The following is a 53,787-nucleotide window of genomic DNA, read 5'->3' as shown; positions in this document are numbered from 1 at the left end:
TGTAGTTGATACCTTTGGCTGAGACCATTTGCTGTCCCAGGTTATAGCTGAGCGGGTAACGGCCATTGTGGATGACATTGCCGCGGGTATCGTACTGATAACCATAAGCGTAGGCACCGCTCAATTTACTCAACTGATTCAGGTTGTTATAGCTATAGCCTATGTTGACGTTATTCAGTGTGCGGCTGAGGATATTCCCCTTACCGTCGTAGGTATAACGACCTGTACCCCAGCGGCCATCGGCACTGAGCAAGCGGTCAACACCGTCGTAAACCAGATTGTCAATATCATTGTTTCTGTCCACCCAATCGATGAGGCGAACCAGGTTGTCGTTGCCATCGTAGCTGGGGTCGAGTTTGTTCTTTATCACGCCGCTCTTGCTGTCGGTGAGCAAATCGATTCGGCCACTGGTATCCATCTCGACATTGCGAACAATGCCATTCCCGAATGTAAATTGTTTCACCTGGCCGTTGGGATGATAACTCACGCCTGTGACATAACTGCCGGCCTTGGTCGCTTGCCCCAAGGCATTGGGAGCAAAATCAACCAATGCACCTGATGGGTACTTCAATGAACTGACGGCTCCCAGATTGTTGTATTCCCAATCCAGTACGAAAGACTTGCCGTCCAGACTCAGGGTTTCTTTATCGATTGCATTTTGGCTGTTGTATAAGTAGCTCCAGCTGATATTACCGGCAGTCAAGGCTCTCAGATTGCCGTTGGCGTCGTAGTTGTAAGTTCTATCCGGTGTAGTATCCGGGAAATTTTCGGTTCGCAATTGCCCCAAATTATCGTAGCCCAGCAACGTTTTGTGGCTGGCCGGGACTGACGCGGCATCACAACTGGTACTGCTGCCATTGGTGCCCAGGGCCCGCCATATCTGTTGACGCTGGGCATTGTAACCATAAGCCGTAATACCGGTTTCGGGGCGAACAGACTTACACAACTGTTGATAGTTGTCGTATAGCCGTTTTTCGGTGATATTGCCCTGACGAATTGAGGTAACTTGTGCAAATTCGTTGTAATCCAGGCTGACATCATCAGTGTTTGGAGCTTCAATCAACAGTGGTTTGTCATAGGTCGGTTGACCATAGGCCAGATAGGTTGTAGTGGTGGTATTTCCTTCACTGTCCGTAACGGCTACTTTGTTTCCGGCCAAATAGTCGCGGCTACTGCTGCTGTTATCACTGGTACGCGTTTGAGTGACTATTCGCCCCAAGGCATCATATTCTGTTGCCATTCCCACCCGGCTGGCGGCATTGCTGCTTGGGAAGCTTGCCAAGGTTTGACGGTTTTCATGGTCGTACTCAAAGGCCTGATAACGCGTTGTTGCCCCATTGGCGATATCCCGCTCCCGGGTAAATACCGGGCGCAACAGTGCATCATGGTAAACCCGTTTTTCGTAATTCCCTTGGCTGATACTTTGACGCAAACTGCCCGCTACTATCCCACTGCCGGAAATACCGTCATTGGCCGTTGTGACCGTTGCATAACTGATAACTTTGTCTGCCCACTTGGGATCGGCATAGTCGATTTTGGTTAGCCAACCAATAGGGTTGTAACTGTAGGAGACCTTATTGCCATTAAAGTCGGTCACGCTCTTGGTGGTGCCATCCGCATTGACTTCCAGCAGGGCCACCATGGTGTTGGCGGTACTGCCGTTGACCGTCGTGCAACCATTGGTGGTGGCGCAGGGAAGCGTTATCTTGCGCGCCTTACCGCGGTAATAGTTTTCAAACTTCTCGTAGCGGTTTGAACCGTTATAACTGGTTTGGAGTAAATTGCCGTCTGTATGATAAGTGTTTGTGGATATGTGTTTCCCTGCAATCCAACTACGGTAAACTTGACCGATCCCATTTCCCGACGTGTAAAACTCTTGCCGATTGGCTTCTTTCCAGTTCACGCCATCACGGGAAACCATGACTCCAGCCGGTACGTTAAGCAGATTGATCGCCGTATTATGGTGATATAAATTTTTGTAATACAAAGTATCACCTTGTGAAGATGAATGCTCTTTCATTATCAAAGGAGCTTCATAGGTATTAAACGATACAGTCTCAGTCAAATAGTTTGTTGTGGTAGAACTTTCTCTTTGTTTGTTAATAATTTTCTTTTCCAATACTCTTTGAGAAGAAGTGTAATCGTTGTAAACATTGCTTTTTCCTCGATATTTACCTTTTTGCTTGGTATATTCTCGATGCGAGATTAACTCGCCAGAAGCACTTACAATTCTTTCAAACAGTAAACTCTGCTCACTCCAGTCGAAACGTCTTGAAAAATACATTTCTTGCTTATCACCTATTGGTGATTTTATAGTCGTGCGCTTAAGATCTCCTATATCAACGGATGGAAAGTCTGCCGCATCAAGGCCATAAATGGCATGTTTTTCCTCTCCTTGGAAGGCCCCTATGTTACGGGAGTATGAGTAATCCCATGTTAGAGTTTTTCCTTCTAGGTCAATTAACTGTTTTTGAGTGAGGGAAAACATGGCGCTACATTTTGGTATATAATAACCAACCATATTTTGAGGCCATCTATTGGGGTTGGGTCTGGGAATTTTGGGGACTTCGGTTCGGCCATGATAAGTTTCTGATAGTACAAATTTGCCTTTCATCCCATCAGGGTGAATCATTTCAATAAAAGGACCGGAATATACAGCCGGACAAAAACTGGTCATGGGTGCCTGTGTATGTTCCCCCATAACTCTGGGGTTCCAAAAGTTATTACCTGGTTGGTTTGCCGTCTTTTCATGCTTGAATAGCCAAATTTTCCATCAGGCTGAGTCACTTTATTGAGAGTTGCTATTCCGTTAAGATCATAAGCGTAGTTATAAGTTTTTCCTGCATGGCTTGCACTTGAAATATATCCCAAAGAGTTATAGCCAAAGCTTATTTTTCGACCATCATTAGCCTCGATGGTTGTTATTTTACCTCCATTGTATGAGTACTTTACCCAATTCCCACTTCTATCTTCTATTTTACTCACCAACATAAAAATAGTGAACTTGTTTACTAAAACACCAGGGGAAGAAGTTGAATCTGGTAAAGTTGGTGGCGGACAAGGATTATATATTCCACAAGGTTGAGAAGGAGTACTGGGATGATACTCCATTTCTTTAATGCTTTTAACTCTTTTTTCTACGTCGAAATAGTAAATAATACCACTATCATCTACAACCTTAAATCCTTCATGTCCATTTGGAGTATTATAACAAGAGATAGAATAGTCATTTGCAGTGATTTTTTTACCATTTGAGTCAAGTAGAATTTTCTGTGAGCCTTTTCCTGGGATAGATATTGAATCCCCACCCCAATAATCTCTTTCTCTAACATGAGCAGTTCCAGCTCCACTTGTGATGGTAAATCCATTGCCACTCAGATCAGAAGAACAAGCGGTTCCCCTTAACCAACCATTGAATTGGCGGGTAGCAGAGCCACTAGTCTCGGGTGTTTTACCTTTTTCCGAAACAAAGGACGATCTAATATGAGGTACTTGTAAGCTCCAAGATGCAAATTCCCTAGAGTCTGAAAACCAACTATCGGGCCCGGATAATACCCTTACTAATTGCACAGGAAGTTTACTATTACCAGGAATGTTAATGTCTGTTTGGGTAAAGCTAATTCCTCCCATAGCGGGATCGAATTGATCTCCCAATAACCCAGTCGTATGGGAAGCCAAGTTAGGCTCTATATTGAAAGTATCGATGAGATCTATACCCACTCTATCGGCATAAGGTGACACCGCTGTTGAGGCTTGGATCTCACATGCATAAAAATTGATACTCATGGTGAGAAATACCAAGAATGACGTCCTTTTCATAACAACTCCACTTCCATTGAATCATTAATATTTGCAACCTTACTTAATAGGTATCAAAAAGCTACCATCCTGCAAATCATTTGATTACATTTTGTTTTGCACTTGCAACTTAAAAGTAAATCAAGCTCTATGTAACGTACATTATGTGGTTTTGTTTGCTATATCCGTACCGTACTCTGTATGGGGTGCTTGTGGTAAAACAAGCTGTTATAAACCCATCCATAGGCGCTCGACGAAAACATCTGACTTACAGGGACGCAGGAAATACAAAATCTGTCAGGAACAAAATTAGACCCTGTTTTCGACGGTCACAGTTCCACCTGTGCCTGGAATTAAGCGTATATCTGCAGATCTCTCAAATGTTTCACAAGCTACTCAGTGCCAAAAGAACTGCCCTGTCACCCTCAATATCGCCGAGATCCATTAACGCAAATAACATGGCCAGCGGTGAGTGGGCTTATGGGCGTGAGCCAAGGATGGCGAGCAGACCTTATCCATGGATGAATTTGGATGCCAAAAGCAACGCCAGTCGAATCCAGAGCGAGTATCACCTCGCGGACGAGCTAGCGTGTGTGAAACAGGATGTTGAGCTGGCTCAGAGTCACATAGATGTGACTCTGAGCGTCTGAAGCGATAGTTATTTGCACCATTAGGCCGCCACAGCGGCTATCAACTTCGCCCAAGAGCAATGCATGAACCAGCGCTAAACTCAGCTGCCGAATCAGGGATTCGACAGCATTTCTCAGGCTGTGCCGCCGACCGTCAGACGGTCCAGTTTAAGCGTTGGCTGCCCAACCCCGACCGGGACACTCTGGCCGTCTTTGCCGCAGACGCCGACGCCTTTGTCGAGTTCAAGATCTGTACCCACCATGGAGATCTGCCCCATGGCTTCCGGGCCGTTGCCTATCAGGGTCGCGCCCTTCACCGGACTGGTGATCTCGCCGTTTTCAATCAGGTAGGCTTCAGAGGCCGAGAACACAAACTTACCCGAGGTGATATCCACCTGACCGCCACCGAAGTTGGGGGCGTAGAGGCCTTTTTTCACCGACTTGATGATATCGGCGGGCGCCGACTCACCGGCCAGCATATAGGTGTTGGTCATCCGCGGCATAGGCAAGTGAGCATATGATTCGCGGCGGCCATTCCCGGTGGGCTTTTGCCCCATCAGGCGGGCATTGAGCTTGTCCTGCATATAGCCCTTGAGAATGCCGTTCTCAATCAGCACTGTCTTGTGCGCCGGGGTACCTTCATCATCTATGGTCAGCGAGCCACGGCGGTTTTCCAACGTGCCATCGTCCACCACAGTGACCAACTTGGAGGCCACCTGCTGGCCAATCTTACCGCTGAAGGCGCTGCTGCCCTTACGGTTGAAGTCACCTTCCAGACCGTGGCCAACCGCTTCATGCAACAAGACTCCGGGCCAACCTGCGCCCAGAACCACAGGCATTTCACCGGCAGGGGCGTCTATCGCCTTTAGGTTGACCTGCGCCTGACGCACGGCCTCGCGGGCAAAGGCAAAACACATGGGCAAGCCGTCATCAGCGGCAGCCATCAGGGTTTGATAGTGGTGACGACCACCACCACCGGCGCCGCCCCGTTCACGGCGGCCGTTTTCTTCGAGGATCACCGAGCAATTGAAGCGGACCAGCGGCCGGATATCCGCCGCCAGAGTACCATCGCTGGCAGCTACCAGTATCTCTTCATGCACCCCGGCCAGGCTGACCACCACTTGAATGATGCGGCTATCCAGGCTGCGGATATAGGCATCCGCTTCCTTGAGCAGGGCAATTTTACGGCCCTCTTCCAGTGCCGCTATCGGATCTTCACTCAGATACAGCGCCTTGGCGCCGCGGCGCTTCCAGGCCTGAGTTTGATAGCTGCCCCCAGTCTGGGCTATGCCTCTGGCGGCATCGGCGGCGGCAGCCAAGGCTTTGGGGGTTATCTCATCGGCGTAGGCGAAACCTGTCTTTTCACCACTGATGGCTCGGACACCGACACCGCGCTCAATATGAAAACTGCCTTCCTTGACTATGCCATCTTCCAGCACCCAGGTTTCATGACGGCTGCCCTGAAAATAGAGATCGGAAAAATCCACCTGGTGTTGGTGGATTCGCTCCAGGTAAGTTTGCAGATCGTCGAGGTGCAGTCCCTCTTGCAGTAAACTCTGTCCCACTTGGGTTAAAAATGGCATTGGGTCTCTCTCAATCCGGCCCTGTGGCCTTGTTGGTTATTTCCGCTTGCCGTCGCCCAGTTGCGGCGGCAAAAATCTATTGTGTGTCTCTACGGGCATGGCGCTGCGCACCCGCGCTAACTCGGCCTTGTCCAAACGCGCCTGCACCCAGCCTGTGCCTTCGGCCTTCTGCGCCAGAATACGTCCCCAAGGGTCGACTATCATGCTCTGGCCCCAGGTCTCGCGGCTTCCTTGATTATGCTGGCCCCATTGCGCCGCCGCCAGTATAAAACACTGGGTTTCTATCGCCCTGGCTCTGAGCAGCACTTCCCAGTGCGCCTCGCCTGTCACCTTGGTAAAGGCCGAGGGCAAGGCGATAATCTCGGCTCCTTGCAAACGCAGCGCCCGAAACAGATCTGGGAAACGCAGATCATAACAGATAGCCAGGCCGATGCGGCCAAAAGGGGTATCCACCACGCTTATCCGCTCACCCGGGCAAAAGGTATCGCTCTCACTGTATTGGCCTGTACCGTCGGTCACTTCCGCGTCAAACAGATGCAGCTTGTCGTAGTCGCCGAGTACCTGCCCCTGATCATTAAACAGATAACAGCGGCTGTAAACCCGGCCATCGCCACTGGCTACCGGAATAGAGCCGGCCAGCAGGAATACCTGAAACTGGGTGGCAAGTTCGGCCAAGCGCCGTTTGAGCGGGCTTTGCCCAGGCTCACCGGCCCAGGCCAACTGCATGCTCTCATGGCCGCCGAACAGCAGGCTGCACTCGGGCAGCACCACGAGTTGGGGTTCATTGTCTTGGCGGGGAAGAGTCTCAAGCTGCGAGACGATAAATTGCAGGTTCTGTTCCGGCTCGCGGCAACTCTGACACTGTAGCAGACTGACTTGCATGTTCGACTCCCTGTTTCACTGGCACTTCTGTCTTGGGTTCTCGCAGCGATTTGAGCGGCAGCGGCGTGACTTTATCGGTTTGAGGCAAAGGTTTTTCAGCCTCAGCGCCACCCTCTTCAACAGCCCTCACTGGGTTACTGTTAAGCGCTTTGGCTTTGTTAAGCGCTTTGGCTTTGTTATCCGCCTTGGTTTGATCTCCTTGGCCTGCATCCGTGGCCGCAGGCTCATCGTCCTGTACTTGAGTCTGGTCTTTCTCAGGCGCCGACTTGGGTTGCCGTGGCAATACAGACTCAGGGATCTCTATCTCTTTGCTCTTTCGCTCCAACTCTTCCAGCTTGGGGTCTGACATGGTGCCGGTCAAGCGGAAACGTATCTCTGAAATAATCTCAATCACGGGTTCCAGCACCTTGGTCAGGGCAAAAGCCCCCAGGCCCATGGTCCAGGCGCTGGTACTGAGCAGTACAACAGTCGGCACGCTGGAGGCCAGTTGCGGCACAAAGCGAATATCATAGTTGAGGCTCTCGGTAACCAGATCGGTATAGCCGCGCACCTTCATGTTACCGGCAATGGCGTCCATCTCGGTATTGGTGGTCTTGAGCACCCCGTTCTCCAGGGTCAGATCGCCGCCAAAGGAGTTGTAATACAGGCCCTTGCCAAACACATCGGTAAAGTCCAGTGACAACTTGCGTAAAAGCGAGTCCAGACTAAAGAGAGAGAAGATCCGCGCCCCCTTGTCACTGAGCTGTTCGATATGCCCCTTGCCGAGATCGAACCTCACTTTACCGCTGAGACTCTCCAGATTAAACGCCAGCGGTGCACCCAGCCAGTTGAGCTCGGCCTTGACCTCCAGCGGCGAATCTTTCACGCCTGGATCCAGTCCCAAGCGAGTAGCCAACAGATCAAATTTATCTCCCTTGAGATTGAGTTCAACCTGGGTCCGGTTGTTACCGTCACGGCTCAGCCATTCACCCTTACCCTGCAAACTGGCATCATCGCTGCTGAGCGCCAAGGTCTGGATCTGATAGCCCGTCGCCGACGGGCTAGCTTGCAACAACAAACGCCCCAGTGCCATATCCTGATAGCGGAAATCATCCACCTCCACCGCCAGCGGCGGCAGGTCACTGTCCTGAGGCAGATTGGTTTCAGGCTCGGGCTCGGATTGCGCTTTGGACTCAGGCTCAGCCGTTATCGGATTCAGGTACAGGCGCGAGGCCACCAGCTTCAATCCTTGACTGTACCAATCCGGGTAGATCTCTACCCGACCGGCAAACTCCGGCGACAGTCCCTCTATCTGCCAGGCATGCTCTCCGGGGCGGGCACTGAGTTGCAACTCGGTAAAGCGCTGCCCCAGCAGCTCGAGCTGTTTCACTCTGGCCTCTATCCCCTTGAGCGGCGGGAAAAAAGCTTTATCTGCTGCAATGCTTGTGGTACCGGCCGTGCTCTCGGTTTGAGTCGCGGCTTGAACTGGGTTTTGGCTCTCGGCAGCAGCCTTTTCGTCATGGTTGCCACTGCCGACAAAGGCATTGATCAACGGCTGCCACTGGGCAAAATCCACCTCATCCAGGGCCAGCCGTAAGTGACCATCCTGTTTTTGCAACTGATCACCGCTGCGATAGAGGCGCCCCAGCAGCAGGTCATAGTGTTTCAGACCCTTACCTGAGTCGGCATCAAAGCCACCCCAGAATTCGGCCTTATCCCCCAGACGCACGCCCAGGGAGCTGGTCTTGTTGTCACCAAGCAGCTCGGCCTTGAGCGTCAGCGCCTGCCCGGGCGCCTTTTGATAAGGCGGCGGCAGCAGCAACTCCGTCTGCTTGAGATCGGCATTAACATTGGCTTGAATTCGATAGCCTATCTCATCAAAGATCAGCTTCAAATTCCCCTGCCAATCCAACGCGCCCTGATAAAAATCGCTGAGAGGGTTGTCCAGCTCGGACGGCAAGTTGGCGAGGTTCCACTGACCCTTGAGCCTGGCATTGAGTCCCATATTCTGGTTAACCTTGCCGGTATCAAAACCAAACTGCAACGGCTGGCCAAACAGGCTGGCACTCAAGCCTTCGCCCTTGACCACCTCATTATGAAAACTCACCTTGCCGCTGACTTTATCCAGCAGCACCCCGGGCTCACGAATATAAATCGGCACCCCGGCGAACTGGACATCACCAAGGATTTGCGCCTCTTCACCGTCATAGAGCGGAATACTGAGATCCAGCTTACCGCTGACAGGCCCCTGAACCTGCACCACATCCAGGGTGATACCGACACTGTCTTTAAGCGGCGAGCGCTGCAACACCTCGGTGGCATCCTGCCCTTGAGTCGCCAGTTGCGCCTCAACCCGCAGCAGACTCTGGTGATCCATCTTGGGGATATAGACATGGGCGCCATCGGCCGCCACATTCAACAGCTTGCCCTTGTTGACCCAGAGATCCATCCGGGCATTTTCAAATAGCGCCTTGAGACTCAAGTCGGTCACCGCCGGCCAATCCGGCTGGAAGGCATATTCGGCGTGGGTCAGATTGAACCCTGCCTGAAACACCCCGGAATGATCCTGATAAGGAAATCCGGCCAACTCACCGTGCCAGACCACGGCGGCATCATCGCTGCGACCGGCCTTGATGGCGCCTTCCAGATAATCGGCCAGTGACTCACCCATGGCATGGCGCGGGAAATAACGCCCGGCATTGGCGGCGTTGAGCAGTTTGACCCGGGAAGACAGCGCCAGGTGTGGCTTGTCGGCCAGCAGCAAACGCATAGAGGCGTCCAGGCTGATGTCGTCATTGCCCAGATGCAGTGCCGGCACCATCAGCGCCTGACTATCGAGCGAGAAGCCCAGCTCAAAGGCATCGGCGCGAAAACTGAGCGGCGCCTTGAAACCGTCGCCAAAGTCCAGTTTATAGTCCTGGGTAGGCAGTGTTGCGCTGAGGAAGTTGTTCCGCCAACCCAGGGAGAGATCGATTGGCGTGCTGCCAGGGATGGACTCGGAAGGCTGCCAGCTGACCCGCTCCAGCGTCACTTTGGCCTGCAGTTCACCGTCCTTGGGCCGATAGATAGCCAAAGGCCCGAGCTTACCCTGAGGCTTGAGTTGCTGCCAGCTATAAAGGCCGTCCAAAGGCATGCCGGGAATCAGCGGCAACAGAGGTAACAGACTATCAAATTGCAGTTCATTGAGTTTGCCATAAAGTTCCCCGGCGGTTTCCATGGCATGGAACTCCAGCTTGGGCCAAGGCTTGTCATTGGTTGCCAGTTTGAGCTCACTGCTGTCCAGGCGCCAGCCGTCGGCTATGGGCTGCCAGGCAATCACACCGCCATCTATGGCAAATTTTTGTGGCTCGTCTCTGAGCGACCAGCGCAGCCAGCTGGGCAACAGCTTGATCACCCCGGATTCCAGGCCGCGGTTGGCAAAGCCTACCCAGGCCTCCAGGTTGACCACCCCCTCCAGCGGCAACTTGGCCTGGGGGTTATAAGGATTGGGTTGGCGTGAGGCCCACTTGCCAAGATCCAGCGACTGCGCCTGCAGATAGGCCTGGCCCTTGATACTATCTGGCTTGTAGCCATCGCCTTTGAGATCCAGCCTTAGAGTGAGTTGTTCGGTCGCCGTTGCCAGCTCATCCAGATAGAGGGCGCCGCGGCCCTGGTGCAACTTGCCGCTATTGCGCCAACTGAGGTCCCGCAGATGAATGGGGCGATAATCATGGCTGCTGGACAACAGCTGCACACTGGCATCGCGGATAGAGAAACGGTCCAACTGTTCCAGCAGCAAGGCATAGAGCCAGTCGATATTGGTGGCAGGAGCCGGCTTGCTCGCGGCCTCGGCTGCACCGGTCGATTTCTGCCCCAGATGATCCAGATCCAGCGCCAATTGCACCCCGTCGAAGATCACATCCTCCACTTGCGGGCCGGCGGTCATCAGGCTCTGCCAGAAATCCAGTTTGACATCGACCTTGTCGACCATGAGTGTCACCGGCAAACGCTCCTGCGGCGGTAACACCAAGTCCTCAACCGTCAGCGCCGGGCCGAAAGCCTGCCAACGGGCAGCCAGGCTGCCTATCTTGACCTCGACGCCATATTCGCGCTCAACATAGTTGGCCAGTTGCTGCTTGGCTTCATCCAGTTGCGGCAACAGCCCGCGGATGAGACTCACCATCAAGGCGAATAGTACCAAGGTCACGGCCAAGGTGCGCCAGCAATAGCGGCCGAGGGTTCGAGGGCAAAAAGACAGCCGCACTAGACCATCACCACATCATATTTACTCTGCACATACATGGGCTCGCAGTGAATGCGAATACGCTTGCCGATATAGACTTCGAGTTCAGCCACCAGGTGGTTCTCGTCATCGGACAGGCAGGCGTGTACCGCTGGGGCACAGTAAATCAGGAATTCATCGGCATCGTAGGTGCGGTTGAGACGGATGATCTCGCGGAAGATCTCAAAGGAAACGGTATCCACTGTTTTCATCGAGCCGGTACCACGGCAGGCAGGACACTCGCCACAAAGCACATGCTCCAGGCTCTCGCGGGTGCGCTTGCGGGTCATTTCTACCAGGCCGAGGCCGGAAAAACCTGAGATATTGGTTTTGACCCTGTCATTGGCCAGTGCCGTGGCCAGGCTGTTGAGCACCCTTTGTTTGTGCTCATCCTGCAGCATATCGATAAAGTCGATAATGATAATGCCGCCGAGATTACGCAGCCGCAGCTGACGGGCAATCGCCTGGGTCGCTTCCAGGTTGGTGTTGAATATGGTTTCTTCGAGGTTACGGTGGCCGACAAAGGCCCCTGTGTTAATGTCCACAGTGGTCATGGCTTCTGTCTGGTCGATGATCAAATAGCCGCCGGACTTGAGCTCCACCTTACGCTCCAGCGCCCGCTGAATCTCATTCTCCACATCGTAGAGATCGAAAATCGGCGCCGGGCCACTGTAGTGTTCTATCTTATCGGCAATGTCCGGCATGAACTCCTGGGCGAAATGCAGCAGCTCCTCGAAGGTGTGGCCCGAGTCCACCTGAATGCGATCGAGCTCGGCACCGACAAAGTCCCTGACAATTCGCACCGGCAAGGCCAAGTCCTGGTACAACAGCGTGGTCTTGGGTCTTTTGCGCCGCTCGCTGACCTTGGCCCACACCCGCCGCAGGAAAGCGGCATCCTGCGCCAGTTCATCCTCACCTATGCCTTCGGCCGCAGTGCGAATGATAAAGCCGCCGTCATCGTCGACAAAAGGCAGGGTAATTTTCTTCAGCCGCGCCCGCTCCTCTTCAGAGTCTATTCGCTGGGAAACCCCCACATGGCTTGAGCCCGGCATAAACACCAGGTAACGGGAAGGCAGGGTTATGTCCGTGGTCAGCCGCGCGCCTTTGGTGCCCAGGGGGTCTTTGACCACCTGCACCATGATGTCCTGGCCTTGACGTACCAGCTCGGCAATATCACGCACCACGAAGTTGCCCTTTTCCACATCGGCAACACACTCTGTGTGCGGCACTATGTCCGAGGCATGCAAAAAGGCCGCCTTTTCCAGGCCGATATCGACGAATGCCGCCTGCATCCCGGGCAAAACCCGACTGATCTTGCCCTTATAGATATTGCCCACCAGGCCGCGCTTCATACGCCGCTCGATATGCACTTCCTGCAGGACACCGTGTTCTACCAATGCGACTCGCGCTTCCGTGGGCGTCACATTGATCAGCAGTTCTGACCCCATCTTCCGCGGAGCCTTGCTATTGACTGTGCGACTGGTATTCACGATTTACCCTTGTTGGATGTTAATTCATTGATTTTATCGACTGGCGGGCGTTAAAGCTGCTAAAAATTCGTCAGTTTGTGTAAGCGAGCTTACAAACACCCGACCTTGTGCAACAGCGCCCGGGTTTCAGCCATGGGCAGGCCCACTACCGCCGAATAACTGCCTTCAATCTTGGCGACAAAGCTGCCACCCAACCCCTGAATGCCATAAGCTCCCGCCTTATCCATGGGCTCGCCCGAAGCAACATAGGCCTGAATATCGGCATCGCTCAAGTCGCAGAAGTACACCTGGGTGACCACCAAAGCCCTCTCAGTGCGCTTGCCATCGGTCAAGGCCACGGCGGTCATCACCTGATGACTGCGGCCACTCAAGCTCTTGAGCATGGCGCAGGCATCGGCCTTGTCCACGGGTTTACCCAAAATTCTGTCGCCCAATACCACTATAGTATCTGAGCCCAGCACTAGAGTATCAGACCCTTGCTGATGTTCAGGGTTCCCGCGCCACAGGGCTAAGCCCGCTGCCGCCTTCTCTTCGGCCAGACGGCTGACAAACTGCTCCGGGGTTTCCCCGGCTTGATGACTCTCATCGATATCGGCGGGCAGGATCTCAAAACCAAAGTTCGGATTTCCCAGCGCCAGCTGCGCCAAAAGCTCGCGGCGTCTGGGGGAGGCTGAGGCCAAAATCAGCGGCATATTAACGTACCTTGTAGTGGCGCCTGATGCGGCGCAGTATCCAGAAAACCCAGGGCCAAATAGCCAGGCTAGACAGGGAAGGCAGGAATAGCTCCAAGGTGAAATGCGCCCCCGAAACCACAAACTGGGCCCAGAAAATAATCAAATGATAGAAGCAGATCAGGCTGGCGATAACCAAAGACTGCTGCCACATGGGGAAGTTACGCAGCTTCTGAAAGTGCAGTACCACCACATAAATCACCAGGGAAATGGCCAGTGCGCGGATACCCAGGGTAGCTCCCAGTAGAATATCCAGCAGCACCCCCAACACCCAGGCGGTGAGAATATTGTATCTGTGGGGCAGTGCCACGGCCCAATAGATCATCACCAGCACCAGCCAATCGGGGCGCCAGGCGCTGAACATTTCCGGTACAGGCATGATCTGCAGCAGCATACCCAGCAGCAGGGTCAGCCATACCGCCAAACGGCCATTGGCATTTTCCAGGCTCATGATTCGGCTCCACTGTCGGCATCGGTTGCAGCCGGCTCTTGTGACTCGGGCTTGGCGCCGGGATGGTCTTCAGGCCAGATAAGCAGCAGATAACGGATTCGGTCCAGCGCCGCCAGCGGCTGCGCCGTGACCTTGAGGTAACTCTGGCCATCGTCCCGGGAAACCGAAATCACCCGCGCCACCGGATAACCTTCCGGGAAGCGGTTGCCAAGCCCAGAAGTCACCAGCAAATCGCCGACCTTGATGTCGGTACTCTTGGCCACGTGTCTGAGTTCTATCTCATCGAGTTCGCCTATGCCGTTGGCTATCAGGCGCACATCGTTGCGGGTAATGCGCACCGGCAAGCCGTGTTTGGGGTCTGAGAGCAGCAACACCCTGGCGGTGAGTTCGCTAACCTGTACCACTTGGCCGACAACCCCCTGGGCATCCACCACCGGCTGACCAACAAACACGCCGTTGCGGCTGCCGTGGTTGATCACCACATAATGATGGAAGGGGTCGCTGGCCACTTCCATCACCTCGGCCACCATTTTGCGCGAGTCCATATGCACCGGCGAGCCCAGCAGTTCACGCAGGCGTTGGTTTTCCTGGCGCAGGTGTTCAAAACGCTGCAGTCTTTCACTCATCAGCAGTTGCTGGCGCAAGAGTTCTTTGTTTTGCTGCTCCAGCATGTCACGGGTCGCCAGACTCTGGGCAGACCAATCCAGCAGCTCACCGGGCACGTTGGCCAGGTACTGTAGAGGGCTCAGTAAGGATGCCAGCGACTGTCTCGCAGGTTCGAGACGATCATTGGCAACCAGCAGGATCACCGACATGACCACTGCCAATGTCAACCTGAACTGATTTGAAATACCGCGAACAAAAATAGGCTTCATAGAAAAGCTAAGGCGGTAAGATACCGCCTGTGCTGGAAAGTATTAGTTTTCTTCTGAGAACAGGTCACCGCCGTGCATATCGATCATCTCCAGTGCTTTACCGCCGCCGCGGGCCACACAGGTAAGCGGATCTTCGGCAACCATTACAGGGATCCCGGTTTCCTGCATCAGCAGACGGTCCAGATCCCGCAGCAAGGCACCACCACCTGTGAGCACCATACCGCGCTCAGAGATGTCGGACGCCAACTCTGGAGGCGACTGCTCCAGTGCTACCATCACGGCACTGACAATGCCCGACAGCGGCTCTTGCAGCGCTTCGAGGATCTCATTGCTGTTCAGGGTAAAGCTTCTCGGTACCCCTTCGGCCAGATTACGGCCGCGCACTTCAATTTCCAGTACTTCATCGCCTGGATAAGCCGTGCCGATTGTGTGCTTGATACGTTCGGCTGTGGCTTCACCAATCAGGCTGCCGTAGTTGCGGCGCACATAGTTGATGATGGCATCGTCAAACTTGTCACCACCGATACGCACGGAAGAGGAGTAAACCACCCCGTTGAGCGAGATGATAGCCACTTCAGTGGTACCACCACCGATATCCACCACCATGGAGCCTGTGGCTTCGGAAACCGGCAAGCCGGCCCCTATGGCTGCTGCCATTGGCTCTTCAATCAGGTAAACCTCACGGGCGCCGGCGCCCATCGCTGACTCCTTGATCGCGCGGCGTTCAACCTGAGTGGCACCTACAGGCACACACACGAGTACCCGAGGGCTTGGGCGGAAAAAGCTGTTGTTGTGCACTTGCTTGATAAAGTGCTGCAGCATCTTCTCGGTCACGTAGAAGTCTGCGATAACCCCATCTTTCATTGGGCGGATGGCCTGAATATTGCCGGGGGTACGTCCCAGCATCTGTTTCGCCTCAGTACCGACTGCGGCCACGGATTTCTGCCCAGAGCTGCTTCGTTCGCCACGGATGGCGACCACGGAAGGCTCATTCAATACAATGCCTTCTTCACGAACATAAATGAGAGTGTTAGCTGTACCCAAATCGATCGACAGATCGTTAGAAAAAATGCCACGCAGCTTCTTGAACATGTAACTAGCCTGTATTCTGTGGAGTCAGAAGAAATGAAAATCAGCTAACTTTATCAATGCCTCCGGCATTCCACAAGACTCGCGGGGTTAACATTCGCTAATCCGTGAGGGTTTTTGGCATATATCTGTAAAAGCTGTCGCAATGCGCTGAGATAAAGTTGCCAAAAGCTTGGATCATGCCAATCCCTTGACATGATTTGTGCATATATCAAGCAAAAAAGGTTTGCACCAACATAAAGAGCCCGGCCGACAAAACTATGGTCATAGGCAGTGTCAGTACCCAGGTCAACAGAATTTGTTTAATAGTGTTTTTCTGTACTCCGGAGCCATTGGCCACCATGGTGCCGGCCACGGCCGAAGACAGGATATGGGTGGTAGATACCGGCATGCCTGTCATACTGGCGATACCGATAGAACCGGCGGCGGTCAACTGCGCGGCTATCCCCTGACTGTAGGTCATGCCACCGTTACCTATCTTCTCGCCAACAGTGTGCACAATCCGGCGCCAGCCCACCATGGTGCCGCAACCCAAAGCCAGGGCAACGGCCACTATGACCCATAGCGGCGCATATTCGGTAATGGCGTTAAGCTGACCACGCCAATGTTTTAACTGACTGACTTCTGCAGCGGGCAATGGCTGCTTGGCCAATTTGCGGGTGCTGTCATCGATACAAAGGATCAGCTGCCTGGCTTGCCGGCGCTGTTCCTGAGTCAGCTGTTTAACCGTATTCCCTTGCTCAAGGAGCCTATCCAGGCTTTGCATCGAAGCTATGGCCGAGTCCTGACAGCGACTGTCGGCAGCGTGCTCACCCAGATTAGCCACCAGCTGCGGGTTGCGATCATACAGGGCCATGATGCGCCGGTTGGCATCCTGAGCCTTATCCATATCGAAACTCCGGCTGTTCAAGTCCAGGGCAAAATAACCCGGCGCCATGCAGATAAGCACCAACATCACCAGACCTATGCCCTTCTGACCATCGTTGGAGCCATGGGCGAAACTAACCCCCATGGCCGAGGCTATCAAGGTAATCCGGGCCCAGAATGGCGGGTGCTTCTTGCCATTGACCACCATCTGCTCTGCCGGAGTGCGATGTAGCTTGGGCTTACGCCAGATACGCTTCATCACCAACAACAAAATCGCCGCCAGAATAAAGCCCAGGGTTGGAGACAAGAGCAAGGAGAGCATGATATCTATCGCCTTGCCGGTATTGACTCCATCCAACGGCGATTGACCGTTGAGCCAGGCATAGGCACCACCGACCCCCATGATGGAGCCTATCAGAGTGTGGGAGCTGGAGGCGGGAATACCGAAGAACCAGGTACCCAAGTTCCAGACGATGGCCGAGAACAGCAGGGAGAACACCAGCAACAGGCCTTGGGAGGAGTCCATGTCCAGCAAGAGCCCGACCGGCAGCAGATGCACTATGGCGTAAGCCACACCGAGCCCCCCAAGCAACACCCCGGCAAAGTTGAACAGCGCCGAAGCCAATACCGCGCCTCTGGCCGGCATGGCATTGGTATAAATCACAGTGGCTACCGCATTGGCGGTGTCGTGGAAGCCATTGATAAACTCGTATGCCAACACAAAAAGTACAGCCAGGATCAGCCCCAAAGACCAGATCCACCCCAAACCCGCAAGCGCTTCCAACATAATTTAATCAGCCAAATACAGCAGAGGCTGTCGATTATGCTCAATGTGAGTTGAAGACAAAGTTAAATTATCTACATCTTGGCGCTTTAGTGAGTTGCTTCACACTGTGGTTATTTGGCTTCAGTTAACTTCCCGCCAACTGATGATCCTGTCGTTGCCGCGATAACGGCCAAAGAAGGCACTGGCTCTGGGGTCGCTCAGTGTGCCGTCATTGAGGCCATTCCAATTCCAGTACCACTGCAACCATTCAGGCGTCTTGAGCGGCGCCGTCACCTTACCGCGATAGCCTGAGCTTCCAAGCGCACGCCACAAGAGTTCAAACTCGCCGCCAAAGGCAGTAACTGTGTTGCCGCCGCTGGCGGAGCGGCTAATATTCTGCCCGGCACTGAGCGCAGGTTCATAGCGGTAACCCAGGGTGAGTTGATCCTGTTGATATTCAAGCGGCGTGTTGAACACACTGCAGTTATCCAGTTCGTTCAAACGCCAGCCACTGCCATCCCAATACTCTGTCCTCGCCGCCATGCTCAAGATTTGGGTTTCCGGGCCAAAGGTATTGTCCAACAGCAAACGCCCATGGCGCATATTTTGGCTACCAAGACGCACGGCGCTGCAGCTGCCTGCCACTGAGCAGTCACCACTGAAATCGCTTTGCATATTGCTGTCCTGCAGCTTGGCAATCTTGTCCGGATCCTGAATTTCCAGGCCGATATCCAAAAGCGGGAAAGGCCCGTCTGTTGCAACCGGGTCCTTGCGGGCAAACTTGAGTTGCCCCTGGAACTCAGCCAGGCCATCCACCCAGGTATCTGAAGTAATCTCGCCCCCCGAAACCCGGCTGTCCAACGCCACTCCGTCGAATTGATTGGCTGCCTGATAACGGCTGTAAGCCTTGGCAAAATCACCGACATAATTTTGAGTCACTTGCCTATCCAGTGCCAAGGCGCTGACTTTATAACTGACTTCAAATGGCTGATCCATATAACTGAAACCATTGCAGGCCGGCAGCAAACTGGCTTCATCGACTCGGAAGAAGGCCGGCACAAAGCGCCCGACCGGCGTTGCAGTTTTGCCACTCGGCCCCTGCCAATATCTGCTGCCCACCAAACTCGGGAAGGTCACACTGCCCTCGTAGGGCAAGGGCGCTGTGACGCCGAATTCAAACACCCCAACCTCACTGACCGCCTGAGCGAGCCGGTTATTCTCAGGCGTTTGCTGGCGCAGATGATCATACTGCTGCAGCTGCAGTTCACCGGGTTGACCTGAAGCCGGTGCAATCAGCTTATGCCATAAAGAGAGACCTGCCTGTTGATAGGAAGGTGTAGTGAGGTTTTTACAGAGATCGGCATTACCATTATCCGCCCAGGCTTTGGCGCTGATGCTAAGTGGGAAATTTTCCTGCGCCCGCCGAAAAGGCGCACAGGAGGCATCCGCGGCCTGGCAGTATTGCTCGACCTCGACACAGAATCCCAACGGGAAGCTGACAAAATCATCGGCGCCGTGCATCACCAGCCCGGCATCCCCTTCGCTGGTCGTTCCTCTATAGAGGGTGTTTAACTCGACCCGACCGGCATCGGCATAATTAATATCGATTCGGCTTTGACCTTGACTGTCGAAGGCCAGGGTCAGCGGCGTGGCGGCAGCTTGATTGTTGCCTATATCCTGCCAGCTCAAAGTGTCTGTCGGTTTCAGTTGCACCTTGGGTGAACCGACAACTGCCGACAGCGCCTCACTCCAGAACGAAAGCGTCTTGTTGGTACTGGCAAAGGCCGGTACACACTGGGCTGTGCCATCTGACTTCATCGCCTTAACAAGCACTCCCGTCTCTGGCTTGTTGGCCAGCTTATCTGCCACATCAAAAATGAAACCACTATCGGCAAAACTCAGGCGACAGGCGGCCGTACTCAAGGGACCGCTGCCTCTTCGGCAAAGGGTATCACTGCCTGGGCGGGTGGCCGGTGTCGAGGAGGAAACCCCCAGTGTCAGCGGCGTTTGATCAAACTTTTGCAGTTGAATTTGGGTACTGCCACCGTTGAAAGTCACCGAACTTGCCGGCAACCAACGGCCGTTACTGACGGGATTCGGGCTCAGATTGGCGGTGACAGTACCAGTGAAGAGCTCTGAGCAACTGGCATTTTTACAGGCCCTCAAGGTGATGGGTTCGGCACGACAGGTAAAAGGCGCACTGCTGTAATCAAACTCAAAATGATGCACCTGCTCGCCCACGGGTTTTGACTCCAGGGCACAAACCTGGAAATTGTCTATCTCATGGTTGTTGTTGGAACCGCCGGTAGAACCTGTAAGCGACAGGTAAAAATCTGTCGGCACACGGCTTTGGCCAATAAAATTCCGGGCATTGAAAGGGCTCACCAGAGTTTGGTAACCGGCACCTGTATCTCGCTCAACAGACACCATGGCCATATTGGCCTGACGGGAATCTACAGTAATCTTATACTTATGCCCAGGAGCGGGGTAATAGCTGCTGCGCACATCTATCTTGGGATAAATATTGGCAACTGTACCTGTCAGGTATCGGTAGGAACCTGCCTGAGCGCCCCTAATAGACACTGCTTGGCGGCGAAAGCCCGGGCCATCGACACGCCCTTCTGTGGGGTTGGAAAAGTTACCGTACTCATCCAGAGCGACCCCCAACCAGCCTCCGGCAAAGCCCGGGGTGCCATCATTACGCTGGGCATAACCCAAGGCGCCACCAAAACTGCCCGGCTGCGGCGTCACGGCGGCATCCGAGAGAATCACCGCCACTCCATCACCGCCGGTACCACCCTGGGGCGACCAGGCGTAATAATCAAATTCAACTGTTACCAGATTGCCTTCAGCCGGAAACAAGCGCTGATAGGTACTGGAGGTTGCCTGATTGCCCCGGGCAGGAGTCAAACGCAGACGTCCGCCCACTATGCTGGGCGGCACTGAATTGCCCAGCACCTTGATGGCCCAAGCATCTGCCGATAGGGAAGCCGAGCTGAAGTCATCGCTGAAACACCCCAGCACTGGCGTTTGGTCATTGCCGCACATGCCGCCAAAATCGGCGTCATCGACTGCACCGAGGTCGATATTTACATCCGAGTTGCCCTTGATATCCAATGCCCCGCCGGAAGCCAGGGCACCACTGAGGGAAGCCCCACCGGCCACTTTGACCGAACCCGCCACATAGACGATGGCATTCACTGTGTTTTGCCCGGTGATATCCAACGAGCCACGCACATAGATGATCAGGTTTTCCGGTTTTCCCCATGGGTTCAGGGTCGCCTTATTGAGAGTTAAACTATCGAAATAGAGCCTGGTCGTGGTCGTGGTCGGATACAGATAACTGCCATGGAAAAAACTACCATGGCTAAAGTTAACATCCCCAGCTCCCAATGACCGACTACAGTAACGTGAATTATCTGGACAATTGAGTTCACCACGGCTAGGCGGCAGATTGGCAGGCGGTACAAAACCGTCATTTAGATGGTTACCACTAGGCGGATCGGTAAAAATATCACTGCAAAGAGGCACGGCTAAGACCGTCATGGGCCAAGCGTTAAGCAAGATCCCGAGTAACAGCAATATGCGACTATTCACGGGCTTCCACCTCCACAACCCGGCTCACTCTCAGACATTGACTGTCATCAGCCGCGCCCACACCACAACTGCCGCTCTCGCATACCGCAGTGCTGCGGATACGATACAATCTGGCACTGCCCGGGCTGGCATCCTGGCTTAAGGTCTCGCAACTGAGCTGGACATTACAGCCATGAAACCCGGTCACATCCGGCGCTGTCCAACTTGAGCCCACGGCGACGCAACCGGCAGTGCCGCCGCTTAAGGGGAACAGCCTGGCCAGGGCCGCATCGGCGCCGCTGTTGGCAGCATTGAGCGCCCTTAAGCCCCAGACTTCCAGGTTAACGCCCTCGTCGGCGTCGCCGCCAACCCGCAACAGAGTCACCGCCAACAGCGACATCACCAATATTACAAAGATGGCTATCACCAAGGCACTGCCGCCCTGATGCTTTTGCACATAACAGTGATAATTTCGGCTAGGGAACATTGATCACCTGCACTTGATGTTGATACTGAAACTTTTCACCGACAACAGCAAACTGCGGCTGCAACTGTACTATGGCGTTGTTAACCAGAGTCGCAGGCAGCAAACGCACCGCCGGGTTGGTGGCTATATCATTACTCAAGCCTTCGGCCATCAAGGCTCCCGTGCCCATGGTATCGGGCAGAGGCTGACCGGCATGATAACCATAGTGGCTATAACGGCGAATGCTGCCATCTGCCTGAGAAAAACAGTAGCTGACAGGTTGCTTGGCCACATAGAAACGCTTCGCCGGTGAGGCTTCGGCAAAGTTAACCGCGGCGGCAAACTGCAAGGTCAGCAGTGAGCCGTTGGCAGTGACCTTGTCTATAGCGTGACGCTTGTTGCTGCCACTGCCATAAATCTCCGCATGGGTCAGCGGGTACACCAGCAATTGTTCACCGGCCGAAACCGCCGTTGCCGGCGCAAACACTGTGGCAGTGTCCGTCTGGACATCCGGCGCCAAGGGCAATGACAGATAGCTGCCGCTGGCACTGATGGGCAGAAACTCCAAACACTGCTGCTGAGAGCTGGACTGCAACCTGAGACTGGAAGGCACGGCATTACGCAGCTCCCGGCTCAGGCGTTCCATCACGAAACGACTGCTGCCCAACACTCGGTCGATAGCGGTCGAATCCACAAATATGCGGGTACCAAAGATAATAAAGCTGCTGACCCCCACCACCAGAATCCCCAGGATAAGGATCACTGTGACCAACTCCACCAAGGTAAAGCCCTTGGCGAAACCTTGTCCTTTGATCTTTATGAATCTCTTACCCTGCCTGCAGCGCATCAGAAATTACTCCTTAGCACGTCGTAACGGATAGCTTCGCCCGCAGGGGTAGTTACCGTGACAGTCACCAACTTGCTGTTGGCTTGATACTGGGATACCTGGACGCTGAGACTGTACCCCGGATAGAGACTCAGGTAACTCAGGCTGGAATTAAGCATCAGGCTCTGCTCGTTAAGACCGTGGTAATCGTCAATATCGTCAAATTGATCCCGACTCTCACCATCCGGTCCATAATGGGTTTCCTGGGTACAAGGGAAGCCACCCACACCGTCACAGGCGGGCAGGCCACCATTTACGCCGCTATGTTCATCATAACGCTTGCCCCAGATCTCATTGATCACAGCCTGAGCCAACTCAGCGCTGCGCACTCGGTGCAGAGTCTGCGCCGCATGATCGCTTTGAGGAAACAACACACTGGTCAGCAGCACCAAGGCAATGCCGAGCACCAACATGCCGATCACCAGCTCTATCAGGGTGAATCCCTGCGCTTTAGCCCTCATGGATATAGCCCTCGGACTCTATGGCGATAGTCAGGGTTTCATCGGCGACCACGGAGAGGCAGGCGCCATTGCAAGCAAGGTTGGTGCGTCCATAAGCATCGAACTGGATCTGAAAACTGCTAGCACCGTTACTCTGAAGCCGTATTTGAGTATTGCGCGGCAAGCTTTCGGCGCTATTACTGCGGATAAGGGTCGCGCAATCCTGGGTCAAATGGCTGAGTTGATAGGCGCTGTTGCTGATAGTGAGCCGATAACAGCGGTCGGGATTATTGAGTGCTAACATCTGGGTCTTTTGCAACTCGGCAATCAACTCCTGTCGCAGCGTCCAGGCACTGTAACTACTGGAAGATACCAATTTGGGCAGCACCACGACGGAAAGTATGGCCAGCAACATGATAGTCACTACCAACTCCACCAGAGTAAACCCCCGGGTGCTTTTGCCCTTGGTCGCAGCCATATGATTTCCCGCCAATGCTATACCCGCTCAAGTATGGCAAATAAGCCCAATAGTTTGAATCCTGATGTAAAAAAGGCCTGCTTGGCAGGCCTTTTCAGCTACAGGCTATCAGCAGCCTGTATCTGTCAGAGTAATAGTGGGTAATGCACCGGCTGCAGTAGGTGCGATATAAACAATCTTACAACTGGCTGCTGGGTCAGCGACATCGGCTGGCGCACCGCGTTGCCAGATAGTAACTTGTTTATTATTCTCATCTTCGCTGATAACCCAGTCATTCGAACCTTCTGCAGTTGGCGAGGTGCCAGCATCAAACCGAGCGTCCATTCCTGCCTCAAGTGCAGCTTGAGTCGCGGCCATATAGCCAAAAACGATGGCGACATCATCGGTAGTCACAGTCGTACCGGCAATATCCACTGTGGTAGAAGGCTGGCTTTCCACCCCAGCCAAGGCGGCTTTGGAGTAAACCAAGCTGTTGGCTCCTTGAATCGCCCCTTTCATCCCTTGCAGGGCCGAAGCTCTGGCATCGGATTGCAGGTTGATAAACTTAGGCGCCGCAGTCACCGCCAAGATACCGAGAATAATGATCACCACAACCAGTTCGATCAGGGTGAAACCTTGTTGTTTTTGCATAGCGCTTTCCTTTGGTTCAAAAAATACAATTCAATCAGTTGTTGAAACTCAAGACCTGGCCGGTTCCCGGGTTATAGGTAATACCCTTGGCGCCTGTGGTGTTGAGATCCGGCGCCGGTGTTGCCACGCCTGAACTTTGGTTCAGTGCCAATGATGCCACCTGATGGTAAACACAGAGATCCAGCCCGGTTATTAAAGTACCGTCAATAGCTGTAGCACTTACACCTGCACCATCCAGGGCTCTGACGGTATAACGTTGTTCTCTGGCGTCAGCGGTATAGAGCACATTCTTAGGCGCACTCTGCAGTACTGTGTTGAACACTTGCTGGCAACTGGCATCATCCATGGAAGTGGCCGAAGTATTGCCAGTGCCGGTTGGATAACCGAAACGGGTGTCCAAAGACACGGAAATACCATCGAGGAGCACTGACGTATTACGGCGACCATCAACCTCCCATTGGGAGCGTACAAAACTCACCGCCGTAGCCAGGCCGCCCGTCACGCCTTCGAGGCTGGCATCCTCGGCATCATCTGTCACATTCAAAAAACGCGGAATAGCAGTTGCGGCCAGCAGGCCCAGGATAACTATTACTATCACCAACTCGATTAACGAGAAGCCTTGCATCTGTCGTTTCATCTAGGTTTCCTCCACCTGTTCGCCATGGATATTAGCAGCTCCGTTAAGATAAAAAACCATTTAGTCAATAATCTGTATTTGACGTCAAAAAAATGACCCTTCCAGTGTCCAACTGATAGCTCAGACTGTCACCGGCGGGGCTCAAATAACGGCAGCTTTGATCCCGGTTGATAAACTGAGCTTGAATCACCGCCTTATCCGGTATACCTCCCAGAAGCTGCTGCCAAAGCACCTCGCAGCCTTTGTCATCCCGGCTGGGTGCCTGTGGCCAACCGGCCTGATTCATTGCCAATGGACTAGGTTGCACCTCGTGATCCAATGTGTACCAATCCAATTGCATCTGTTCAGGGCGCCCCAAACGCAACCACTGGGATCTCACCATGGCCAATACATTCAGCAACCTGTGGTGTTCAAGCTGCAGCCCTCTGGCCGATACCTTGTCCACAGCAGAAAAATAACGCATTCCCAACACCGCCAAAATAATCAGCAAAATCAACAGCGCCGCCAGACTGGCAAAGGTTCGCAGCAGATCTTCCTCAGCCTGATGCTGGCTTGGCATCAGCCGCCTCCCTTGACCACATTGAGCATGTCCCACATAGGCAGATAAATACCCAGCGCCAGGATTAACACGACAACTGCCACTATGCCGATCAAAATAGGTTCCAGCCTGGCGGTGAGGTTCTTGAGGTCATAATCTACCTCACCCTCATAAAAATCGGCGGCATCATTGAGTAGCTGATCTATGCGGCCGGTTTCCTCCCCAACCGCCACCATCTGCAACACCAGAGGCGTAAACAACTGACTCTGATTGGAAACCCTCAGCATAGATTCCCCCGCTTCGACCCCGCGGCGCATGTTGACGATTCTGTCGTGCATATAACTGTTATCCACAGCGTCGGCCACCAAGCTGAGCGCCTGAGTCATGGGCACCCCGGCGCTCAACATCATGGCGAAACTACGGCAATAACGAGCCAGAGTCGAGCGCTCTATGATGGAACCCACCGCCGGAATATGCAGCTTCCAGCGATCCCACTGCTTTTCCCCCTGCTCGGTTTTGTGCCAATAACTCACCCCGAGTACAGTTACCACCAGCGCCACCAGCATCAAGGGCCAATAATTGACAAACAGGTTGGAAGTACCGATAAGCAACCGGGTCGCCCAGGGTAATTCTGCACCGAAGCGGGAAAACATTTCGGCGAACTTGGGGATCACCATAATATTGAGGATCACCAGTGCCAGCACCACCGCCAACAGAACAAACATGGGGTAACGCATGGCAGATTTGATCCGTCTGCGGGTTTCCTGCTCCCGCTCGATATAACCGGACAACTGCAAAAAGGCATCTTCCAGTTTGCCGGTGTTTTCTCCCACATGCACCATGGAGACGAACAAGGCGTCGAACACGTCCGGATGATGGTTCATCGCCGACGACAGCGGCCGCCCGGCGGTCAACTGCTCTGAGACATCCTGCAACGCCTCTTTCATCCGCTTGGAGTGAGTGGTCTCCGCCAGCCCGGCAATGGCTCGCAGAATAGGAATGCCGGAGCGGGTCAGGGAATACATCTGCCGAGTAAAGATCTGCAGCTCATCCAGACTGACTCTGCGTTTGAGTAGGCCCTTGAGGCTAAGATCCCGGCCCGCTTTGACCTCATTGAGTTCCAGCGGGATCACGGCTCTGGCCAGCAGTTGATCGGCCGCCGCACTCTCGGAGGCGGCATCCAGCTGCCCTTTTACCTGTTCACCGCCGGCATCCCGGCCCCGATAGGCATAAAGCGGCATAATCAGACCTCATCCCTAGCCATCATCTCGGCCGCCAACGGCACCTGAGCTTCAGAGACATCTTCCACCAACTTGGCGACCTCTTCTATGGTTGTCAGGCCAGAGTGCAAATATGCCAGTGCCGATTCAGCCAGCGGGGTAAACTGCTCGCTGGCGTAAGCAGCGCGGGCAAATTCATGGGGATTACCGCTGCGCATAGCCTCTATCATGGTTTCATCCAGTTCGAGGATCTCAAATACCCCAATACGACCGCGATAACCTGTGCCGGAGCAGCTTTGACACCCTGTGCCCACTCTGAGCCTGGCATCGGAAAAGTCGCGCTTGCTGATGCTCTGGAGCCAGACCCTGTCCTGCGGCGTGAGTTGATAATCTGTGGCGCAGTTCTTACACACCCGCCGCACCAGGCGCTGGGCGATAATGACTCTAAGGGCACTGGCCACCAAATAACTGGCCGCCCCCATATCGAGCAAACGCAGGGCGCTGGTAATGGCATCATTGGTGTGCAGGGTCGAGAGCACGAAGTGACCTGTCAGGGCACCACGCAAGCCGATTTCGACGGTTTCCTGATCCCGCATCTCCCCCACCATTATGATGTCGGGGTCCTGGCGCAGGGTGGTGCGCAGTACATTGGAAAAATCCAGGCCTATCTTGTGATTGACCTGTACCTGGTTGATCCGCGGCAGTTGATATTCCACCGGATCTTCCACGGTAATAATCTTACTCTCAGCCTTGTTCAGTTCACTGAGAATGCCATAAAGTGTAGTGGTCTTGCCCGAACCTGTAGGGCCTGTGACCAACAACATGCCGTGGGGGCGTTTTATCTGCCGCCGTACCCGCTCGAGAATATGCGGCGGCATCCCGGTTTCATTCAGGGTCAAGAGGCCGGCCGATTGGTCCAACAGTCGCATCACCACAGACTCACCGTGATAGATGGGCATGGTAGACATACGCACATCTATCTGATGACCTTTGATTTCAATATGAAAACGGCCATCCTGGGGCAAACGTTTTTCCGAGATATCCAAGCCGGCCATCAGCTTGAGCCTAAGCACCAGCGCCGCGGCAATATTGACCTCTTTGAGCACGTTTTCCTGCAACAGACCATCCACCCGCTGGCGGATCCTGAGCGACTTGTCGCCGGGTTCAATGTGAATGTCCGAGGCGCGGATCTGCACCGCATCCTCGAAAATCGACTGCAACAACTTAACCACTGTGGTCTCGTTGTCGCTGTCGGCTTCGGTCAAACTGGCGAGATCGAACTGATCATCGGCAGCGTATTCCTCCTCCAACTTACCGGCCATCTGGGCAATGTGGCCGGTGCGGCGATAGAGGTTGTCAAAAGCATCAAACAGCTGTTGCTCCTTGACCACCGCCAGTTTCAGGCGTCTTGGCGCCAACAGCACATCCAGTTCATCCAACGCCTGCAGATCGGCCGGATCGCTCATAGCCACCAGCACGGAATCCTTGTCGGCCTCAATCACCAAGGCTCGAAAACGCCGGGCCTGCACTTCGGACAAGAGGTTGACTACCTCAGCAGGAATGGGGCGCTTGCTGATATCGATAAAGGGAATATTCAACTGATGAGAGAGAAACTGCAGCAGCTGTTCCTCGCTGATAAAGTCCATGTCTATCAGGGTGCGTCCCAGCTTGCGGCCGGTTTGTTTTTGTTGTGACAGCGCGTTTTGCAGCTGCACCTCGCTGATAATCTGCTCCTGTACCAGGAGGTCACCGAGGCGCATTTTTAACTTGGGTTTCACTGGCGGCCTCCTATCTGGGCGAGTCGGTTTTCTATGTAATCACGGGCATCCGCGGACAAGCCCTGGCGCTTGAGAGCTTCCTGATAACTGGCCTTGGCGGCGTCATAATCGCCACTTGCATCCTGGGCATAGGCCAGCCCCAACCACCAGCGTCCCTGAGAGGCATCCTGCTGGATTAGGCTAAGATAACTTTGCTGTACCAAGGGCCAATCTTTGAGGCTTTGACCTATTTCTGCCTGCAGCAGCCATTTCTCGCGCCCAAGCTCGCTGCCATCGGCTACCTGTTGCAAACTGGCAAGAGCCAGAGGCAACTCGCTGCGAGCCTTTTGCACCCGGGCCAGCAACAACCAAAACACAGGTTGCTGCGGATAACGCTCGGCGCCTTGACGCAGCAGTACTGCCGCCTTGTCCAATTCGCCGCGGCCATAAAACAGCGCCGCCAGCTCCTGACGGGCACTGTGGTTGGCATCATTCAAGCGTAAGGCTTCGGCATAGGCCGACATTGCCTTGTCAATCTGGCCCAGCTCCTTGGCCTGTTGTCCCTGTTGTAACTTTTTCTGCGACAGCTCTGCCGGGGTCAGAGAAACCTGAGTCACGCTCATTTTCGTCTGGCTTGGTTTAGCAGCCGCTGATCTGGATTGGGTTATCCGGCCACTCTCATTGGAGCTGGGCTTCTGCTCCAAGCCTGACTTTTCATTGCGACCCGGTGTTTTTATTTGTGCTGACTGAGATGGCTCTTGTCCAGCCTCCTGTCCGAGCGGCTCTGCCTTGGCTGCCCAGCGTTCGGTTGCTGTGCTGGTTTCAAGGCTGTCATCGGCTAGGTTTGAGTTTAAGCTGCCTGTTTCTGAGCCATACATTTCAGTTTTTTTTGTTTCAAAGTCGTTCGTTTCAGAGCTTTTTGTTTCAAAGGCTGAGCCTTGAGCATTCAAGCCTGCATTAGAACCTTTGGGTTGTTCACTTGGAGCCATACTCTTGCTGGGCAGTTGCAGCGCCGAGATCTGCGCCTCAGGCTCCAAATTTAATCTATCACTGCCATCGGCAGCGCTTGAAACTGCCCTCGGCTGTGGCCGATTTCGGCCCGTGGGCCCAGGCTCATAAGGCACAGTCTGCGATGGCTCGGCTCGGTTGCCACTAAAGTTTTGAGTTTGATTTTGGGTTTGGGATGAGCTTGAGTTGTCATCACCCAGATAACCGCCCAACCATAACCCCAGCGCCAACAGAGAGATGCCAAGCAGCGTGCCTCCCAGCAGCAACCACCAGGGATTGGCCGCCGCGTGACTGGTCTGCCCCGCCGGCACATGAGCTAAGTTGTGCGGCTGCTGGCGTTTATCCAGATCTTTGAGCATCTGATTGACCACGCTCATAGTCCGGCTCCCTTCATGGCATAAACCCCGACCGAGGCGCCGACTGAAGCAAGGAGCAGCACCAGAGTCGGCCAAAACCAACGCCAGTTGCCAGGATGAGAAGCATCTTCGGTATCCTTGATGGCGCCCTTGATATGCGTAGACGTCACTTGCTGTTTACCTTCACCGAAACAGAGCAGCAGCGCCTTGTGCGCCAAAATATTCACCAATCTGGGGATCCCTCTGGCGGCAATGGCAATACGCTTACTGTCTGCGGCGCTGAATAACGCCGGTCCCTGATAGCCGGCCACTGCCAATCTGTGGCGCAGATAGGCGTAGACTTCATCCCGGGTCAGCGGCCGCAAGCGATAGCTGAAAGTGATCCTCTGGCGTAACTGGCGAAACTCTTGCTGCGCCAAGCGCGCATCAAGCTCGGGCTGGCCGAAGATCACCACTTGCAGCAGCTTGCGACTCTCGGTTTCCAGATTGGTCAACAGCCGCAATGCTTCCAGGCTCTCATCCGGCAGAGCTTGGGCTTCATCAAGCAGCAAAACGATATTAAGCCCCTGAACACTGAGCGCCAGCAGCTGCTGCTGAATAAGGCCACTGAGTTGCTGCTGATCTTTAATCTCATTCACAGCAATTCCCAGCTCTTCGGCAATCGCCAGCCTGAGTTCTGCCGGTGTCAAATAAGGATTGGGCAACCAGGCGCAGCGAAACTGTTGCGGCAGCTCGTTGAGCAGTTTACGGCACAGCAAAGTTTTGCCGGTTCCCACCTCGCCGGTGACCTTGATAAAACCTTCACCGGTTTGCAGCGCCACCTGCAATACTTGCAAGGCCTCCACATGGGGAGCCAACCCCAGGAAAAAACCTGTATTGGGGGTCAGGGCAAAAGGCATGCTCTGCATGCCAAAATGCTGCAGATACATAGTGGCCGTTATTCCTGTGGATACCAGCGGTCGAGCAAGCTCTGGGAACGTTGCAGCTCTTTTTGCCAGGTGCCATCAACCACCACGGTCGGCTTGAGCAAAATCACCAGCTCTGTCTTGCGCTTTAACTTACTGCGGTTGGTAAAGGCTTCACCGATAAAGGGAATATCGCCAAGCAGCGGCACCTTGGATACCACTTCGGTATTCTCGCTCTTCATCAGGCCGCCTATCACCACCACATCACCGGAAAGCGCCTTGATGACAGTATCGGACTCACGGATTTCACTCCGGGCCAAGGGCAGATCCAACGAAGAGTCACTGATCTTGATGCTCTTGTTCTGCTCTTTGACATCCGTGACTGAAGGATGCACATGCAGCAGCACACTGCCGTCTTTGTCTATCTGAGGCGTCACGTCCAGAGCAATCCCCGAGAAAAAGGGCGTCAACTCCACCTCAGGCGATGTCACCGGCGTGGTACTGGCCACAGTGGTGGAGGAGACATCCGTGACAAAGTATTCATCACGGCCAACTTTGATCACCGCCTTCTGGTTGTTGGACGCTGTCACTCTGGGGCTTGAGAGCACATCGACATCGCCTTGGGTATCCAGCAGGGTAATCATAGCGGCGAAATCTGTGCCTTTGAGTGATAAAGAGGTCACCCCTCCTATGGCCTCGGTGATCTGATTGCCAAACGAGCCCTCGCTGGTGCCAAAATTAACCTTGGTGTTACCGTCAGCCAAAGCGCTGCCAAGCACATCCTGCCATTGGATCCCCTGCTGATAACCATCGGAGAGGGTCACTTCGAGGATCTTGGCTTCCAAAATAACCTGCCGCTGCAAATGGCTCTCAGCGGTGGCAAGGAAACTGCGAATTTGCCGCAGCTCATCCGGATTGGCTCTGACGGTTACCAAGCCGGCCTGAGGTGTCACCACCACTGAGCGGCCATCACCGCTGTTGCCCAGAATCGATTCCAGGGTCTTTTGCAGCTCGCCCCAGAAATCTGTCTTGGTGCGGGAACTGATAAAGGTGCCGTTGGTGTTATTGCTGTTCTGGTTGTTGCTATTATTATTGTTGTTATTGCCAAAACCACTGTTGTTATTGTTGTTCAGGCCGTTATTGTTCTGGTTGCTATTGCTGTTGTTGTTATTGTTGTCAGAGATCCTTCCCGAGCTGACCGAGGTCAGCGACAGGCCAATGCGTTCCATATAGAGGTAATTGACCGGGAAAGTCTCGGTTCTCAGCCCAGCGGGATAGACCCTCAAGACTCGTCCTTCCCGACTGATCTCATAACCGTAAATATCCTGCACTACCTGCAAGGCTTCACTCAGGGTCACGCCCTTGAGCGACAGAGAGATATTGCCGCTCACTTGCGGGTGCACAGCCACGCTGAAGGGGGTGCCTTCCACCAGACTCGGGAAAAACACCCTGGCATCGACATCATTGGCCGAAACATCGAAACGCCGCTCGGTCTGCATAGGTGCGGCCAGCCCAGCCAGAAGACCATCGGCATTCAACTCCTGCTGCACACCGGGAGGCAAGCTGGCCGGAGGGGGCACTACTGCCCTGGCGCTTTGCTGCGCCATGGAATCACGCAGTGCCTCCTTGGAGGCGGCTGGATTGGGCCTATCCGTGGTTTGGCAGGCCGCCAGGCCCAAAGCCAACAACGGCAGCATACAGACGAGTCTGGTTTTCATTAATGTTTTTCCTTGCGCTCGGTAATCGCTTGAAACAGATAGAGTCGGCGACCATCGGCCAGCAAAACGCTGTCCTGATAGATACGGCTTAACACCACTCCCTGAACTCTGTCCCCCTGGCGGTAAATTTGGTTATTGATCACGGCCCGCTTGCCCTGAGGTCCATTGAGCAGACTACTCAGCACCAGGCCCTGTCCGCCCAGCTCTTTGGCCGGAGCGATCAGCCCCTGCGCCGGCATGGTCGGGTCCCGCAAGCTGGCGGCAACGAGATCCTGGCTACAGAGCAGCGCCAGTAAGATTAAGCCTTTAGCGGGAAGATGCCACACTGATAAAGTCCTCATTGATGCTGAGCGTGTATAACTCAAGTTGCACACTGGCCTTGGGATACTCAGACACCCGGTAATCCAGGCGCTTCCAATAAAGCTTGTCCGGCATCTTCTCTACCGCCTGTACAAACTTGAGCACGGCGAAATAGTCACCTTCCAGCTCCAGCACTATGCCGTGGCTGTAAAGGTTCATCTGCTGTTCATCGGCTTTGCCTACCACCAGCAAAGGGGTTGGGGCGACAGACTTGAAGCCGGTCAGCTGTATTCCCTGCACCCGTTCCAGCAAGGCGGTAAGCAATGACGGCATATAACTGGCGGGCACCATGTCAACCATCTGGCTGTCCAGCTGTTGATCCAGCGCAGCGATATCACGATTCACTTGCGCCAAACTTGCCTTGAGCGGCGTATCAGGGTCTTCCGCCAGGCGTTGGCGATAAAGCGCCAGCTGTTGTTGGCTGAGCTTGATGCTACTCTGGCCGGCATGCAGCCGTTGCAAATTGCTCTGGCGCTCCAGCCAAAAAGACTCCAGCGGCAGATACAGCAGCAAGAACAGCACCAACATGCTGACTCCCGACACCATGCCTCTCTCTCTTTGACTCAAACCATCAAAGGCTTGGCCCAGACGCCGAAGGAAATTCATTTCTTCACCTCCCGGGCTTCACTGGTCAGAACGAAGGCCAATGGCTGGCCTGGCTCCCGAGCCATAGTCATGGAAGCAAACGAGCGCCCTCTCAGACTCTCGGTTTGTTTGAGCTTGTCTATCCAGCGCGGCAGACTCTGCGGATATTGGCCGAAACCTTCAAACGCCAGTTTGCCTTCTTCAAGTTTGATGCGACTCAGCCACACACTGCCATCGGACACTTGAGCCAACTCCTGCAACACAGGCGCAAAGCCCTTGGAGGTCATGCGCTCCCGCTGCCCAAGTTCGGTCAGCAGCAAGCCCTTGAGCTCCCGCTCCTGAGTACGGCGCTCCAGCTCAACGACCAGCTCGGCACTAGGGCGACGCTTGGCCAATTCGGCTTCCAGTTGTTGTTTTTCGCTCTCCAAGGCCTGGCGCTGCAACTCAACCTCAAGCAACTGCCTGGACACTTGCGTTTGCTGCCACCATCCCAAGCCGATAAGCGAAAGCCCCAGTAACAAGAGCACGCCTGCAATAGCCAACAAACGGGCGAAACTGAGCCTTAACCTTGGGGGCAAGAGAGAAGGCGAATAGAGATTGACCCGGGTCTTGCTCATTTACTCCCCCGCTTAAATTCCTGATAGCTGAGTTCAGCCATTTTCATGCCGACATCCATGCCATCTACCGGACGCACTTGTTGATTAAAGTTACGGGATATCAACTGAGCCAAGGCATAGGTTTGCCCCTGAACCATAATGTCAATCGAGGCCACCGGCGCTTGCCTGAGCTGACTTTCAAAAAAGTCCATCGAGCGCTGGATCTCCAGGCTGAGGGTATCGGCAACGCCGAACCCCAAGGATTCGGCATCGGTCTGATGCAATTCAGAAAATCCGCGAATGCGCCGCTGCATATAGAGCTCACCCTCGCGAACCACAGTGAGTAATAACTCCTGTCCAGGCACTTGGCTTATCACCAGCCTGGCTAAAGGATCTTGGTTAAAGAGGTTAGTGGGCAGTAACTCTTCGATGCTAATCCCCACCAACTGCATACCTGCCTTATCTATTTCCTGGGCCAAGGCAGACAAGCGACTGTGGGAACAGACGACAACATTGAGTTTGTCACTGCTTTTAATCGGCGATTCGAAGTAATCCAAATGGATATCGGTTGGCGGCGTGCTGACCATATCCTTGACCGCCCATACCAATGCCTGAGCCATCTCATCGGCTTCAACCTTGGGCCGGTCGGCACTCAAAAGCTGATAACGACCAAAACCTAGAGCCAACTGTAATTTTGAAGGGCCAAAATCGGCATAAACCGCGGAAAACAGTGAATTCCAATCATCTTTGTGCAGTGGATAGCAATGACAAAGGGCTCTTTGATCGTCATTTTCCGGGCGAAAGACCCAGGCGTGATTGGCAGCAAGGAACACCCCGGTATTGCTACCGGATTGAGGCGCGCCAAAGTTGAAAAGACGACTGATGAATGACTTGTTCGTCATAAGAAACCCTGAGTCCCTGTGAAAACGGCAGCGTTTATCGTACCCATAAGGTTATGAACTTGCTGCCAATTTAAAGTTAAGTCAATATTTTGGCATGTTCATTCTAAACACTAATCAATTCATTTTATAGGCAAATATTATTAAACTGAGAGCTGTCCTAAAGATAGGCTCAGCAAGGCCGGCAGACAAATCCAGCCTGTAGTAACCCGGAACTCTTTCTTGATCAGGCTGTTGCCGGCATAGGCTCGCTGAACCAGCTGCCCTGAGCGGCGCTGACTCCGAGTATTCTCAGTGTCTGCCACTCTTCAAACAACTCCACCCCTTCGGCGCAAACCTGCACTTCGGTACGGTAGAGTCCACCTATCAGGCTACGAACAAACAGCTGGTTTTCGGGTCGTAGATGGATCTGCCGCACTATGGATCTGTGCAGCTTAATCAGTTGGAAACCTGTGTCCTGAATATATTGGGTGCTGATCACCTGCTGACCCACATGATCGACACACAGGCGCGCGCCCATCTTGCGGATCATCTGCAGCCTGGAGGCTATTTTCTCCTGATTGGGCGCCGCGATATCTTCACTGACCTCGAAGATCAGCCTGCCGGTCAGGTCCCGGTATTCCAGCAAGGTGGTACGCAGCCAGCGAATAAAGGCTCGGCTCATCAGCGAATCCAGACTCAGGTTGATGCTGAAACAAACCTTCTTGTCCGGCTCACTTGGCAGCAACTCAAACAAGACTCTTTCCAGAGTCTGACGCTCAATTTGCGGCATCAGGCCACATTTAACCGCCATAGGCAAAAATAGGGTCGCCCGCACCAGATTACCTTCGGGATCCCTGGCTCTGGTAAACACTTCTCTGTGATGCAGCTTGCCGTCACAATCCATCACGGGCTGGGTATAAGCCAGAAATCGCTTATTGACCAAGGCCATTTCCAGAAAGCTGCGCCAGCGTACCGAGCCTTTGGCAAACTCCTGATCTACCGCGCCCTTATCATACATAAACCAGGTATTGATCCCCTGCAACTGCGCCGCTCTCAGGGCCATTTCCGCCTCTTCCAGCAGTTGCTGATGGCCGTCACCCACTTTGAAATAAGCGCCGCCGAGATGATAGAAGTTGTCGGCGTTGTCCAGCTTGGGCAATACCTGGCTTTGGCAGACTTTTAACAAGCGGATTGCCAGTTGATCAGCCTCAGCCAGGGAAATTTGGGTCACCACTATTGCAAACTGGTTATGGGAACGACGGGCAAAAAAGCTGTTGGGCTGTGACTGCAGTATCTGGCTGATGCCATTGACGTTTTGTCTGAGCAGTTCCAGCGTCAGACTGTCCCCCAGCTTTTGTTGCAGCAGATCCAGATCTTCCAGCTCCAACAGATAGAGCACCCCATGGGCTATCATGCCCTGCTCATTGCTCAGGGCATCGAGGCGATTCTTGAGAAACAGACGATTACCTATACGAGTGTCGGGATCCAGAAAGGTATTGCTGCGGATAAACTTGTCAAATCTGGCACGTTCTTTCTGGGCATCGGCCAGCTCTTCCAGCAAACGGCTGAGGGCACGGTTGATCAACCTGGGTTTACCCTTGCCCGGCATCGCCTGCGCTTTTTCGTGCTCACCCAGGAGAATCAAACGGCTGCGCTGTGCCAGCTCTTCAATGCCCTCCAGTTGCCGCGAATACCAGAGATAACCAAAGCGGACAAACGCCAGCACGGCCCCCACGCCAAGTAGAATTATCAAGACTTCATACCAACCTGGTCTGTGCTGAGAAAACGGCTGCGGCAGTTCCAGCTCCATACGAAACTCAGGGTTATTCTTCAACGAAGATTGATAGCGCACCAGATTTTCTGTAGCGATATTGCCTTTATATTCAAATAGTAATTTATCATGATGCCAGAGCTTAAAACTGGCAGCATTGTAGGCAATTAACATGGGAGGCAGCCAGGACTCCAGCTCCCAGTTACTGCCGGAGTGGTATTGATTGGCCAGCATGGTTTCCAGCTCCGTGACCTTCTGTTGCTGGAACTTATAAGTCAGCTGCAGAAAACTCATCATGGCGCAGAGCAGAAACACAAATGCCACTATCGTCAGCGACAAGAGCCAAAAACTGGTGAGCTTTTTTGTGAGAATACGGGTGAGTTTCATCGAGGGCGATCCTGCCAGTCTTATTCTTCTTCTTGGGGGTGAGCCGCCTCACTGCGGGAACTCAACTTGCTGATTATTCAGCAGCCATACGCAAAAGGCAACCAACAAGCAGCATAGACCAGAAAATGCCCCGTTTGCCTTGCAAAAACAACAAAGGGGCCAACAAGGCCCCTTTGGAATAAAGCTGCTATCAGACTTCCGGGTATTGCGGCAGTGTGTCTATCTGCGCCACCCCAGAGTCTATGGCTGCTTGTGCCACAGCCTTGGCGACTTTAGGCAGCAACCTTGGGTCCATCGGCTTGGGCAACACATACTGAGGGCCAAAGCTCAACTCGTTGACATTGGGATAAGCCGCCAACACAGATTCAGGCACTGGCTCCTTGGCCAGTTCGGCAATGGCGTAAACCGCGGCTATCTTCATCTCATCATTGATGCGGCTGGCACGCACATCCAGGGCGCCACGGAAGATGAATGGGAAACAAAGCACATTGTTGACCTGGTTGGGATAGTCGCTGCGACCGGTTCCCATGATCAGATCCTTACGTATCTCATGGGCCAGCTCAGGCTTGATCTCGGGATCCGGGTTGGAGCAGGCGAAGATCACCGGCTTCTCGGCCATCATGGCCACTTCCTCAGCGCCGAGAACATCTGGGCCAGACAGCCCCAGGAACACATCAGCCCCCTTGATCACATCCTGCAAGGTGCGCTTGTCTGTGTTGTTGGCAAACAGCGCCTTGTACTCGTTGAGATCTTCGCGGCGAGTATGAATCACGCCCTTTCTATCCAGCATGTAGACATTTTCACGCTGGGCACCACACTTGACCAACATGCTCATACAGGCGATAGCCGCTGCGCCTGCGCCCATACAGACAAACACTGCTTCTTCAAGCTTCTTGCCCTGGATCTCGAGGGCGTTGATCATCCCGGCAGCGGTGACAATTGCCGTACCGTGCTGATCATCATGAAACACAGGAACCTGACAGCGCTCGATCAGTTCACGCTCAATTTCAAAGCACTCTGGCGCCTTGATATCTTCCAGGTTGATACCGCCAAAGGAGTCGGCAATCGCTTCGACCGTATGAATAAACTCTTCAGCTGTGCGGTGTTTTACTTCGATATCTGTGGCGTCGATATTGGCAAAGTGCTTGAACAGCAAAGCCTTTCCTTCCATTACCGGCTTGGATGGCAAGGGGCCGAGGTTACCCAGCCCCAAAATGGCGGTGCCGTTGGAGATTACAGCAACCGTGTTGCCCTTGTTGGTGTATCTGTACGCATTGGCAGGATTGGAAGCGATTTCACGTACCGGTTCTGCCACCCCAGGGCTATAGGCCAAAGCCAAATCCATACTGGTCTCGGCGGGCTTGGTCAGCATCACTGCGGTTTTGCCTGGAACGGGGAACTCATGGTAATCGAGCGCTTTTTGACGGAAATCTGTCATTTTAAAATCCTGAAATGCGGAATGATATTAAGTAAAAACCGTACAAACACAGGTCTGGATCACTGCAAAATTCCTTTCACAGTGACTCAAATCACAAGGCGCTAAAGATACGCGAAAAGGCGCGATTTTAAAACAGTATATGGCAAATTTTCCACTTAAGTCAGGTATTTTGCTTCTAAGGGGGATTTTCGAAACTTATCTGTGAAGGATGGCTGACGATAATCTGCCACTTTCTGTAGGAAAAATACAACTTACCCCGCACCACAACGGCTCTTTTGAGCGAGTTCAGCGCTAAAACCTTGCTAAAATTACCAGATCCGGCCTGAGGTATGCCAACATAGAAGTTATCGTCCAGAATAAGCCACAAATACTGTCCCTTTCTTTCAAAATCTGTCACCACACCTCTGACCAGCCGGTAGTGATTTAAATCCTGCTGACCGATAGCCGAAGTCGCCTTGGGCGCATAGTCTTCAAACTGCCACAAGCCTGCATTCTGAGTGCGCGCTTGCTGCTCCAACTCGGCAAAGCATTCCCAAAATGGATGTTCCTGGTAGACCCTGGCCATCGCAAAACCCTGTTGCAGTAGTTCCTGCTGCAACAATAATCCATTCGGAGTAAAGACATAGGCCAAGGTGCGACCATAGGGATCCAACTTGGTTGGGCCAAACATCAGCGCCAGCTCATCACCCACTTTGAGCTTAGAGGCGACAAAGGCCCTGGCCTCCATGCTGTAGGGTTGAGAGAGCCCCGGATACTGATGATCTATCTCAGGAGCATTAACACCTATCAAGCGTATCAGGCGGCCATCTTTGAGTGTGAGGGTATCGCCATCATTGATATAAGCGAGTGTGACCTTTTCGCTGGCTGTATAGGGAATACACAAGTTGTCGGCTATGCTGGCCTGCGCCGATCCCAAAGACAGCAAACTGCCCAGCAGCAACAGGCAATTCATCAAGTAACGACCGAGCCAAAAGCGAGTGCCCAAGCCTGAGTTAGTATGGTTCCATTGAGATATCATAGCGCCTCCCTTGGCAGTGTTTCTTCTTGGCCGCCCCGACTCACAGTGCAAAATCCTTTTTAACTTTTAATGCAGCCTGCTAGCCTCGGCTCAAGGTGATATCCGAAACATAACCATGAACGCAGTTTTGTAAGGCGTTACTTAGCATGCCTGCCGCTTCATCGGCAGTCATAAAGCTCGACGTATCCACCAACTTACCGCTGCTGGGCCAAAAACCGGTTGCCATTCCGCCGGGGTAGACGGCTATCAGCTTTATCTTGCTACCCTTGAGCTCCAAGCGCAGGGACTCCAGCATGCCTCTGACGGCCCATTTTACCGCGCAGTAACTGCTCTCTCCTGCCTTGGGTTGCAGCGCCGCGGTAGACATGACAATCACCAGTGTCATGCTCTCTTGCCGCCAACGAGCCAGCATGGCTCTGAGCAACAGCAGAGTGGACAGCAGATTATTGTCGATAAGAGCCTTGATATCAGTCGGAGACTGAGTTTCCAGGTTACCAAAGCAGCCGCTGCCGGCGCAGTGCAGCAGCATTTCAGGGGCCTCGCCTAAGCTATCGAGCAGAGCCTCAATCGCGCTTGGATTGGTTAAATCTGTTGTTTGGTAACTGACACCGGGCAACTCTGCCGCCAACTGTTGCAACCTCTGTTCACTGCGGCCGGTTAACAGCAAGGACTCACCTTCAGCATGATAGCGTCTCGCCAGCGCAGCCCCCAAGCCACTGCTGGCCCCTGTGATCAATTTCATTTGTTTTGTTCTCCAACTTCAGATGGGGATTGCGGCAGAGGCCGATAGGTTTGGCTTTGCCAGTCAAATTGATAGGTCTTGCCTTGCCATTGATACAAGGTGCGATTAGCTTCTTGTATCACCCTGGCATTGGCCGGTAGGCTGGCGCGACTCTCTGTATCTGCCAAGGTTTCGAAGTGAGTCGTTACTCGCTGCGGTGGCGCAACCACCACTGGCTCCGGCTTGGGTTGCCTGCGATATACATAGGGACGCTGCCAGCGATCTCTGTACCAAGGATCATCCCACTGCCAGCGATTCCATGGGTCATAACGCCAGGGCGATAGCCAGGGATTGTTAACGCCCCAATACAGGCCCCAGTGACTCCGTGAGCCATGGTTATGGTAGCGGTTATAATCTTCTCTATGAATATCACTCTGATAGTGGCGCTCAGTATGGGAGTTATCCCAGGCAGCAGCCACCTGTGGCAAACTCATCAGTATCAGACTCAGGAAAATAGCTCGTTTCATATAACCTCCAGGCTTCAAGGCCCGCAGCTTTCATGCTACTACGGCTTACTCCCGGATTCATCACAGAATCGCAGGCGAAATAAAGATGACTCAGCGTACATTCAGCCAAGGGTTACCTGGTCATCTCTGGCCGCGGCAGCAATCTCTGGCAGGATCCGACTTCGACAGGCCCCGGCATGCTTGCTGCCAGAGGCCTTGAACGCCGATTAATCTGCAAGCCAGAGTGCCACGAGGAGTTATTTGCACTTTCCTTAGCAGTTAACCGTTGCGCGGATTAATGCTATAGTGCGCGCCATTAATGCATTCGGCAGCGAGGCTATTTCCACATGAGTTTTAAGGATTTACGCAGTTTTATCGATCACCTTGAGAGTCAGGGTGAGCTCAAGCGTATCAGCTATCCGGTTGATCCTTATCTTGAAATGACCGAAATAGCCGATCGGGTACTGCGCGCCGGTGGCCCGGCTCTGTTGTTTGAAAACCCCAAGGGCAAACAGATGCCCGTGCTGGTGAACCTCTTCGGTACTCCGAAGCGGGTCGCCATGGCCCTGGGCAAGGATGATCCCATGGCGCTGCGGGACGTGGGCGAACTGCTGGCGTTTCTCAAGGAGCCCGAGCCCCCCAGGGGCTTCAAGGATGCCATAGCCAAGATCCCCATGTTCAAACAAGCGCTGAACATGCCACCCAAGACAGTGCGTAACGCCCCTTGCCAAGAGGTGGTGTTGCAAGGCGATCAGGTTGACCTGACCGCCCTGCCCATTCAGCACTGCTGGCCCGGCGATGTTGCACCGCTGGTGACCTGGGGTTTGACCATAACCAAAGGGCCGAGACAGAAACGCCAGAATCTGGGGATCTACCGCCAGCAACTGCTGGGCAAGAACAAGCTGATCATGCGCTGGTTGTCACACAGAGGCGGCGCGTTGGACTTTGCCGACTTTAAACAGCAACATCCAGGTGAAAAATATCCTGTGGTAGTGGCTCTGGGCAGCGATCCTGTCACCATTCTCGGCGCCGTCACGCCAGTGCCCGATGCCATGAGCGAATATGCTTTTGCCGGGCTGCTGCGCGGTGAGCGTACCGAAGTGGTCAAGGCCTTGAGTTGCGATCTGGAAGTACCGGCCACCAGCGAAATCATTCTCGAAGGTTATATCGATCCCGAGGAGATGGCGGTGGAAGGCCCCTACGGTGATCACACAGGTTATTACAATGAAACTGACAGTTTCCCTGTGTTTACCGTGACTCATGTCAGTCACAGAAAAGACGCCATCTACCACAGCACCTACACAGGAAGGCCACCGGATGAACCGGCCATGCTCGGGGTTGCCCTCAATGAGGTCTTCGTTCCTATCCTGCGCAAGCAGTATCCGGAAATCGTCGACTTTTACCTGCCACCGGAGGGTTGTTCCTACCGGATGGCGGTGATCTCCATCCGCAAACAATATCCCGGCCATGCCAAGCGGGTGATGATGGGAGCCTGGTCTTTCCTGCGTCAGTTTATGTATACCAAGTTTATTGTCATAGTCGATGAAGACGTGAATTGCCGCGATTGGCAGGACGTTATCTGGGCCATAACCACTCGGATGGATCCCAGCCGCGACACAGTGATGATAGACAACACCCCCATTGACTATCTGGATTTCGCTTCGCCCGTGGCGGGACTGGGATCCAAGATGGGCCTGGATGCCACCAATAAGTGGGAAGGTGAGACCAACCGCGAATGGGGTACCCCAATAGTGATGGACCAAGAGGTTAAACAGCGGGTGGACGAGATTTGGGAACAGTTGGGCATAGAAGACCAAGCGACCCTATAATTCGCAATAACTGCGTTAGCCATTATGAAAATAAGCCTTCAACAGAGAGGTAAAAAGGAAGTTCAATGAATAGCATCCGCTGTAAGATAGAGAAAGTTGCCCCATTTAATGACGCTGTGTACCAGGTATTGCTGCGCCCCGAAAAACCGCTGGAATTCAAGGCTGGTCAGTACCTGTGCGTGGTAATGGGTGAGAAAGACAAGCGTCCCTTCTCCATAGCTTCGGCCCCCGGCAGCGAACTCATAGAACTTCACATAGGCGCAGCCGTCAGCGAGAGCTATCCCATGCAGGTGGTCGAGCGACTGAGAAACAACAGTCATATCGATATCGAAGCCCCGGGCGGTGAAGCTTTCCTCAGACACCAGAGTGTCAGACCCAGACTACTGGTTGCAGGTGGTACTGGCTTCTCCTATATCAAGAGCCTGGTAGAGCAGCAAATCGCCCTGGGGCAAAAAGTTGAAACCCTGCTCTATTGGGGCTGCCGCAACCCTGAAGCCATGTACTACGAAGCCATCGCCAGAGAGTGGCATCAAGCGCACCCCTGGCTGCATTTCGTGCCTGTAGTCGAACAGGCCGAGGCCGACTGGGCTGGGAAAAAAGCTAATCTACTGGCGCAGATACGTTCAGACTTTGTCAGCCTGGTAGGCTATGACATCTATATCGCCGGTCGTTTCGACATGGTCGGGGCTGCGCGTGAACAATTCCGCGAGATGGGACTGGATGAAGCCCACCTCTACGGCGATGCCTTCGCCTTTATCAAATAACCGCCTTCATCTTTATCCAATAGTGGTCGCTGCATGCGGCCGCTATTTTTGCCACCATTAATGTGTGTCAGCTCTCATCCACCGGGGTGCACAGTCCAAGCGCTCTGACATAGAATAAACAGATACACAGCAACCCCGGACACAATGGAGTTCCCATGAGTCATCCTCAAGTCACATCACTGAAACTGAAACGTAAATCCAAACTGCTCGAGATAGGCTTCGATGATGGCAGTCAGTATCAGCTGAGCTGCGAATTTCTGCGGGTTCACTCTCCGTCGGCCGAAGTACACGGCCATGGCAACCCCAAGCTGGTGACTCACAAGAAAGAGGTCAATATCAGCGCCATCGAGCCGGTTGGCAATTATGCAGTGAAGCTGATTTTTGACGACGGCCATGATACCGGCCTCTATTCCTGGCAGATGCTGCACCAGCTCTGCACCCAACAAACTGAACTCTGGGAACAGTATCTGGCTAGGCTGCGCGCCGAAAAGGGCAGCCGCGAAGCCCTGATCAGCATGAATATCAAATATAACTGAGGAAGGTACAAACAGGTTCCACGAGCGCCTATTCTAACCTTTGCTAGCGGATCAGCGAGCCCAAAGGCAGCCCGCTGAGTGCCCTGGCATCCTGCTTGGAAAACCAGGTATCGGGCAACGTCACCTGCTGCCACAACTCCCGGCACAGTGATTGGCTATCCTGCCAGTTGCCGGCCAACAGCCAAGGCACCAGCAGATCGCCCACATCCGGGTAGTTAATCGGCTCAGGGCTACCCCGTTTGAGCCAACGTTTCACCGTTTGCGGCTCCAGCGTCATCATACTGTCGGCCGCTGCCAGCAACTCGAGGGCGGCCACATTAGACAGCTGTTCAAACTGCCCAAGCAAGGGCTTAACCAGAAGTTTTTTGCCCAGAGTCAGGGCTTCACTGGCCAGTTCAAATCCGGCATTGGCTATCACCCCACCGCAGCTGGCGAGATCGGCCTTGAAGCCTTCACGATCAAAACCATGCCACAGAATATGCTCAGGTAAAGCAACTGGCGCAGCCTGGCTGTGATACACCATAAAACGGTAGTCATGGAAAGGGAGCAACAACTCGGTGATAGCTTGTGAGCTCTCAAACGGCAGATATACCAAAATATCGTGCGAATGTTCCACGGCGCCACGACTGACATCGACAAAGGGCGGCAATATCGGGTAACCAAAATGATGCCAGTGACACCCCAATGCCTGATCCACCGGGGCAAAGTTCTCCAGCAACCAGTTATTGAACCAAGAGTTCCCCACCTTGGGCACCGGATATCTGAGGGAAGCTTGATGGCTGATGCTTATACTGGGCACTCCCTGGCGCCTGGCAGCCCAGGCCGAAACCGGCTCGAAGTCATTGAGCAAGAGATCATAGCCACTGAGATCCAACTCACGAATGTCCCGCCAAAGCTCAATGGCAGAATTGTGCAGCACTGTCTTGGGGATGCTGACCTGCCCCTTTTGAGTAATAAAAGTCAACCCGGCACAAACCTGGTAATCGCCGAAGGCCTGCATATCAAAAAACTGCTGCGGCTGGCGACCGCTGAATAAATAGTCAACTTGAATATCGTGCTTTGCCAAGGCCTTGGCTACAACTCTAGCGCGACTCAAATGGCCATTCCCTGTGCCCTGAACACCGTAAAGTATTCGCATTGATTATCCTTATATCCAAACTGCAGCTATGAGAGTGGCACTGCTGCCCAAAAGAGCCCCCGCCAGGATGTCGAGAGGGTAGTGAACACCGAGAAACACTCTGGAAACTCCAACCAGGCCCGCCCAGATGAATACCGGCAGTGCCATTTGAGGATAAATTTGCCATACCGCACTGGCGAACACGAAAGCCCCCGCCGTATGGCCGGACGGCAGACTGAATTTATCAGAGGGCTCAAAGCTGGCCCTGAAGCCCACCAGAACCTGATGGCATGGACGTTTACGACGAATGGCATTTTTCAGCAGCAGATACAAAGGCAGTTCCACAGCGTACGCCAACAGCAACAAGGCGAAGAAACGTGACCCATCCTGCTCCAGCAACATGAGCAGCGCCAGACACAGGTAAAGCGGGCCATTACCTGATGCAGAAAACTTGAGAGCACAGGTTTCCAGATCATGTTTGCGGCCAAATTGTGTCAGCGCACGAAATGTTCGAAGATCGAGTTCAGCAAGGTAGGCAAACATGGCTGAGGCTCCTTCTGTGGACAGTAGGGAGCCAGGTCAAGGACTCCAATCTGTGTAGCAGTAAAGAGCTTAGTCAAGGGGTGTGACGGGCAGGTGACACCTGCCCTAAGCTTTTATGACATCAGGCAGTGATTGCCGCCCGGCCACGATAAATTTTGATCAAATGATAGACGTTAATACAAGCCACAAAAGCGTTCATACCTGCTACCGGCCAGGCAGAAATCGCCGCACCGTAAATCACGAACAGGGTACAACCGCTAAAGTTGATCCAACGCAGCCAGATAATGTCCTTCATCATCAGAGAAATGGCCACCATAATGGAGGCAAAATAGCCAATGATTTCAATTGTGTTAAGAGCTTCCATAAGGCACCTCGTTCAGGCTCTCTGCCGTCCATAAGCCTGACGGGGGATCCGTGCCCCTAAAGCAGGTTAAAGTTAAGTAAGTTTGAATGGTGCTTATATTAACAAAAGCCACAGCATAGTTGTAATAAAAATACGTTATTTAATGACTCACATCAAAAAACGGCGCAGATTTATACACTAGCTGCGAAATATTACCACACAAATGTTAACAAAAAGAAAATCCAGCAATACCGTGATTGATAACACTTTTCTTTTCAAGAATCCCTTATATACTGGCACTTAGTGCGTTATCCCGCGGTCTTGTCAGACCTTGCGGTTCAACAGGAGTGTAAATATGGAATACAACACCTCAGAACTTTGTGACATGTACCTGGATGTTGTCGATGTCGTCGAGCCTATGTTCAGCAACTACGGCGGTTGCAGTTCATTTGGCGGCTCCATTAGCACCATCAAGTGTTTCGAAGACAACGGCCTCATTCTCGATGTATTGCAGGACGATGGCGAAGGAAAGGTTCTGCTGGTAGACGGCGGGGGTTCTCTGCGCCGGGCTCTGATCGATGCCTCGATTGCCGAGGTTGCGGTCAATAACAACTGGGAAGGCATTATCGTTTACGGTAGCGTGCGTGATGTCGATGCCCTCGAAGAACTGGATATAGGTATCCAGGCTCTGGCCTCCATTCCTGTTGGTGCCGACGGCAACGCCATTGGTGAAGTGGACATTCCGGTGAACTTCGGTGGTGTTACCTTCCTGCCGGGCGATCATATCTATGCCGATAACACAGGGGTAATTCTGTCTCCTGAACCCTTGGATATCGACTGATATTCACTGTTGAACCAAAGCCGGCTTCTGCCGGCTTTTTTGTTGCCTTTTGCTCAACGTAGGCCAAAATAGAGGCTGTTATTGCCCCGTCAGAGAAAGGGAAACTCTATGGAACTGCCGCTCTCCCCCATCACGCAAACCAAGTTAGCTCAATCTTTCAGCCCCAGAGAAGGTGAAACCCGTCTGGGTCAGAAAGTGCGCCTGCTGCCAAGCGCGGCAAGCTATATGGATGCGCTGACTCAGGCCAAAGCCGCAGGCGCCCGTTTTGCCATCATAGGTATCAAGGAAGATCTTGGGCCCAGAGCTAATCTGGGACAAGGCGGCGCCAACCAGGCCTTTGACGCCATGTTGCCGGCGCTGCTTAACCTGCAGTCCAACCGCTTTTTAAGTGGTGAAGAATGCCTGCTGCTGGGGGAGATCATCCCGGTTGCCAATGCTGCCAATGATTGTCAGCAACTCAGACAAGAGGTGGAGTCGCTGGATCAGCAGGTTATAGAGGCCCTAACCCCGGTTTTTGCCGCCGGACTTGAGCCTATCGTCATCGGCGGTGGCCACAACAACGCTTTTGGCTTACTCAGCGCCGCCCGGGCGGCATTATCCAAGCCGCTGGCAGCGGTCAACCTGGATCCTCATTCAGACTTCAGGTTGCGGGAAGGCCGCCACAGTGGCAATGGTTTCAGTTATGCGGCGGCCAACGGCGCCCTGGGGCATTATCATGTGCTCGGGCTGCATGAACTGAAAAACAGTGAAGCCAATCTGGAACAACTTACGGCATTTGGTGGCAGCTGGCACAGCCTGCAGCAGATTTGGGTACGTCGCGAGCTGAGCTTGGAGAAGGCTCTGAGCGATATTGCCCGCCAGCTGCGTCATACGGGGCTGCCGGTAGCCATAGAGCTGGATCTGGATGCCGTAACCCAGATGCCCTCCAGTGCCTCAACCGTTGCCGGTATTCCTTTGTTGGATGCGGCGCATTATGTCAGCCATATGGCGCGCCACACCCAAAGTGTTTATCTGCATCTGGCAGAAGGCGCCCCGGCATGCCACGATGCAGGCCTGGCCGCAGGCTATAAGGCCGTGGGTCAGTGCCTTGCCGAACTAATTTACGCCTACCTACAGGCCAAACAGGTCTGAATGCAACTCCACTCTTTTTGCTTTAACGACGCCAAGCTTGCCTATGCCCGAATGGGCAGGAAGACACAGCGAAGTTCAGCCGCCATCGGCAATGCTATGGCGGCTGGGGCTATTCACCCCCGGCAGATATTGTGGTCTAATGCGCAGTCTGGCCACGGGGCCAACAGCGTTTTTTACTGCGGCGATCACAGCTTGGCCGCGCAAAGATTCAGCAAGCCGCACCAATAGCTTACACTCGCTGCAATACAAGTTAGTCATAGGAATACACTGATGTCTGAAGGCTCACCAAAGAGTACACATTTCGGGTATAAAACTGTCGAAGCTGAAAAGAAGGCCGACCTGGTAGCCGGAGTCTTCCATTCCGTTGCCGCTAAATACGACATCATGAACGATGTCGCTTCCTTTGGTATCCATAGATTCTGGAAACGCTTCACCATAGAGTGCGCCGGTGCCCGTCCGGGAATGAAGGTATTGGATCTGGCCGGTGGCACAGGTGATTTGACCGCCAAATTCTCGCACCTGGTGGGTGACAAGGGCCAGGTTATTCTGGCGGATATCAATGATTCCATGCTCAAAGTTGGCCGCAGCAAACTACGCGACAAGGGCATTGTGGGCAACGTCAATTACGTACAGGCCAACGCCGAAGCGCTGCCCTTTCCGGACAATCACTTCGATATCATCACCATCGCCTTTGGCCTGCGTAATGTGACCGACAAAGACGCGGCGCTGCGCTCAATGCAACGAGTGCTCAAGCCGGGTGGTAAATTGTTGGTATTGGAGTTCTCCAAGCCACAGCATGAGATCATGCGCAAGGCCTATGATCTGTATTCATTCAAGATCCTGCCCAAGATGGGTCAGTTGGTTGCCAAAGATGCCGACAGCTACGAATATCTGGCCGAGTCCATCCGTATGCACCCGGATCAGGAAACTCTGAAGCAGATGATGCTGGACGCCGGCCTGGAGCAGGTGGATTACATCAATATGACCGACGGCGTAGTGGCTCTGCATCGAGGCTATAAGTTCTGAGATGAATGAGCTGAGCCTGACATCCCAGTGGCGGCTGTTGTGCTGCGCCGCTCTGGAGATGGCACTAGAGAAAGTCACCGGCCAAGCCGAAGACGAATATGCCCGGCTGAAATCGCTGCACGGTAAAGTCCTGTGTCTGCAGCTCAGTCAACTGAATTGGCCGCTTTATCTGGTGTTTGCCAAGAAAATTCAGGTGCTTTCCAGCTATGAGGGCGAGGTGGCGGTAACCGTCAAGGCCGATGCCACCACTCTCTATCGCCTGGGCGAAGGCGAGAGTCTCACCGAGCTTATCAAGCAAGATAAGCTGGTCATCGAAGGGGAACTCGCTCTGCTGCAAACATTCAGCCATTTCCTGCAACAGGTCAGATTCGACTTTGCCGAGCCTTTGTCCCGTTATCTGGGCGATGCCCCGACGCATATATTATTGAGCGGTCTGGAACGAGCCAGGGCAGATTTAAGCCGGGTGTTTAACAAGACCCAGTCCCATCTGGCGCAATTAACCACCGAAGAGTACAAATTAGCCCCTCATCGGCTTGAATTTATTCACCATTGCGACAAAATTGACGAGCTTGCGGCCGCCACGGACGCCTTAGAACAACGACTCGCCAATTTGAAGGACAAGAAAAGCCCATGAGTTTCGCCAGTATCAAGAGAGGATATCAGGTTATCAGCATTGCCCTGCATTATGGTTTGGACGAGCTGTTGCCGAAAAAGTTGACCCCTTGGTACTTTAAACTCTGGCGTCGCAGTCTGTTTTGGCTGCGCAACAAACATAAATCCAAGGCCGGTGGTGAACGTCTGAAACTGGCTATGCAAGAGTTGGGGCCGGTTTATATCAAGTTCGGCCAGATGCTCTCCACCCGTCGCGATCTGCTCAGTGATGAATGGGCCCATGAATTGGCCATGTTGCAGGACAGAGTCCCGCCATTTGACTCCAAGCTGGCACGAGAAGCTATTGAGGCCGAGCTCAAAGCCCCCATAGAAACCCTGTTTGACGACTTTGACGATACCCCGCTGGCCTCGGCATCTATTTCCCAAGTGCATACGGCAACGCTCAAGTCCAACGGCAAACCTGTGGTCCTCAAGGTATTACGCCCCAATGTAGAGCAAAACATTCTCGCCGACCTACAGCTGATGAGCCAGAGTGCCAAGCTGCTGGAAACCATTCTCGGCCCGGATAACCGCCTGCGCCCGGCCGAAGTGGTGGAAGACTACCGCACTACCATTTTGGGGGAGCTCAACCTTAAACTGGAAGCGCTCAATACAGTCAAGCTGCGCAACAATTTTATCGACTCCAACGCCCTCTATATTCCCTATGTTTATGAAGAACTGAGCTATCAGCGCTTGATGGTGATGGAACGTATCGAGGGGATCCCGGTGTCGGACATCGCCGCGCTCAAGGCCCAGGGCACCAACCTCAAGCTGTTGGCCGAGCGTGGGGTGGAACTCTTCTTTACCCAGGTATTTCGCGATAACTTTTTCCACGCCGACATGCACCCGGGCAACATCTTTATTTCCCGTGAGCACCCGGAAGATCCTTTCTATATAGGTCTGGACTGCGGCATTATGGGAACACTTAACGACACGGATAAACGCTATCTGGCAGAAAACTTTCTCGCCTTTTTCAACCGTGATTACCGCCGTATCGCCCAACTATATGTGGAATCCGGTTGGGTTTCAGCCGATACCGACATTCAGGCCTTTGAGCAAGCGGTTAAAGTGGTGTGTGAACCCATGTTCAACAAGCCGCTGGATGAGATCTCCTTCGGCCATGTGCTGCTGGAACTGTTTCGCACCGCCCGCCGCTTCCATATAGTGGTACAGCCGCAGTTGGTCTTGCTGGAAAAGACCTTGCTCTATATCGAAGGCTTGGGACGTCAGCTTTATCCTCAACTGGATTTGTGGCAAACGGCCAAGCCTTTCCTTGAGCAGTGGATGGCAGAACAGGTCGGCCCCAAGGCAATGTTCAAAAAAGTGCAAACACAATTGCCCTTCTGGTCTGATAAACTTCCAGAGATTCCGGAACTGATATATGACAATCTGAAGCTGGGGCGTAATCTCCTTGGAGCTCAGCAGCAGATGTTGGATAAGTATCTTAAACACCAGCAAAAAGCACACAAGAGTAATTATTTGTTAATCACATCCGCAATTTTGTTGATCTGTGGCACGATTTCACTCAGTCAGGACGCTACACTGTGGCCGTCCTATGTCAGTATTGGGGTCGGAGCAATCCTATGGTTTGTTGGATGGCGATCCAGGCCTAAAATTAAGAAATTTTAATTAGTACATTTTAATTAAAGGTTCATAATTGAACCAAGATTATCTAAGAGGAAACCTTCATGGGTGGTATCAGTATTTGGCAACTTCTCATCATCGCGTTAATTGTAGTGCTGCTGTTCGGCACCAAGAAGCTGCGTTCACTGGGCGGCGACCTCGGCGGAGCAGTTAAAGGATTTAAAAATGCCATGTCCAGTGACGAGGACAAGAAGGCCATCGAGGACACTTCTGCACAGAACACTCAGGCAGACCCCAAAGCACAGGCGACTGATAAGAAGCCTGAGTCCAAGGACAAAGAACAGGCGTAATTCCCTATGTTCGATGGTATCGGCTTTATGGAGCTGCTGCTCATCGGGGTATTGGGGCTGGTCGTTCTCGGCCCCGAACGTCTCCCGGTAGCGGTACGTTCAATTACCGGCTGGATCCGTGCCATGAAACGCATGGCTAATTCGGTCAAAGATGAACTTGAGCAGGAGCTCAAGATCGAGCAGTTACATGCAGACCTGAAGAAGGCCGAGAGCAAGGGCCTCAGCAATCTGTCTCCGGAACTGCAGGAATCTATCGATCAACTGAGAGAGGCGGCCCAATCGGTTAACCGTCCCTATCAGGTTGAAGACAGCAAATCTCCAGCCCAGGAATCCCCCAAGGCAGAAGCCGCTGTCGAGGAGAAAACACCTGCCACCGAGACGGCTCCCAAGCCGACAGGTACTGACACTAAATAATGGGTAACGCATGTCGCAACAGCAGCCATTAATCAGCCACTTGCTTGAACTGCGCACTAAACTGCTCAAAGCCATTGCAAGTGTGCTTATCGTGTTTATTGCCCTGGTTTACTGGGCCAATGATATCTATCACTATATGGCGATCCCATTGATGCAGTCTTTGCCGGATACCGGCAGTATGATTGCAACGGATGTGGCCGCGCCGTTTTTTGCTCCCTTTAAACTAACACTGGTACTGTCTTTTTTTATTGCGGTGCCCTATGTGCTATTTCAGATCTGGTCCTTTGTCGCGCCCGGACTGTATAAACATGAAAAACGTCTGGTAGTTCCGCTCTTATTCAGTAGTACTCTGCTGTTTTATTTGGGGATCGCCTTTGCCTACTATGTAGTATTCCCGGTCGTATTCGGCTTCTTTACCAGTGTGGCTCCGGAAGGGGTTCAGGTAGCAACCGATATCAGCAGTTATCTGAGCTTTATTCTGAAGCTGTTCTTTGCCTTTGGTTTGGCATTCGAGATCCCGGTCGCCGTGATTTTGTTGTGCTGGGCCGGTGTCACGACTCCGGAAGACCTAAGAGCTAAACGCCCCTATATCGTTGTCGGTGCCTTTGTGGTGGGCATGATGCTAACACCGCCTGATGTCATCTCTCAGACTATGCTGGCCGTGCCAATGCTGTTATTGTTTGAAGGTGGACTCTTGGCTGCCCGTTTTTACAGCAAGGCTTCGGATGAATCAGACGAGGATGAAACCGAAGAAAAACAGGCATAATCAGCAGGCAGCAAGGGCAATAACAAGAATAAAAGAAGGATGATATTCATGCGTTTAACCTGGATTGCTGCCTCTACTGCTGCACTGCTTTGTTTTCAGGCTCAGGCCGGTATCGAGCAGGAATTGGCTCAATGTGCCTCCCTAACTGATAAACTCGACCGGCTCATCTGCTACGATGAGCTGGCTGCCAAAGTCTCTCATGTAAAAGCCAGCCAAGTTAGTGCTGCCGAAGCAACCACTGTAGTTGCCGCTGCGCCTGTGGCCAAGAGTGTTCAGGCCGATCCTGCGGCCGACTTCGGTGCCGATAACCTGGAATCCACTATCCAGACCAGCAAGAAAAATGAAGTTGCGAAGATTTTCCTGACCATCAGCGAGGTCGATAAAGACCCCTATGGTGCCCTCAAAATCAGCTTCAGTAACGGTCAGGTTTGGAAACAAACCGACAGCCGCAATTTCCGCCTGAAATCCGGGCAGAAGGTTTATATCGAAAAAGCCGCCTTAGGCTCATTCCTGTTGGGAACTGAAGGGCGCAACAGCACTATCAGGGTCAAGCGTCTGCAGTGAATCAATACCTGGATATCGCTGTCAATCTAATTGGCAGCCACCTGGAACAAGATCTCAATCGAGTTATCAATGAAGCGGCAGGCGAAGGCGTCTCGCCGCTTATCATTATTGGCAGCCATCTGGATGAAAGCCGAAGCTGCATCCAGGTTTGCCGGCAATATCCCCAAAAAGTCTACACCACAGTAGGTGTCCACCCTCATCATGCCAGCGAGTGGCAGACGAAGAGCGCCGCCGAACTGAAACAACTGGCCAGGCAACCGGGCGTGGTTGCCATAGGGGAATGCGGCCTGGACTACAACAGAGACTTTTCGCCGCGCCAGCAGCAACGCCAGGCCTTTGAGTCCCAGTTGGCTCTGGCGGTAGAACTGCAATACCCGGTACTGATGCATCAGCGCGACGCCCATGATGATTTTCTGGCTATTCTGGATGACTATCTGGAAGCCCTTCCGGCAGCGCTACTGCACTGCTTTACCGACGGCCCCAAACAGGCCGAAGACTATATTGCCAGGGATCTGTACCTGGGCGTAACGGGTTGGGTTTGTGACGAACGCCGTGGACAAGATCTGGTCAGCGCTCTGCCATTAATCCCGGACAACAGATTATTACTGGAAACCGACAGTCCCTATCTACTGCCACGCAGCATGCGACCCAAGCCGAAATCGGGCCGCAATGAGCCCAAGTATCTGCCTTACATAGCCCAAGCTGTCGCCGACATCCGAGGTCAGTCGCTGGAGAGTCTTGCGCGCCAGTGCTTTAGCAACAGCTTGCGTTTCTTTAAGCTGGAGAGCATTCATGGCTAATGCCTACTCCATTCTATTGCTCTTCTTGAGTTTACTGTCTCTCACTCTTGCTGCCGAACCCAGAGTCGCGGTTTCTGCAACCGAAGGGCTGGATTTGGATCTGCGCCCCAGCACCCGAGTCACAGAGCAAGGCGCTGATAGTCGCCTCAACCAGGTACAGAATTTACCGGATACCGCCTGGCATCCAGCCAATGACTACAACTTTATCGAGATGGGCGCCGATGGCCTCTGGTTCAACTTCAGCCTTTA

At 53.4% G+C, this 53,787-nt stretch carries 51 protein-coding genes and 1 pseudogene (1 of these 52 cut by a window edge); 15 read left to right on the top strand and 37 right to left on the bottom strand.

Annotated elements, in window-relative coordinates; all coding sequences use genetic code 11:
• Together ACMHXH_RS12730 and ACMHXH_RS12725 are read right to left on the bottom strand one after the other, a co-directional pair.
• Positions 1 to 1,987, bottom strand: a pseudogene (locus tag ACMHXH_RS12730) (sugar-binding protein); the annotation flags it as partial.
• 686 nt (positions 1,988 to 2,673) lie between these two features.
• Positions 2,674 to 3,819 carry a hypothetical protein gene (locus ACMHXH_RS12725; protein ID WP_335912285.1) on the bottom strand — a complete coding sequence of 382 codons (1,146 nt, stop codon included), beginning with the start codon at positions 3,817 to 3,819 and terminating at the stop codon, positions 2,674 to 2,676.
• A 476-nt stretch (positions 3,820 to 4,295) separates the two neighbouring features.
• On the opposite strand from ACMHXH_RS12725, the gene ACMHXH_RS12720 reads away from it, so the two are divergent.
• Positions 4,296 to 4,448: a hypothetical protein gene (locus tag ACMHXH_RS12720; RefSeq protein WP_162206889.1), complete on the top strand. Its 153-nt coding sequence runs from the start codon at positions 4,296 to 4,298 to the stop codon at positions 4,446 to 4,448.
• 113 nt (positions 4,449 to 4,561) lie between these two features.
• Here the strand turns inward: ACMHXH_RS12720 and tldD are convergent, their stop codons facing one another.
• The 31 genes from tldD to ACMHXH_RS12565 all read right to left on the bottom strand — a co-directional run bounded on the left by tldD (position 4,562) and on the right by ACMHXH_RS12565 (position 40,300).
• Positions 4,562 to 6,010 (bottom strand): metalloprotease TldD, encoded by a 1,449-nt coding sequence (gene tldD / locus ACMHXH_RS12715; protein WP_071475647.1) that lies wholly within the window; start codon positions 6,008 to 6,010, stop codon positions 4,562 to 4,564.
• Between the two features lie 36 nt (positions 6,011 to 6,046).
• Positions 6,047 to 6,892 (bottom strand): carbon-nitrogen hydrolase family protein, encoded by an 846-nt coding sequence (locus tag ACMHXH_RS12710; RefSeq protein ID WP_071475648.1) that lies wholly within the window; start codon positions 6,890 to 6,892, stop codon positions 6,047 to 6,049.
• Complete coding sequence (locus tag ACMHXH_RS12705) at positions 6,816 to 11,114, bottom strand: YhdP family protein (RefSeq protein ID WP_335912287.1); 4,299 nt, start codon at positions 11,112 to 11,114, stop codon at positions 6,816 to 6,818. Before ACMHXH_RS12705 ends, ACMHXH_RS12710 begins: the two co-directional genes overlap by 77 nt.
• Positions 11,114 to 12,580, bottom strand: a complete 1,467-nt coding sequence (rng, locus tag ACMHXH_RS12700; RefSeq protein ID WP_052248058.1) for a ribonuclease G — start codon at positions 12,578 to 12,580, stop codon at positions 11,114 to 11,116. Before rng ends, ACMHXH_RS12705 begins: the two co-directional genes overlap by 1 nt.
• A gap of 131 nt (positions 12,581 to 12,711) precedes the next feature.
• Complete coding sequence (locus ACMHXH_RS12695; protein ID WP_071475650.1) at positions 12,712 to 13,314, bottom strand: Maf family protein; 603 nt, start codon at positions 13,312 to 13,314, stop codon at positions 12,712 to 12,714.
• A 1-nt stretch (position 13,315) separates the two neighbouring features.
• The gene (mreD, locus tag ACMHXH_RS12690; protein ID WP_039034091.1) at positions 13,316 to 13,804 is read right to left on the bottom strand and encodes a rod shape-determining protein MreD; all 489 of its coding nucleotides are present in this window, start codon (positions 13,802 to 13,804) and stop codon (positions 13,316 to 13,318) included.
• Positions 13,801 to 14,679, bottom strand: a complete 879-nt coding sequence (gene mreC / locus ACMHXH_RS12685) for a rod shape-determining protein MreC (RefSeq protein ID WP_093983817.1) — start codon at positions 14,677 to 14,679, stop codon at positions 13,801 to 13,803. The genes mreD and mreC overlap by 4 nt, the downstream gene beginning before the upstream one ends.
• A gap of 42 nt (positions 14,680 to 14,721) precedes the next feature.
• Positions 14,722 to 15,771 carry a rod shape-determining protein gene (locus ACMHXH_RS12680; protein WP_025011854.1) on the bottom strand — a complete coding sequence of 350 codons (1,050 nt, stop codon included), beginning with the start codon at positions 15,769 to 15,771 and terminating at the stop codon, positions 14,722 to 14,724.
• A gap of 208 nt (positions 15,772 to 15,979) precedes the next feature.
• Positions 15,980 to 17,422, bottom strand: coding sequence for an inorganic phosphate transporter (locus ACMHXH_RS12675; protein ID WP_335912290.1), 1,443 nt, complete (start codon positions 17,420 to 17,422; stop codon positions 15,980 to 15,982).
• 120 nt (positions 17,423 to 17,542) lie between these two features.
• Entirely contained in the window at positions 17,543 to 20,998 is a 3,456-nt protein-coding gene (locus ACMHXH_RS12670; protein ID WP_335912292.1) for a DUF6701 domain-containing protein, read from the bottom strand.
• The gene (locus ACMHXH_RS12665; protein WP_335912294.1) at positions 20,991 to 21,464 is read right to left on the bottom strand and encodes an MSHA biogenesis protein MshP; all 474 of its coding nucleotides are present in this window, start codon (positions 21,462 to 21,464) and stop codon (positions 20,991 to 20,993) included. The genes ACMHXH_RS12670 and ACMHXH_RS12665 overlap by 8 nt, the downstream gene beginning before the upstream one ends.
• Positions 21,454 to 22,290 (bottom strand): prepilin-type N-terminal cleavage/methylation domain-containing protein, encoded by an 837-nt coding sequence (locus ACMHXH_RS12660; protein ID WP_335912295.1) that lies wholly within the window; start codon positions 22,288 to 22,290, stop codon positions 21,454 to 21,456. Before ACMHXH_RS12660 ends, ACMHXH_RS12665 begins: the two co-directional genes overlap by 11 nt.
• Complete coding sequence (locus ACMHXH_RS12655; protein ID WP_335912296.1) at positions 22,290 to 22,790, bottom strand: type II secretion system protein; 501 nt, start codon at positions 22,788 to 22,790, stop codon at positions 22,290 to 22,292. The genes ACMHXH_RS12660 and ACMHXH_RS12655 overlap by 1 nt, the downstream gene beginning before the upstream one ends.
• The gene (locus ACMHXH_RS12650; RefSeq protein ID WP_335912297.1) at positions 22,780 to 23,247 is read right to left on the bottom strand and encodes a type II secretion system protein; all 468 of its coding nucleotides are present in this window, start codon (positions 23,245 to 23,247) and stop codon (positions 22,780 to 22,782) included. The genes ACMHXH_RS12655 and ACMHXH_RS12650 overlap by 11 nt, the downstream gene beginning before the upstream one ends.
• Positions 23,248 to 23,355: 108 nt before the next feature.
• On the bottom strand, positions 23,356 to 23,877 hold the full coding sequence (locus tag ACMHXH_RS12645) for a type II secretion system protein (RefSeq protein ID WP_162206881.1): 522 nt from the start codon (positions 23,875 to 23,877) through the stop codon (positions 23,356 to 23,358).
• 34 nt (positions 23,878 to 23,911) lie between these two features.
• Entirely contained in the window at positions 23,912 to 24,514 is a 603-nt protein-coding gene (locus ACMHXH_RS12640) for a Tfp pilus assembly protein FimT/FimU (RefSeq protein WP_162206880.1), read from the bottom strand.
• 64 nt (positions 24,515 to 24,578) lie between these two features.
• Positions 24,579 to 25,073, bottom strand: a complete 495-nt coding sequence (locus ACMHXH_RS12635; RefSeq protein WP_335912298.1) for an MSHA biogenesis protein MshF — start codon at positions 25,071 to 25,073, stop codon at positions 24,579 to 24,581.
• Complete coding sequence (locus ACMHXH_RS12630; protein WP_039034081.1) at positions 25,073 to 26,293, bottom strand: type II secretion system F family protein; 1,221 nt, start codon at positions 26,291 to 26,293, stop codon at positions 25,073 to 25,075. The genes ACMHXH_RS12635 and ACMHXH_RS12630 overlap by 1 nt, the downstream gene beginning before the upstream one ends.
• A gap of 2 nt (positions 26,294 to 26,295) precedes the next feature.
• Positions 26,296 to 28,050, bottom strand: coding sequence for a GspE/PulE family protein (locus tag ACMHXH_RS12625; RefSeq protein WP_039034080.1), 1,755 nt, complete (start codon positions 28,048 to 28,050; stop codon positions 26,296 to 26,298).
• A complete protein-coding gene (locus ACMHXH_RS12620) occupies positions 28,047 to 29,414 on the bottom strand; it encodes a tetratricopeptide repeat protein (RefSeq protein WP_335912300.1) in 1,368 nt (455 codons plus the stop codon). Before ACMHXH_RS12620 ends, ACMHXH_RS12625 begins: the two co-directional genes overlap by 4 nt.
• On the bottom strand, positions 29,411 to 30,322 hold the full coding sequence (locus ACMHXH_RS12615; protein ID WP_039034078.1) for an ExeA family protein: 912 nt from the start codon (positions 30,320 to 30,322) through the stop codon (positions 29,411 to 29,413). Before ACMHXH_RS12615 ends, ACMHXH_RS12620 begins: the two co-directional genes overlap by 4 nt.
• A gap of 8 nt (positions 30,323 to 30,330) precedes the next feature.
• Positions 30,331 to 32,016, bottom strand: a complete 1,686-nt coding sequence (gene mshL, locus ACMHXH_RS12610; protein WP_260853015.1) for a pilus (MSHA type) biogenesis protein MshL — start codon at positions 32,014 to 32,016, stop codon at positions 30,331 to 30,333.
• Positions 32,016 to 32,342, bottom strand: a complete 327-nt coding sequence (locus ACMHXH_RS12605; RefSeq protein WP_039034076.1) for a hypothetical protein — start codon at positions 32,340 to 32,342, stop codon at positions 32,016 to 32,018. Before ACMHXH_RS12605 ends, mshL begins: the two co-directional genes overlap by 1 nt.
• Positions 32,323 to 32,982 (bottom strand): MSHA biogenesis protein MshJ, encoded by a 660-nt coding sequence (locus ACMHXH_RS12600; RefSeq protein ID WP_144361981.1) that lies wholly within the window; start codon positions 32,980 to 32,982, stop codon positions 32,323 to 32,325. The genes ACMHXH_RS12605 and ACMHXH_RS12600 overlap by 20 nt, the downstream gene beginning before the upstream one ends.
• A complete protein-coding gene (locus ACMHXH_RS12595) occupies positions 32,979 to 33,578 on the bottom strand; it encodes a PilN domain-containing protein (protein WP_039034074.1) in 600 nt (199 codons plus the stop codon). The genes ACMHXH_RS12600 and ACMHXH_RS12595 overlap by 4 nt, the downstream gene beginning before the upstream one ends.
• The gene (locus ACMHXH_RS12590; protein WP_071475664.1) at positions 33,575 to 34,459 is read right to left on the bottom strand and encodes a hypothetical protein; all 885 of its coding nucleotides are present in this window, start codon (positions 34,457 to 34,459) and stop codon (positions 33,575 to 33,577) included. Before ACMHXH_RS12590 ends, ACMHXH_RS12595 begins: the two co-directional genes overlap by 4 nt.
• A gap of 223 nt (positions 34,460 to 34,682) precedes the next feature.
• Positions 34,683 to 36,596, bottom strand: coding sequence for an RNase E specificity factor CsrD (gene csrD / locus ACMHXH_RS12585; RefSeq protein ID WP_071475665.1), 1,914 nt, complete (start codon positions 36,594 to 36,596; stop codon positions 34,683 to 34,685).
• A 190-nt stretch (positions 36,597 to 36,786) separates the two neighbouring features.
• Positions 36,787 to 38,034, bottom strand: a complete 1,248-nt coding sequence (locus ACMHXH_RS12580) for a malic enzyme-like NAD(P)-binding protein (RefSeq protein ID WP_215773854.1) — start codon at positions 38,032 to 38,034, stop codon at positions 36,787 to 36,789.
• 175 nt (positions 38,035 to 38,209) lie between these two features.
• Positions 38,210 to 39,052, bottom strand: a complete 843-nt coding sequence (locus ACMHXH_RS12575; RefSeq protein ID WP_335912304.1) for a thermonuclease family protein — start codon at positions 39,050 to 39,052, stop codon at positions 38,210 to 38,212.
• A gap of 79 nt (positions 39,053 to 39,131) precedes the next feature.
• Positions 39,132 to 39,794, bottom strand: a complete 663-nt coding sequence (locus ACMHXH_RS12570) for an SDR family NAD(P)-dependent oxidoreductase (protein WP_039034070.1) — start codon at positions 39,792 to 39,794, stop codon at positions 39,132 to 39,134.
• Positions 39,791 to 40,300, bottom strand: a complete 510-nt coding sequence (locus ACMHXH_RS12565) for a hypothetical protein (RefSeq protein WP_052248054.1) — start codon at positions 40,298 to 40,300, stop codon at positions 39,791 to 39,793. The genes ACMHXH_RS12570 and ACMHXH_RS12565 overlap by 4 nt, the downstream gene beginning before the upstream one ends.
• Positions 40,301 to 40,626: 326 nt before the next feature.
• Here ACMHXH_RS12565 and ubiD point away from each other — a divergent pair, with 326 nt between their 5' ends.
• The 3 genes from ubiD to ACMHXH_RS12550 all read left to right on the top strand — a co-directional run bounded on the left by ubiD (position 40,627) and on the right by ACMHXH_RS12550 (position 43,408).
• A complete protein-coding gene (gene ubiD, locus ACMHXH_RS12560; protein ID WP_071475666.1) occupies positions 40,627 to 42,108 on the top strand; it encodes a 4-hydroxy-3-polyprenylbenzoate decarboxylase in 1,482 nt (493 codons plus the stop codon).
• Positions 42,109 to 42,173: 65 nt separating this feature from the next.
• Positions 42,174 to 42,872 carry an NAD(P)H-flavin reductase gene (gene fre, locus ACMHXH_RS12555; RefSeq protein ID WP_319619195.1) on the top strand — a complete coding sequence of 233 codons (699 nt, stop codon included), beginning with the start codon at positions 42,174 to 42,176 and terminating at the stop codon, positions 42,870 to 42,872.
• Between the two features lie 155 nt (positions 42,873 to 43,027).
• The gene (locus tag ACMHXH_RS12550; protein ID WP_039034067.1) at positions 43,028 to 43,408 is read left to right on the top strand and encodes a gamma-butyrobetaine hydroxylase-like domain-containing protein; all 381 of its coding nucleotides are present in this window, start codon (positions 43,028 to 43,030) and stop codon (positions 43,406 to 43,408) included.
• 43 nt (positions 43,409 to 43,451) lie between these two features.
• On the opposite strand, the gene ACMHXH_RS12545 is transcribed toward ACMHXH_RS12550, so the two are convergent.
• The 3 genes from ACMHXH_RS12545 to ACMHXH_RS12535 form a co-directional block, all read right to left on the bottom strand.
• The gene (locus ACMHXH_RS12545; RefSeq protein WP_052248053.1) at positions 43,452 to 44,546 is read right to left on the bottom strand and encodes an MJ1255/VC2487 family glycosyltransferase; all 1,095 of its coding nucleotides are present in this window, start codon (positions 44,544 to 44,546) and stop codon (positions 43,452 to 43,454) included.
• A gap of 9 nt (positions 44,547 to 44,555) precedes the next feature.
• Positions 44,556 to 45,068, bottom strand: a complete 513-nt coding sequence (locus tag ACMHXH_RS12540) for a phosphatase PAP2 family protein (RefSeq protein ID WP_039034066.1) — start codon at positions 45,066 to 45,068, stop codon at positions 44,556 to 44,558.
• Between the two features lie 121 nt (positions 45,069 to 45,189).
• A complete protein-coding gene (locus ACMHXH_RS12535) occupies positions 45,190 to 45,432 on the bottom strand; it encodes a YgjV family protein (RefSeq protein WP_039034065.1) in 243 nt (80 codons plus the stop codon).
• Between the two features lie 334 nt (positions 45,433 to 45,766).
• Between ACMHXH_RS12535 and rraA the strand changes: the two genes are divergently transcribed.
• Together rraA and ACMHXH_RS12525 are read left to right on the top strand one after the other, a co-directional pair.
• Complete coding sequence (gene rraA, locus ACMHXH_RS12530) at positions 45,767 to 46,252, top strand: ribonuclease E activity regulator RraA (RefSeq protein ID WP_025011574.1); 486 nt, start codon at positions 45,767 to 45,769, stop codon at positions 46,250 to 46,252.
• Positions 46,253 to 46,360: 108 nt separating this feature from the next.
• Entirely contained in the window at positions 46,361 to 47,383 is a 1,023-nt protein-coding gene (locus ACMHXH_RS12525) for a formimidoylglutamase (RefSeq protein WP_144361976.1), read from the top strand.
• A gap of 75 nt (positions 47,384 to 47,458) precedes the next feature.
• Here the strand turns inward: ACMHXH_RS12525 and ACMHXH_RS12520 are convergent, their stop codons facing one another.
• Positions 47,459 to 47,641 carry a hypothetical protein gene (locus tag ACMHXH_RS12520; protein WP_143078343.1) on the bottom strand — a complete coding sequence of 61 codons (183 nt, stop codon included), beginning with the start codon at positions 47,639 to 47,641 and terminating at the stop codon, positions 47,459 to 47,461.
• Positions 47,642 to 47,653: 12 nt separating this feature from the next.
• Here ACMHXH_RS12520 and ubiE point away from each other — a divergent pair, with 12 nt between their 5' ends.
• The 9 genes in view from ubiE to ACMHXH_RS12475 are tightly spaced (at most 59 nt apart) and all read left to right on the top strand, a layout consistent with a single transcriptional unit that may run on beyond the window.
• Positions 47,654 to 48,409, top strand: coding sequence for a bifunctional demethylmenaquinone methyltransferase/2-methoxy-6-polyprenyl-1,4-benzoquinol methylase UbiE (gene ubiE / locus ACMHXH_RS12515; protein ID WP_039034062.1), 756 nt, complete (start codon positions 47,654 to 47,656; stop codon positions 48,407 to 48,409).
• A gap of 1 nt (position 48,410) precedes the next feature.
• Positions 48,411 to 49,043, top strand: a complete 633-nt coding sequence (locus ACMHXH_RS12510) for an SCP2 domain-containing protein (RefSeq protein ID WP_144361975.1) — start codon at positions 48,411 to 48,413, stop codon at positions 49,041 to 49,043.
• Entirely contained in the window at positions 49,040 to 50,689 is a 1,650-nt protein-coding gene (gene ubiB, locus ACMHXH_RS12505; RefSeq protein WP_162206873.1) for a ubiquinone biosynthesis regulatory protein kinase UbiB, read from the top strand. The genes ACMHXH_RS12510 and ubiB overlap by 4 nt, the downstream gene beginning before the upstream one ends.
• Before the next feature lie 59 nt (positions 50,690 to 50,748).
• Entirely contained in the window at positions 50,749 to 50,994 is a 246-nt protein-coding gene (gene tatA / locus ACMHXH_RS12500) for a Sec-independent protein translocase subunit TatA (RefSeq protein ID WP_039034059.1), read from the top strand.
• A 6-nt stretch (positions 50,995 to 51,000) separates the two neighbouring features.
• Positions 51,001 to 51,408 carry a Sec-independent protein translocase protein TatB gene (gene tatB / locus ACMHXH_RS12495; RefSeq protein ID WP_071475672.1) on the top strand — a complete coding sequence of 136 codons (408 nt, stop codon included), beginning with the start codon at positions 51,001 to 51,003 and terminating at the stop codon, positions 51,406 to 51,408.
• Positions 51,409 to 51,418: 10 nt separating this feature from the next.
• On the top strand, positions 51,419 to 52,174 hold the full coding sequence (tatC, locus tag ACMHXH_RS12490; protein ID WP_039034057.1) for a twin-arginine translocase subunit TatC: 756 nt from the start codon (positions 51,419 to 51,421) through the stop codon (positions 52,172 to 52,174).
• A gap of 48 nt (positions 52,175 to 52,222) precedes the next feature.
• Positions 52,223 to 52,738, top strand: coding sequence for a hypothetical protein (locus ACMHXH_RS12485; protein WP_039034056.1), 516 nt, complete (start codon positions 52,223 to 52,225; stop codon positions 52,736 to 52,738).
• Positions 52,735 to 53,538 (top strand): TatD family hydrolase, encoded by an 804-nt coding sequence (locus ACMHXH_RS12480; RefSeq protein ID WP_039034055.1) that lies wholly within the window; start codon positions 52,735 to 52,737, stop codon positions 53,536 to 53,538. The genes ACMHXH_RS12485 and ACMHXH_RS12480 overlap by 4 nt, the downstream gene beginning before the upstream one ends.
• A protein-coding gene (locus tag ACMHXH_RS12475; protein WP_335912305.1) for a diguanylate cyclase crosses the window boundary here: on the top strand, positions 53,531 to 53,787 show its 5' portion. Its footprint extends 1,645 nt past the window's final position; the window shows 257 of its 1,902 coding nt (coding positions 1–257); its start codon is at positions 53,531 to 53,533; the stop codon falls past the right edge of the window. The genes ACMHXH_RS12480 and ACMHXH_RS12475 overlap by 8 nt, the downstream gene beginning before the upstream one ends.

It is taken from the genome of Shewanella sp. BJSY2023SW001 (assembly GCF_047314685.1).
GTDB lineage: Bacteria > Pseudomonadota > Gammaproteobacteria > Enterobacterales > Shewanellaceae > Shewanella > Shewanella indica.
Note: the sequence above shows the minus strand (reverse complement) of the source record. Positions and strands in the feature narration are given on the sequence as shown.

Excerpts from the sequence above, each read along its gene's own strand:
- ACMHXH_RS12675 (WP_335912290.1), bottom strand. The coding sequence starts at position 17,422 with ATGTTGGAAGCGCTTGCGGGTTTGGGGTGGATCTGGTCTTTGGGGCTG.
- ubiB (WP_162206873.1), top strand. The coding sequence starts at position 49,040 with ATGAGTTTCGCCAGTATCAAGAGAGGATATCAGGTTATCAGCATTGCC.
- mshL (WP_260853015.1), bottom strand. The coding sequence starts at position 32,016 with ATGAAAACCAGACTCGTCTGTATGCTGCCGTTGTTGGCTTTGGGCCTG.
- rraA (WP_025011574.1), top strand. The coding sequence starts at position 45,767 with ATGGAATACAACACCTCAGAACTTTGTGACATGTACCTGGATGTTGTC.
- ACMHXH_RS12710 (WP_071475648.1), bottom strand. The coding sequence starts at position 6,892 with ATGCAAGTCAGTCTGCTACAGTGTCAGAGTTGCCGCGAGCCGGAACAG.
- ACMHXH_RS12525 (WP_144361976.1), top strand. The coding sequence starts at position 46,361 with ATGGAACTGCCGCTCTCCCCCATCACGCAAACCAAGTTAGCTCAATCT.
- ACMHXH_RS12635 (WP_335912298.1), bottom strand. The coding sequence starts at position 25,073 with ATGCCAAGCCAGCATCAGGCTGAGGAAGATCTGCTGCGAACCTTTGCC.
- tldD (WP_071475647.1), bottom strand. The coding sequence starts at position 6,010 with ATGCCATTTTTAACCCAAGTGGGACAGAGTTTACTGCAAGAGGGACTG.
- ACMHXH_RS12570 (WP_039034070.1), bottom strand. The coding sequence starts at position 39,794 with ATGAAATTGATCACAGGGGCCAGCAGTGGCTTGGGGGCTGCGCTGGCG.
- ACMHXH_RS12655 (WP_335912296.1), bottom strand. The coding sequence starts at position 22,790 with ATGAGGGCTAAAGCGCAGGGATTCACCCTGATAGAGCTGGTGATCGGC.
- ACMHXH_RS12600 (WP_144361981.1), bottom strand. The coding sequence starts at position 32,982 with ATGAATTTCCTTCGGCGTCTGGGCCAAGCCTTTGATGGTTTGAGTCAA.
- ACMHXH_RS12665 (WP_335912294.1), bottom strand. The coding sequence starts at position 21,464 with ATGTTCCCTAGCCGAAATTATCACTGTTATGTGCAAAAGCATCAGGGC.
- ACMHXH_RS12565 (WP_052248054.1), bottom strand. The coding sequence starts at position 40,300 with ATGAAACGAGCTATTTTCCTGAGTCTGATACTGATGAGTTTGCCACAG.
- ACMHXH_RS12650 (WP_335912297.1), bottom strand. The coding sequence starts at position 23,247 with ATGGCTGCGACCAAGGGCAAAAGCACCCGGGGGTTTACTCTGGTGGAG.
- tatC (WP_039034057.1), top strand. The coding sequence starts at position 51,419 with ATGTCGCAACAGCAGCCATTAATCAGCCACTTGCTTGAACTGCGCACT.
- mreD (WP_039034091.1), bottom strand. The coding sequence starts at position 13,804 with ATGAGCCTGGAAAATGCCAATGGCCGTTTGGCGGTATGGCTGACCCTG.
- ACMHXH_RS12695 (WP_071475650.1), bottom strand. The coding sequence starts at position 13,314 with ATGCCGCTGATTTTGGCCTCAGCCTCCCCCAGACGCCGCGAGCTTTTG.
- ACMHXH_RS12520 (WP_143078343.1), bottom strand. The coding sequence starts at position 47,641 with ATGACTAACTTGTATTGCAGCGAGTGTAAGCTATTGGTGCGGCTTGCT.
- ACMHXH_RS12550 (WP_039034067.1), top strand. The coding sequence starts at position 43,028 with ATGAGTCATCCTCAAGTCACATCACTGAAACTGAAACGTAAATCCAAA.
- ubiE (WP_039034062.1), top strand. The coding sequence starts at position 47,654 with ATGTCTGAAGGCTCACCAAAGAGTACACATTTCGGGTATAAAACTGTC.
- tatB (WP_071475672.1), top strand. The coding sequence starts at position 51,001 with ATGTTCGATGGTATCGGCTTTATGGAGCTGCTGCTCATCGGGGTATTG.
- ACMHXH_RS12720 (WP_162206889.1), top strand. The coding sequence starts at position 4,296 with ATGGCGAGCAGACCTTATCCATGGATGAATTTGGATGCCAAAAGCAAC.
- ACMHXH_RS12640 (WP_162206880.1), bottom strand. The coding sequence starts at position 24,514 with ATGAAACGACAGATGCAAGGCTTCTCGTTAATCGAGTTGGTGATAGTA.
- rng (WP_052248058.1), bottom strand. The coding sequence starts at position 12,580 with ATGGGGTCAGAACTGCTGATCAATGTGACGCCCACGGAAGCGCGAGTC.
- ubiD (WP_071475666.1), top strand. The coding sequence starts at position 40,627 with ATGAGTTTTAAGGATTTACGCAGTTTTATCGATCACCTTGAGAGTCAG.
- ACMHXH_RS12660 (WP_335912295.1), bottom strand. The coding sequence starts at position 22,290 with ATGCGCTGCAGGCAGGGTAAGAGATTCATAAAGATCAAAGGACAAGGT.
- ACMHXH_RS12630 (WP_039034081.1), bottom strand. The coding sequence starts at position 26,293 with ATGCCGCTTTATGCCTATCGGGGCCGGGATGCCGGCGGTGAACAGGTA.
- ACMHXH_RS12725 (WP_335912285.1), bottom strand. The coding sequence starts at position 3,819 with ATGAAAAGGACGTCATTCTTGGTATTTCTCACCATGAGTATCAATTTT.
- csrD (WP_071475665.1), bottom strand. The coding sequence starts at position 36,596 with ATGAAACTCACCCGTATTCTCACAAAAAAGCTCACCAGTTTTTGGCTC.
- ACMHXH_RS12595 (WP_039034074.1), bottom strand. The coding sequence starts at position 33,578 with ATGAGCAAGACCCGGGTCAATCTCTATTCGCCTTCTCTCTTGCCCCCA.
- ACMHXH_RS12545 (WP_052248053.1), bottom strand. The coding sequence starts at position 44,546 with ATGCGAATACTTTACGGTGTTCAGGGCACAGGGAATGGCCATTTGAGT.
- ACMHXH_RS12590 (WP_071475664.1), bottom strand. The coding sequence starts at position 34,459 with ATGACGAACAAGTCATTCATCAGTCGTCTTTTCAACTTTGGCGCGCCT.
- ACMHXH_RS12535 (WP_039034065.1), bottom strand. The coding sequence starts at position 45,432 with ATGGAAGCTCTTAACACAATTGAAATCATTGGCTATTTTGCCTCCATT.
- ACMHXH_RS12575 (WP_335912304.1), bottom strand. The coding sequence starts at position 39,052 with ATGATATCTCAATGGAACCATACTAACTCAGGCTTGGGCACTCGCTTT.
- tatA (WP_039034059.1), top strand. The coding sequence starts at position 50,749 with ATGGGTGGTATCAGTATTTGGCAACTTCTCATCATCGCGTTAATTGTA.
- mreC (WP_093983817.1), bottom strand. The coding sequence starts at position 14,679 with ATGAAGCCTATTTTTGTTCGCGGTATTTCAAATCAGTTCAGGTTGACA.
- ACMHXH_RS12485 (WP_039034056.1), top strand. The coding sequence starts at position 52,223 with ATGCGTTTAACCTGGATTGCTGCCTCTACTGCTGCACTGCTTTGTTTT.
- fre (WP_319619195.1), top strand. The coding sequence starts at position 42,174 with ATGAATAGCATCCGCTGTAAGATAGAGAAAGTTGCCCCATTTAATGAC.
- ACMHXH_RS12510 (WP_144361975.1), top strand. The coding sequence starts at position 48,411 with ATGAATGAGCTGAGCCTGACATCCCAGTGGCGGCTGTTGTGCTGCGCC.
- ACMHXH_RS12645 (WP_162206881.1), bottom strand. The coding sequence starts at position 23,877 with ATGCAAAAACAACAAGGTTTCACCCTGATCGAACTGGTTGTGGTGATC.
- ACMHXH_RS12540 (WP_039034066.1), bottom strand. The coding sequence starts at position 45,068 with ATGTTTGCCTACCTTGCTGAACTCGATCTTCGAACATTTCGTGCGCTG.
- ACMHXH_RS12580 (WP_215773854.1), bottom strand. The coding sequence starts at position 38,034 with ATGACAGATTTCCGTCAAAAAGCGCTCGATTACCATGAGTTCCCCGTT.
- ACMHXH_RS12615 (WP_039034078.1), bottom strand. The coding sequence starts at position 30,322 with ATGTATCTGCAGCATTTTGGCATGCAGAGCATGCCTTTTGCCCTGACC.
- ACMHXH_RS12680 (WP_025011854.1), bottom strand. The coding sequence starts at position 15,771 with ATGTTCAAGAAGCTGCGTGGCATTTTTTCTAACGATCTGTCGATCGAT.
- ACMHXH_RS12620 (WP_335912300.1), bottom strand. The coding sequence starts at position 29,414 with ATGAGCGTGGTCAATCAGATGCTCAAAGATCTGGATAAACGCCAGCAG.